This window comes from Sinorhizobium terangae (assembly GCF_009601505.1).
Classification (GTDB): domain Bacteria; phylum Pseudomonadota; class Alphaproteobacteria; order Rhizobiales; family Rhizobiaceae; genus Sinorhizobium; species Sinorhizobium terangae.
In genome coordinates this window covers 1-55,653 of sequence record NZ_WITC01000124.1, presented here as the reverse complement: position 1 = coordinate 55,653, position 55,653 = coordinate 1, and the positions used below count along the sequence as shown (strand labels likewise).

Below are 55,653 nucleotides of genomic sequence, written 5' to 3'. Positions count from 1 at the left end.
CAGACCTATCGAGCCAGCGCGACGATATCGTCACGGCCACGGATTTTGTATTACAAGGCTTCTGATACGACCTCGCTACAGCAAATAGCACTTCGAACTACGATCGACCGGCCGACCATCCTGCAGCGGCACCGCCTTGTCGACCTTGTAATCGATAAAGCCCATCTTGCCGTAATAGGCCAAGCCACCGATGTTATCCGCGCGAATCGTGGCATTGATCGCCTGGAAGCCGGCGGCGCGCGCATATGCCTTGGTGGCAGTAAAGAGCGCCATTCCGGCGCCACGAACCTTCGCATGTGGCCGGGCAAAAGTTCCGATATCCACCCAGCCATCCGGAAGCCCGGCCCAGCGCTCCAATCCCTGAAAGGCGCAAGCCCGGCCATCCGCATCCTCGGCGACATAACAGCTGACGAAGCCGGGACAGGTCAGAAAATGCGCGGCGAAGCTCTCGTCGGTAAACGGCGTTTCGTGGGCGGTGGTGCCGCCGATCCGGATGATCTCGTTCAGAAAGGCGCGGAGCGTCGGAATGTCGTCGGCATGCGCCGGACGGACATTTATCGCCACGTTATCTGTCATTGACAAAAGTCCCCTGTTCTTTCCTTCGAGCGTGACTACCGAACCCGCGCCGGATTCCCCACCACCGTCGTACCCGGCGCCACATCCCGCGTCACCACCGCGCCCGATCCGACGATCGCGCCGTCACCGATCGTCACTCCGGCGAGAATGATCGCGCCGCCGCCGATCCAGACGTTTTCGCCGATCGTCACGGGGCGGGCGGTTTCCAACCCCTCGCGGCGCAACGCCGGGTCCTTGTGGTGTTCGGCGCAATAGATGTGCACGCCCGGTCCCAGCATCGTATCGGTGCCGATGACGACGGGCGCGCTGTCGAGGATGGTGCAGCCGGCGTTCAGGTAGACGCGGGCGCCGAGTTCAATGTTGATGCCGTAGGAACAATGGAACGGCGCCTCGACGAAGGCGTCGGCGGCAGCGGCGGCAAAGAGCTCCCTCAAGGCCGGGGCCAGACTGCCGCGCTCGTCCGGCGTGAGCGTATTGTGCTGGTGAACCGCCTTGCGCGCTCGATCACGCAATTGGTCGAGTTCCGGATCGAGGCAGCGGTACCACTCGCCCGCCGCCATTTTTTCACGCTCGCTTCCCGTCATGGGCGCGCCTGTCCTTTCGACTTGGCATAGGCGCGATCGCGCCGCTCCAGGCTCTCCTTCGGCCACAGCGCCTGCATGTCGTAATATTCCTCGAATGCCTTGGCGCCCGCCGGCAACGCCACCCAGTCGAGTTTCGAGCGCGTATAGATGTGCACGTCCGGCGGAAAATCCGATGGCCGGTCGAGCGTTGCGATGCGGACGAAGGTCAGCCAGTTGCGGCGGCCATAGTCGCTCCAGAGCGCTGACTGGCAGTCGGCACAGCGATAGACGTCGTGCGGGCGGCCGCTGTCGGTCGACAGTGAGACCATCACGGGCTCGCCCTTGAGCATTTCGACGTTTTCCGCCTCGATGATGCCGTTGATCGCGAAAGCGCTTCCCACCTGCCGCTGGCAATCGCTGCAATGGCAACAGTGGACAAACATCGGCCGCGCCTTCAGCCGATAACGGATGCGACCGCAAAAGCATCCGCCCTCAATCGCTTCGCTCATGACCAAACCTCCTCCGAGATTGCGTTGCCGCACGACGGACGGCCGGAGAGGCGACCGCCGCGGGCTAGATTGACCACGGCCGCCGCCACTGTTCAAGAGGCGAATGGCGGCCTTGACTTCGCCGGCGAACTTTCCGACCTTTGGTCCATGCCGACGCTTGCGATCCATTTCCGCTGTTCTTTCCGGGTCTGCCCTATCGCAGGAACATGACCCCGGCCCGGATGCGTGCGCTCTCCGGGGAAGGGGAGCCTTTCGCATTGAGACCGTCTGCGGCCATTCCACAGACCGGAGTGCGGCGAGCGCAAAACATTTCATAGGAACAATCGCGATCATGGCGCCTCTGTAGCGCCGCGGGCCTCGTCAGAGGGCGCAAAACGCTGCAGCAATTGAATTGCCGCATGTATTTCTCTTCGAGGAAACAGGTGGTGGAGGCGACCATGCGCCCAAGCACGGATCTCATCATGGCGGATAAAGCAACCCGCACGAAACTTCCACCAATCATCATCAATGCCGAGGACCACGCGCGCCTTACTGCGCTCGCTTCGTCGGTGCTCGACCGCATACCCGATGTCGCCGAGGCGCTGCTTTCGGAACTCGAACGGGCACGCGTCGCTACATATGACTTGCCGATGGACAGCGTGCAGATGGGCTCGATCGTCGCCTTCGACGCCGACAATGGCTTTGCCAAGGAAGTGACGCTGGTCTATCCCGGCGAGGCCGATATCGAAGCGGGCAAAATTTCGGTGCTGACGCCGATCGGCGCGGCGCTGATCGGCCTTTCCGTCGGACAGTCGATCGACTGGCTCGACCGGGCGGGAAAGGCGCATCGCATGACGATCCGCAGCGTCGCCCGATAATGTTGATCGTGATGAGGAGTGACGCGGCCGGCGAGCGGCCGCGTCTAAGGATCAGAACTGCTTGCCAAGCTTGGCGTCCACCGACTGGCTGTTGGCGCCACGAACGGCAAAGAAGAAGGTGATTGCAGCCCAAAGGATCGATTTCTCGGCGCCGCCGAGGCCCTGGCCCTGCACGATGCCATGGAAATAGACGGTGACCAGCAGCACGATGGTGGCCGCGAAAGCGGCGGGGCGGGTCAGAAAGCCGATGGCGATGAAGATGCCGCCGAAGAATTCGGTGGCGGAGAGGAGCGGCGACCAGAAGACGCCGGGATAGAAGCCAAGGCCTTCCACCATGCCGACGGCACCGAAGGGATTGATGATCTTGCCGTAACCGTGGGTGACGAGCAGCGCACCCGCGAGCACGCGCAGCAGCGTTTCGGCGAAGGTGTCGAGCGGCAGATAGATCTTTTCGAGTGCCGGCAGGATCGCACGCGGGCGGTCGGTCGTGGCGGTGGTGTCGGTCATGATTTCCTCTGGAATCGGTTGCACTGCAGCAATTCTCTTGCCAAGCGCCGTTCACAATTCAAGGCTCCCTCCGATAAAAACATGACTATCAAAGTTGACATGTATGTGATCTGTGCGTGAAAGCCCGGTTGTTGCGACCCCGGCGCGCCGATATGTTTGAAATCCAATGCAAAACAGGAAGCATGAGATGAGCGAAAAGCCTCGCGTCACGATCCTTTACTGCACCCAATGCAACTGGCTGCTGCGCGCCGGCTGGATGGCGCAGGAGCTGCTGTCGACCTTTGGCGATGCGCTCGGCGAAGTCGCGCTGATCCCCGGCACGGGCGGCAATTTCGAGATCCGCGTCGATGGCGAGCTCGTCTGGGAGCGCAAGCGCGACGGCGGCTTCCCCGGGCCGAAGCAGCTGAAGCAGCGTATCCGCGACGTGATCGAGCCCGACCGCGATCTCGGCCATGTCGACAGGAGTTGAGCCTGGACTTCGGTATCCTCTCCGGCGTCTTTGCCGCGGCCTTCCTGTCGGCGACCTTGCTCTTCGGCCTTTCGGAAGCGGCGGTCGTCGCGGCGGCGCTTGCCGGCGAGACAAGCCGCACAGCGCTCTTACTGGCGGCGACCGCGGGCAACGTGCTTGGCGCCGTCCTAAACTTCGCGCTCGGCCGCTTTCTCATCCGTTTCGCGGACCGCCGCTGGTTTCCGGTATCGCCGCCCGCGCGGCGGAAGGCCGAAGCGCTGTTCCAGCGCTATGGCCGGCCCGTCCTGCTTTTTTCCTGGCTGCCGGTCGTCGGCGATCCGCTGACGCTTGTCGCCGGGCTGCTGAAGACGCCGCTCACGCTGTTTCTGATCTTCGTGACGCTCGGCAAGGCGGCGCGCTATGCCGCCGTCCTGTGGCTGATACCGTGAACATCAGCTATGCGCAAAAATGTCCGTTTCTTCCCAGCCGAGCAGATCGAGCTTCGCGCGTGTCGGCAGGAAGGCGAAGCAGGCCTCGGCATGCTCCATGCGGCCATCGCGCAGGAGGCGTGCCGTCAACTTGTCGCGCAGCGCATGCAGGTGAAGCACGTCGGAAGCGGCATATTCCAGCTGGGCCGGTGAAAGAATATCGGCCGCCCAATCCGAGGACTGCTGCTGCTTGGAAATGTCGATGTCGAGCAATTCCTTGAGATTATCCTTCAGCCCATGCCGGTCGGTATAGGTGCGCGTCAGCCGTGAAGCGATCTTGGTGCAGAAGACGGGCGTCGTCGTCACCCCGAAAGTGTGGAAGAGCACGGCGATATCGAAGCGGCCGAAGTGGAAGATCTTCAGGCGCGCCGGATCGGCGAGCATCGCAACGAGGTTCGGCGCTTCTTTCTGACCGGCGGCGATGCGGATCACGTCGGCGGTACCGTCACCTGGCGACAGCTGCACCACGCACAACCGGTCGCGGCGGGGGATGAGGCCGAGCGTTTCCGTGTCGATGGCGATCGCGCCGGTGTAGCGGGCCGCATCGGCCGCGGAAATATCGCCTTCGTGGAACCGTATTGCATTCGCCATCGAAAATCCCCAGATCAACCAGTCAAGTGAATTGGAACACAGTTGGCCTATAGCGCAAGTTTGCCGGAGGCAATACCGTACATTTCCCGTCCGGTCCTGCCGATCCCCTCCTCAGAAAGCCCGAGAGCATGATTTCGCTTCGATCCGTCCTGGTGCCTGCCTCCACTGCCTTCCTCCTGGAGATCTCGACAGGCGCTGCGCTTGCGACAGAAGGCGCGCCGCAGTTTGCTCAAGCCTATAATGACCTTCCGGGCGTCCGGGCCGAGGATCCGTTGCAGGATCCGCCGAGGGTGGCTTGCGAGCAGGTCTTCGTCGACCGCTGGGCGCCGTTCGAGTCCTCGCGTGGGCCGGGCTACGACACGGTCTACAAATGCCGCGAGGGTGATGGTCCGGTCTTCAGGGGAAGTCGACTGCCACCCTCGCTCGAACGGCAAAAGCGCGGCTTGAACTATTAGCCGGGCGGATTCTGCTTTAGGCGGCCGCAGGCAAGCTCACGTGGCGCCCGACGACCGTAAGCAATAGCTTACGCTTTATGGAGCGGGCCGAGGACCTCCTTAGCTCCCCGGCTCGCCAATTAACAAGTTCTATGCAAACGCCGTGCAATGCTGCAGATTGACGGCGAACTCACAAACGGGAAAACGCATGCGCGGCTCCGACGAGAACAGGCACCCCGCGATCTGGACGCATTCTCTCCGATCCCTGTTTGCCCTCGTGATGGTTGCCATGCTCATCGTGGTATCCGCAACGCTGGTCGGCCTTGATTACCGTCGCTCGCGCGATGCCGCGATCGAAGATGCCGAAACGAACATGCGCGCCTTTGTCGGTCGACTCGTCGACCGGCTCGGGGTCCTTTCCGGCGACACCTCGGCATTGGTCAGCCTTGTGGCGTCGGTGGCGAATTCCTTCCTCGTGCCTCCCCCGGAGCGCCTGAACGACAAGATCGCGATCATGCGCGAAGGCATCATGCGGTCTCCGCATATCGATGGCATCTATGTCGGCTATCCAGATGGCACGTTCTTCCAGGTCGTCGATCTGGCGATGCCGGCGTGGCGCATGGCGCTCGATGCGCCGCGCGGCGCGACGCTTGCCGTGCGCTCCATGGAAAAGGACGCCGAAGGAAAGCCCGTCAACCGCGTCCTGTTTCTAGATGCAGCCGGCATACAATTCGCCGAACGCCGGTCAACGCCGACTGGCTTCGACCCGCAAACCCGCCCCTGGTATCAGGCAGCCGTCGACGGGAAAGTTCCCGTACCGACCGGGCCTTACGAAATGGCCACGACCGGCAAGCTCGGAATGACGATATCGCAAGCCCATCACGGGAACGGAAAGATCGTCATCGGCGCCGACGTCGTTCTCGACACGATCACCGACTTCCTGTCGCGCGAGCGGCTCACCGACGGCTCCGTTTCGTTCATTCTCGACGCAGTCGGGCGGCCGATCATCCACTCCGATCCCGCCATGATGCGGCGTATCATGGCGGCAAAACAGAAGTATGACCCGGTCGCTGCGCCGCAAAACGATCCCCTCATCGAAAGCATCCGGCTCAATCCGCCTCCCCCGGGCAAGGCAAGCTTCGTCGATGTCGGCGATCGCACCTATCTCGTGGTGGTGACGCCGCTGGCATCGGCCCTGCTGCTTTCCGGACATCGGGTCGTCGTCGCCGCCCCTCTCGACGAGCTGATGGCGACGGCCAACACCGCCCTGCTCCAGGGCCTCGCGGTTTCGGGTGCCGTCGTGGTGCTTGCCGTCCTCAGCGCTCTCGTTCTCGCGCATCTGATCACGAAGTCCCTGCACCAGCTGACCGCCAGCGCCAACCGGCTGCAGGATCTCGACTTCACCACGCCGATCGACGTGCCGTCGCACGTCACGGAGATCTCGACGCTCAATGGCGCGATGAACAAGGCCCGCGACGCGATCTTCACCTTCGCACTCTACGTGCCCAAGGAACTGGTGCGCCGAGGCATCGAGTCCGGGCAATTCGGCGGCCGCGCCGCCTGGCGTCAGGAAGTGACGGCGCTTTTCACGGACATCTACGATTTCACCACGATCAGCGAGCGCCACGCGCCGGAGGAGGTGGTGGCGATGCTTTCGGAATATTTCGACATTTTCAGCGAAACAGTGCATGCCCACAACGGCACCATCATCCAGTTCCTCGGCGACTCGGTCTTCGCCATGTGGAACGCGCCGATCGCCGACGAACGCCACGCCGAACACGCCTGTCGCTGCGCTCTCGCCGTCGAGGAGAGGCTGCAGGCATTCAACGAAAAGCAGAAGGCCAAGGGCCTTCCGGAATTCCGCACCCGTTTCGGCATTCATACCGGCACCGCCGTCGTCGGCAGCGTCGGCGCGAAGGAGCGGCTGCAATATACGGCGATGGGCGACACGGTGAATGTCGCCTCGCGGCTTGAAGGCATGAACAAGAATTACGGCACGACGATCATGGCGAGCGGCGCGGTCGTGGCACAATGTCGGGACGTCATCACATTCCGTCCACTCGGCTCGGCACAGGCCAAGGGGCGGGCAACTGCCTTGGACATCTACGAGGTCCTGGCAGCGGGCCCTGTCGCCGAAGTGAAAATGGACGAAGCGCAAACCGGAACGGCGGCGTAGGCGTTGGTCGTCCTTGGCTGGCTGCATCGACTCGGGGGGTGCTGGATTCCAGCCGCACGCGTGAGCAGCTGTTTGGCGCAATCGGCCCCAAATGGCGAATTCAGTACAGTGCAGACGTTCGCGCGTGAGAGATCGGGCACTTGCGTGACCGCGTCAGATTGAAAGGGCGGAGTTGGCAACCCTGTTCATGTAGGCCCCTGTCGACCTGAAAATGTACTGCCATCGGGCCGCGACTTCAGTACTCTGTCATCGGTGGCAGACGTTACCTGCAACGACCTGACCAAACGCTGTCATCGCCGGTGCTGCCTGCCCAAAAAACCTCGCGTGTGGATTAGAGGTCGATGATGTCTTTCAAAGGTGTGACCGGCACACCGCGCCCCGCGCGATTCTCGTCCTGCTTGGTGCGGTCGCGGTTCTGCTGACGGCCGTGCTCGGATACTTCCGCGCCCGCGATGCCCTCGAGCAGGCAATCTTCGATCAGCTCACGACCGCCCGCCAGACCAAAGCGCGCCAGATCGAGACCTACTTCCGCACCATCCAGGCCGAATTGCGCCTCCTTGCCACCTCGAAGATGGTGGTCGAATCAACTCGCGAGTTCCGGATCGCGGTCGAACAACTCGACCGGGCAGGCATATCACCCCGAAATGGACCGGAAGGTGAGCGACTGGTATGCCGAGAATTTCATTCCGCAAATGACGAGCATCTTGGGCAGGGAACCGGCCCTGTCGGACTACTTGCCGGTCGGCGGAGCCCCTCACTATCTGCAGTACCACTACATCGTGGCCAATCCGAACCCGGCCGAACGGCGCGGGCTTCTCGACGACGCCGGTGACGGCAGCGAATACAGCCGGCTGCACGCCATCTATCATCCGCTGATGCGGGCGGCTGCCACAACGGTCGGATTCTTCGACTTCATGGTGGCCGACCCCAAATCGGGCCGGCTGATCTACACCGTCCAGAAGGAGACGGACTTCACCACATCCCTCCAGTTCGGTCCGTACCGCCGCTCAAACGTTGCAGCCGCGGTCGCCCGCTGCTCGCTGGCCCCCGACCAGTCGGCTGTCTGCCTTGCGGATTTCGCGCCGTATGAGCCGTCAGGCGGCGCACCAATCGCCTTCATGGGCGCGCCGATTATCGACAAGGGCGTCGTCATCGGCGTGCTGATCGCGCAACTGTCGAATGAGGAGATCGACAACGTCGTTACCGGCGGCCGCCGCTGGCGGCAGGACGGATTTGGCAACACGGGCGAGGCATATCTCGTCGGGCCGGACTATCTGGTTCGCTCGGCCCCACGCGCGTTCTACGAGAATCTCGACGGCTACTTCGCCGAACTCCGCGCCGTAGGCAGCCCGGAGAGCGAGATGTCGGCCATCCGGCGCTACGGGACGCCCGTGCTGCATCAGCGCATCGACACCCAGGCCACTAGGGCGGCACTGGCCGGCGTCGAGGGTACTGGCGAGATCATCGGCTACCGTGGCGTTCCGACGCTCGCTTCATGGGGGCCACTCGCAATTCACGACGTCAAGTGGGGGCTTGTCGCCAAGATCGACAGCGCCGAAGCCTTTGCGCCGATCGATCGGCTGCGCCGGGATCTGATGGTGGTCGGAGGACTGGCGGCGCTGGTGGTGGCAGTCGCGGCCGCGTGGCTTTCGCATGCGCTGCTTCAGCCACTACGCGAGCTCACCGCAGGGGTGAAACGCTTCGCCGCCGGCGACTACGGAGCCAGCGTCCCGGTCCGCACGGGCGACGAGATCGGCCAGCTTTGCTCCGCCTTCAATGGCATGGTCGAGGATATTCGACTGAAGAACGTCGCGATCGAGGAGAAGAATCGCGAGAACGAGCAGCTGCTGCTGAACGTGCTACCGGCACCGATCGCCAACCGGCTCCGCAGTGGTGAGGTGGGGATCGCCGATGGCTTTGCGGAGGTCACTGTCGCTTTTGCTGATATCGTCGGCTTCACGGAGCTGACGTCTGATATGCCGCCGCAGGATGTCGTGACCCTGCTCAACGGTCTCTTCACCCGCTTCGACGCTTCTGCTCAAGATCTCGGCGTCGAGAAGATCAAGACGGTGGGCGATGCCTATATGGCGGTGTGCGGCCTACCCGTTCCCACGGCCGACCACGCCGAGCGCATGGTTCGCATGGCCATCCGCATGGTACACATTACCCGCGAGCACGCGCTGGAACACAACGCCTCGCTCAGCATCAGGGTGGGCATCAACACCGGCCCTGTCGTGGCCGGCGTTATCGGCAAGAGCAAATACATCTACGATCTTTGGGGCGACACCGTGAACCTCGCGAGCCGGATGGAAACAGGCGGCATTCCCAACTCGATCCAGGTTACGCGCGCGGTCTACGAAAAGCTCAAAGGCCAGTTCGTCTTCGAGCCGCGCGGCACAATCGAAGTCAAGGGCAAAGGGAAGGTAGAGGCGTGGCTCCTGAGATTATAGAGCGGTGAACAGCTCCCATGCCCGCCAGGCGTCTTCGCGTGGGCCGCGATGGCTTCAAATGAAGGCCGCGCAAGGCCACCACAACACGCCAGACAACAAAAAAGCCCGGCGGGCCGGGCTCTTTTTTGCGTTTCACGACCGCGCGAGGCAGTCTGAAATCGGAATTTGGTGCCCAGAAGAGGACTCGAACCTCCACGCCTCGCGGCACAGGTACCTGAAACCTGCGCGTCTACCAATTCCGCCATCTGGGCGACGGACCGGCATGTAAAAGGCCCGGGCCGAAGTGTCAACAGGCATTTTGAAGTTTTCGTGTCGGATCACGAAAAAGCACCGGAGAGTGGCTCCGCTTCGTCGTGCCCCGCCTTCCGCCGGTCCAGTCGGAGCAGTCCAGCGCGCAAGGATAGGGCAAGAATTTCAGTGACATGAGTGCCGGAGAGGCGCATGCTTCCTCCGACGGCTGATCGGCGCGGAAATCCTTTGGCTGAGCACGCGGCGCGCGACCCGACGTCATGGAATAAACCAACCAAAACAAACGTCTATGGAGCGGGGACAAACCGGAAAGCACGTCTTTCGGAAAGTGAGGAAAAAATGACGGGATTTCGGAATTTCGTTATGAGCTGCGCGCTGGCGGCCGCCTCCATGATTCCCCCTGTCGCGCCTGCCCAGGCCATGCCGCGTCCGGTGCTCGATATAGCAATCGGGCCACCCGCAGATGTCCAGACCGTCACCCATCGCGGCTGGGGCTATTATCCGCGCTGGCGGGGCGGCTACTATGGTGGCTGGCCGGGCTACCATCCCGGCTATCGCCGGGCCGGAATCAGCTTCTATTTCGGGCCGGGTGTCGGATACTATCCGGGGCCCTACTACTATGGGAACCGATATTATTACGGGACCCGCTATTACGGCCCGGGCTATTACCCCGGTTACTATCCCTATCGGTATTATCGCGGCTACTATCCGTACCGGTACTATGGCCCCGGTTACGGCCATCGGTACTACCGACCGGGCTATTACGGGGGCGTCATGATCCGCGGCTGGTAGGGCCCGCTCGAACGAGGCGCGGCGGCACTTCCGCCGAGCTTCCTTGGTTTTTGAAGCTGCGACTGGGCAAGCTGCCGCGTCGCGCATCGCAGAAGGACTGCGCTCGCACAGATACGGCGAAGATGTTCGCCGTATCTTCGGAAGGCAGGCAACCTCGGCATCATTAAGGCGCAGTTAACCTCGGCCGCCTATCGTTTCAGACCGGTACAATCAGATGGCGGATTGAAACGATGCTGCTTCCGACCCAGCAGGCAAGCGCGACCGTCTCGACCACCCTCGTGGGCTCGATCATCGAGGACATCGAAAAACGCCGCGCGGAGGAAGAGGAAAAGGCGAAAGCGACCAAGGAGGACAAGATCCTCAAGGCGCGGATCAAGTCGGACGAGGCACAGAAGGCCGCCAACGACAAGATCAACAACCACTTTTTCAATCGCGCCGTGCTCGATGTCACGGAGCTCAAGCTCGAACTGACCGGCAAGCTCGGCGAGCTCGTCGGCCTGGAGCGAGCGGATGGCCAATCGGCCTACGCCTACGGGCGTCAGCTCGAAGAGGCTCTCTCCAGTCTGGAGCCAGAACGGATCCGCATGGTCGAGAAGACGCTCGGCCTCGATGCGCTCGACCTTTCGCTCTCGGAAGTCCTTGCCGCGATCAAGAACCCCTACGGCACGGAAGACGACAAGCTTGAAGCGGCGCTGCAAACGAAGGCGCAGGATGGCGGGCTCAACGCCGTCGAAACGGCAAAGGTGCTGCAACGGCTGGAGGATGCCGCCAATCCGAAATCGCTCGAGGAACTGAAACTCGAACGGACGGAGAGCGATCCGACTCGCGTCAAGGATGCGGAGACCCATGCCGAGCGCGAGAAGACGATCCGCGCGCTCGAAGCCAGGGACAAGCTCGACGACGTCAAGGAACTGCATGAAGCCGTAAGGAAGCGGAACGAGGTCGCCGCCGATACCGACGCCGGAAAGGCAGCGCCCGAGGAAGAAGGCATCGATGCAGCCGAGATGCTGACCGTTCTCGCCGCCGGCGCCGAGGTCGCGGAAACGCAGGCGCGGAACGATGACCGCGACAACGAGCAGACTGCCTCGGAAAGCCGAGGCAGTGAGCGTGACAACGCCGGCATCACCAAGGAAGAGGCGAGCCTGATGGCGGCGATCCATGAGGACGGCGAAAAGCAGGCCGAGAAGCAGGCAGACGAGGCACGCGATCTCTTCGTTCTTCACGTCGACGAAGATGGCATCTACGACTTCATCAGGCGCAAGCTGGCTGGATCACAGCAGTAGGCTGATTATCGCTTTCTGACGATTCCGAGGCGGGCCATGACCTCCTTTGGAATGCCATAGCGGCGGACAGCGTCGCGACTGTCGCGCAGGCCGCATATCTCGCGCTGAATGAGGAAGGCCCAGACAGCGTCCGCCGCCTCGTCGAGAAGGCGCTCACGGACGGCCGGTCCGTCCTTGCTCCTGTCGAACCGATTGAGCGCCGCAATTGCGCTTTCGACCTTCAAGCCATTTCGACCGAGCGCGTCCGCACGCTCCGCCATCAGCTCATATTCGAGCACATTCACGCCGCTCCTTGTATCAAAGCGGCCCAGCGATTGCGGCGGTCGAAATGTCATCGGCAGCTCCGTGAAAGCGACGGCATGATTCCTTAAATCGGAGTCGATCCAAGGGCAAAATCATGCAGCAATTCAAAGTGCTGCAGCGACCTTGCGTGTCCGATTGGACGCGCGGCGCTGCAGGGGCAGGATGGACCGGGAATGGCCCTCACGCAAGGCCCCCCATCAGCCTCGGCGCAGCGGGCGGTATGGTTAAGATTTCATAAACTCCTTTGGCTTATCCTTAACGATCATGCCCTACATGCGAAAATTCAAAGCGTTACAGCGTCCATTGCGCACCTGAAGACGCAAGGCGCTGTCAGTCTCCGCGGCCAAGCCGTGGCTGGCTCGGCCGACCGGCCGTTACGCGCATGACGCGCCCTCCGACAGCGATTCAAAGTTCTACAGCGGCCTATGCGCGTCTAAGGGACGCGCGGCGCTGTAACGAAGTGGAAACCGGAATGCTGCCCATTCTCACCGTCAGAAACGCGATCGGTCCAGGCGACGAAACCAAGTCGCAAATCCGCCATGCAGCGCTTCCATCGGGTCAGCGCGCCGAGGCGATCCAGAAAATTCTCGACGCGCTCAGCCGTCATCTATCCGGCAAGGAGGTGCTTTCCAGGGACGCGCTGGTGCGGCTGATGGAGGACTTGGCGCGCATCCTCAGGTTTCCGCCCTTGCCGCAGGAAAGCGGCCGCGACTTCGTCAAGCGCTTGATCGGTTTCCTTCAATCCATGCCGATGCCGGAGCGGCTACTCCTGGAGCGGCAACTCGGCGGACGCAATCTCGCACACCGCCTCGCCGTGCTAACCGCCATGCCGTCCAGCCACGGCGAAAGAACCGCACCAGCAGGCGCCGATGCAGGACTTCCGCAATCTCAGGCAAGGGAAGCGATCCGCAATCTGCCGGTGCAGGCAGCCGCGCCGCCCCAGTTCGCCGCAATAAAAGCGTCCGCATCCAGCGATATCGCACTGCTTCAGTCGATTCTGAAGAAGACCTTCAGCGCAGACGACGAGGGCGACCCGGTCGAGGCGATGATCGAGGAAGCGCGGGACGATGCGCCGAAGGACGCCAAGCGATCGGATGCCAAGCAGACGCCGGATACGCGCGCGCAGCGGACGCTCGTTTCGGCCAATCCGGAGATGGAGACAGCGGCACCGATTACAGGCGGCGCCACGCAGGGTGAAGTGGCTGAAACCGATGCGGCGCTCACAGAAACGCTGCCAGAAGGCGAAGTGGCCGACACCAGCATCGAGGTCGCCAACACGGCTGGCGAAGCGGAGAGCTTCGACGCCCCTGCGTCCGACCCACCCCTCCCCGCCATGCCGGAAGACGCCGATCCGGCAAGCGACGCCGAGAAGGCCTTGGCCGAAGGCGGGGTTGCCGCAGCGGCTGACGACCACGGGCTCGACACGGACGGCACCTACGGGCGCCCCGCGCCCGACCCGGAAGGCGACGGGAACGGCACGCGACCTGCTGGTCCACGCGCCGAACCCGTCGGTCAGGCTGCGCGTTTATCCTCCGACGCCGTAAAAGCGCTTGTCCGAGAGGGCCTCGCCCTTCCCGAAATCTTGGTCGAGAACGGAAAGCTGGCGGAACCGAAGGGCGGTGAGACCGGCGAGCGGATGCCGGCGGCGCCGGCGGAAAGCGATGCGGCGGAACATTCGCCGCTGGTGCGCGCCCGAAACGAGACGGCCGAGGCCGTTCCGATGAGCAACCCGGGATCCGCCGACCAACCGGACAAGATGGCGGCACCGCGCTCGGCGATTCAAGCGAGAACCTCAAATCCCGGCGACGATCCGACGTTGCAGCAGATGATCACCCGTCTCGTCGAAAACGGGCTTCCCCGCGAGGCGATACCGTTCGCCCTCGTTCCCTACCCTCCGGCCAAGGCGGACGCCGAAGATGCTGCTGGGAGGGCCGACTGGCAGGAACACGCGAGTGACAGCGAAGACGATGCCGGAGCGGACGCAGAGGACGACGAAGGCGATCGCCAAGCGCCCAGGGAATCCTCGGACGGTGGAGCGGAAGAGAAGAGCGACGAGCCCGGCGTCATCGATGCCTATGATCTCTACAGAAAGCTCGGCGGCCTTGGTTAGCCTCTACAGCGCCGCGCGTCTTATCAGACGCGCATTGGACGCTGTAGCGCTTTGAATTGCTGCATGTTTTTATCCTTAAATCGGCTACGATTTAAGGAAACATGCAAGTAGGCTCCTATCGCGCTCAACGAAAAAGCCCGCGGAGATCGCTCTCCGCGGGCTCGTTATTTTCAGATCCGCAACGATTACTCGTTGGTCTGGCGGTTCTTCAGAGCGGCGCCGAGAATGTCGCCGAGCGAAGCGCCGGAGTCGGACGAACCGAACTGAGCGACGGCTTCCTTCTCTTCCGCGATTTCCAGGGCCTTGATCGACAGCTGGATCTTGCGGTCCTTCTTGGAGAAGTTGGTGACGCGGGCGTCGACAACCTGACCAACCGAGAAGCGCTCCGGACGCTGTTCGTCACGGTCACGCGACAGGTCCGCACGACGGATGAACGAGGTGATGTCTTCGTGGTTCACGAGCTTCACTTCGATGCCACCATCGTTGATCGCGATGACTTCGGCCGAAACAACGGCGTTCTTGCGCAGTTCGCCGGAGGCGGCAGCTTCACCGACAGAATCCTTGCCGAGCTGCTTGATGCCGAGCGAGATGCGCTCCTTCTCGACGTCCACATCGAGAACGACAGCACGGACGACATCGCCCTTGTTGTATTCTTCGATGACCTGCTCGCCCGGACGGTTCCAGTCGAGGTCGGAGAGGTGGACCATGCCGTCGACATCGCCGTCGAGGCCGATGAACAGGCCGAATTCGGTCTTGTTCTTGACTTCGCCTTCGACTTCGGTGCCAGCCGGGTGGCTATGCGCGAATGCCTGCCACGGGTTCTCGAGCGTCTGCTTGAGGCCGAGCGAGATACGACGCTTGGTCGGATCGACTTCGAGAACGACAACGTCGACTTCCTGGCTGGTGGACAGGATCTTGCCGGGGTGAACGTTCTTCTTGGTCCAGGACATTTCGGAGATGTGGATCAGGCCTTCGATGCCCGGCTCCAGCTCGACGAACGCACCGTAGTCGGTGATGTTCGTGACGGTACCGGAGATCTTCTTGCCGACCGGATACTTCGCGCCGATGCCATCCCACGGATCGGACTCGAGCTGCTTCATGCCGAGCGAGATGCGGTGGGTTTCCTGGTTGATGCGGATGATCTGAACCTTGACCTGCTGGCCGATGTTCAGGATTTCCGACGGATGGTTGACGCGACGCCATGCCATGTCGGTGACGTGCAGCAGGCCGTCGATGCCGCCGAGGTCGACGAACGCACCGTAATCGGTGATGTTCTTGACGACACCCTCGACAACCTGGCCTTCCTCGAGGTTCTGAACGATTTCAGAACGCTGCTCGGCGCGGGATTCTTCCAGAACCGTACGGCGCGAGACCACGATGTTGCCGCGGCGCTTGTCCATCTTGAGGATTTCGAAGGGCTGCGGGTTGTGCATCAGCGGGGTCACGTCGCGGATCGGGCGGATGTCGACCTGCGAACGCGGCAGGAAGGCTACGGCGCCGTCGAGATCGACGGTGAAGCCGCCCTTGACCTGGTTGAAGATGATGCCTTCGACGCGTTCGCCGGCTTCGAACTTCACTTCCAGGCGCTGCCAGCTTTCTTCGCGGCGAGCCTTTTCGCGCGACAGAACGGCTTCGCCGAGCGCGTTTTCGATGCGCTCGACGTAGACTTCGACTTCGTCGCCGACCTTGAGCGAGCCGTCCTTGGCCTTGGCGCCGAATTCCTTCAGCGGCACGCGGCCTTCGACCTTCAGACCGACGTCGACGATTGCGACGTCCTTTTCGATCGCGGTGATGACGCCCTTGGCGACATAGCCTTCGGCGAGGTCCGTCTTGGCGAAGGACTCTTCGAGAAGCGCCGCGAAATCATCACGGGTGGGGTTGGTTGCAGACATAAAATCTCCTGATGCATCTCAAGAAGAGACGCACATGCGCCGGGGGTTAGCGTTAAACTGGCCTGAACCCAGTCCGCCCCACTTAAAGGAGCAATCCGGCGCGTGGACGGAATTTCAGGCTTTAAAAGAAGGCGATCCGGCAGGAGCCGATGATGGCTTTCTTCAAATCTTCCTTTGCAAGGCCGCGTCGATCAACGTCTTCGCCGCCTGGAATGCCGCCTCTATACTCATTTCGGAAGTGTCAAGCAAGTGCGCATCCGCGGCCGGCCGAAGCGGGCTGTCGGCCCGGCCCATATCGCGCTCGTCGCGCTTTTTCACATCCGCGAAGATCGCGTCGTAATCGGCCGAGCCACCGCCGGCGACGATCTCGTCGTAACGCCGTTTCGCCCTGACTTCCGGCGAGGCCGTCACGTAGAGCTTCACGGCGGCGTCAGGGCAGACGACGGTGCCGATATCGCGCCCGTCGAGCACGGCTCCGGGTTCCCGCCGCGAAAACGCGCGCTGTGCCTCGACGAGCGCGCGACGAACGGCTGGCATCACCGCGATCTTCGACGCCGCCTCGCCGATCGCGTGGGCGGACAGCACCGACCGGTCGAGACCGGAAAGGTCGACATTGCGCGCCATCTTCTCGGCAACCGCCTCGTCATCGAGCGGCAGCCCGGCATCGAGAAGCGCCTTGGCGGTGGCGCGATAGGTAAGCCCGGTATCGAGGTGGTGGAAACCGTATTCCTCGGCAACCCGGCGTGAGAGCGTTCCCTTGCCGGCCGCAGCGGGCCCGTCGATGGCGATTATGAAAGTCATCAAGCGATCTTGGCTTCCGTCTGTTCGATCTTCGCGCCCAGCCCCGTCATCAGATCCATAAACTCCGGGAAGCTGGTTGCGATCATCGTCGCGTCGTCGACGGTCACCGGATGTTCGGACGCGAGCCCCATGACGAGGAAGCTCATGGCGATGCGGTGGTCGAGATGGGTTTTGACCTTGCCACCGGAAGCATTGCCGAGTCCCTTGCCGCCGGGGCGGCCGCGGACGACCAGCGAGGCCTCGCCCTCGTCGCAGTCGACGCCGTTGAGCTTCAGGCCATCGGCGACGGCGGAGAGGCGGTCGGATTCCTTGACGCGCAGCTCATCGAGGCCGTTCATGACGGTCGAGCCTTCGGCGAAGGCAGCGGCCACGGCAAGCACTGGATACTCGTCGATCATCGACGGGGCACGTTCTTCGGGCACGGTGACGCCCTTCAGCTCCGAATAACGCACGCGGAGATCGGCGACGTCCTCGCCGCCGGCGAGGCGCGCATTCATGACTTCGATGTTGGCGCCCATCTCCTGCAGCGTCAGGATGAGGCCCGTGCGCGTCGGATTCATCAAGACGTTCAAAATGGTGACATCCGAGCCCGGCACGAGAAGGGCGGCCACCAGCGGGAAGGCCGTCGAGGACGGATCGCCTGGGACATCGATCACCTGGCCAGTCAGCCTGCCGCGCCCTTCGAGGCGAATGGTGCGCACGCCTTCTGCGTCGGTCTCGACCGTCAGGTTGGCGCCGAAACCCTGCAGCATCTTTTCCGTATGGTCGCGCGTCATCACCGGCTCGATGACGGTGGTGATGCCAGGCGTGTTGAGGCCGGCGAGCAGGACAGCCGATTTCACCTGGGCGGAGGCCATCGGCACGCGATAGGTGGTCGGGTTCGGCGTCTTCGGTCCATGCAGCGTTACCGGCAGCCGGTCGCCCTCGGCCGATTTCACCTGGACGCCCATTTCCCTCAGCGGGTTCAGCACGCGCCCCATCGGCCGCTTTGTGAGCGAGGCATCGCCGATGAAAGTGGAGTCGAAATCATAGACGCCGACAAGGCCCATGGTCAGCCGGCAGCCGGTGCCGGCATTGCCGAAATCGAGCGGCGCTTCCGGCGCGAGCAGCGCGCCGTTGCCGACGCCGTCGATAATCCAGGTGTCGCCCTCCTTGCGGATCTTGGCGCCCATGGCCTGCATCGCCTTGCCGGTGTTGATCACGTCCTCGCCCTCGAGCAGGCCGGTGATGCGCGTCTCGCCCGCGGCAAGACCGCCGAACATGAAGGAGCGATGCGAGATCGACTTGTCGCCGGGAATGCGGACCGTGCCCTTGAGATCGGAAGACTTGCTTGCGGTGGCAGGCCGCGGGCTTGAGCCATGGGACATGATGTTTTTCCTCTGACAATCCGGCTGCCGGCGGCCACGGAACATCACGCGCTTCTCGCGCGTTGGGAAGCGGACCGCCGGTCTCGCCGGCTCCCTAACATAAAGCGCAAATAGGGTCATCCTCCCGGACGAAGAAAATGCGAGCGAGGCCCGGCCGAAGTTTGTCTTTGACAGAAGTCGTCAAGACGATTATGGGGACCGGCTAATCATCATAAGCTTGATAACTTTCCACCCGCCGGCTTTCCGGCAAGAGCCGGTTCGTCCGGCCATTCAAGAGGCTTTGACTGTGGCAAAACCGGAACTTGGAACAAAGCGCATCGACCCGGAAACGGGGCGCAAATTCTACGATCTGAACCGTGATCCGATCGTCTCCCCCTATACGGGCAAGTCCTATCCGCTGTCCTTCTTCGAGGAGAGCTCCGTCGCCAAGGTGCTCGAGAAGGAGGAAGAGGAAGACGTAACGGAAGTCGATACGGAGAACACGGAAGTCGAGCTCGTCTCGCTCGAGGATGCCGACGACGAGGCATCGGGCGGCGACGACCTGCCGGATCTCGGTGACGACGATGTCGAGATCGACGGCGACGACGACGACACCTTCCTGGAGACCGACGAAGACGAGGACGACGACGATATGAGCGACCTCATCGGCGTCTCCGATGAGGACGAAGACGTCTAAGCGTTTCAAAAGACGGACAAAAGCCGCTTCGGCCGCGAGACTATGCGGCGGCCGGGGCAGACGGCCGGAAGAGAAAATAAATCGCACCGGCCATAAATTTTCGGCTTGCCATCTGCAAAAAGCAGAAGTAATAAGCCGCCACTCGCCGGACACAACGCCCGACGATCTTCCCGGAACCGGCACTGCCGGACCCTGATGGGGCTATAGCTCAGCTGGGAGAGCGCTTGCATGGCATGCAAGAGGTCAGCGGTTCGATCCCGCTTAGCTCCACCAAACCTTCTTTGCATCCCAATAATCTACCCAGATGACAATCGGCATGTGACCGGTCTTGCGTGCAGGGACGCGCGAGAGCGAAAAACGGCGTCCGACGACCTACCGATCGATGCTCGCAATGCGCCGGCCGCGATGGGCAGTCTTACTGCATGTTTCCTTAAATCGTACCCGATCTGAGGACAAAACATGCAGCAATTGAAGTGCTGCAGCGTCCTTTGTGCGCCTGAAAAGACACACGGCGCTTTAGGAAACCCCAAAGCAAAGAAGCAGGGCATCTTCACATGCGCTTCCGCAGGAAAGTGAAAATGCGCCGTGATATATTGCGGCCGATGCTCGTCCGGTATGGCGGGAGCAGAGGCATGAGGGTCATCATCTCCGCCGTCGTGGCGTGGCAACGCGATCGTAAACAGCGTCATCGGCGCACCGGATCGGCAAATCGGGAGGGGATCGACGCACTGCAGACCACAACAGGCGGTTTGGCGCAGCAGCAAGACGCCGCCAAAGCATGGAGGTTCCCCAATGCCTTTGTTCATCGTGCGCCATCAGCATTCGCCCGAAGCGTGCCCCGCGCGCGATCCGGCCATGGGCGCGATGCTGCTGAACCATCTGAGCCGGCCGAGCGCCGCTCGCCATGGCGTGGCCATCAAGGGCGAGGCCGTGGTCCGCGGTGCCCACTCGCTGTTCTTCATCGCCGAGGCGGCGGATGAGGCCGTCCTACAAGCATTCTTGACGCCGTTCCGGCAAGCCGGCGAGGTCGAAGTGATGCCGGCATCGACCTGCGCCGAGGTCGTGGCGAGCGGCGGCTGCGATGCACACCCGACGCAGGTTTCAACCACATCGCTCGACCCGGCGGATGCTTGCCAGGACGCCATCGAGGCGGGACTTGTGGTTCATAGCGCCTATCCACTGAACGGCGAGACATCGGTGCGGGACCTCGCGGGCGGGGCCGTGATGCCCAATGGCCGGTTCTACTTGCGCAACCACTTCGATATTCCGAAACTCGACGGCGAGAGTTATCGCCTCTCGGTCGGCGGTATGGTCGAAAGGCCGCTGAGCCTGCGTATGAGGGACCTTCACAATCTTCATGCCGAGAGTCTCGTGGTGACCCTCGAATGCGCTGGTAACGGCCGCAGCCTGTTCGATCCGGCCGTGCCGGGCGAACCCTGGGGCCTGGGCGCCGTCAGTACCGCCGAATGGACCGGCGTTCCCTTGATCGAAGTGCTCGAACGGGCAGGCCTCAGACCCGGCGCAACGGAACTCACGTTCCGCGGCGCGGACGGCGGGCTCGTCGACGGTCACGATACGCCGATTCGTTTCGAACGCGGCCTCAGCTTCGACCAGATTCGCGAAGCGGGCGCGCTGCTTGCCTACGAGATGAACGGCGAACCGCTGTCGTCACCTCACGGCTATCCGCTGCGGCTGATCGTGCCCGGCTGGTATGCCGTGGCATGCGTCAAGTGGCTGACCGAGATCGTTGTTAGCGACAAGCCCTGCGAAGCCTACTATCAGACGGAGAAGTACTGGTACGAATGGGTGCGGAACGGGCGCGACGAGCGCGCGCCGGTGACGCTCATGAATGTGCGGGCGCTGATCGCTTCGCCCGATCGAGGAGAGAGCCTGCCGCGCGGGGAGACGGCGATCCGCGGCGTCGCCTGGTCTGGCGCCGGGAGCATCTGTCGGGTCGAGGTAAGCCTGAACGGCGGTCCATGGCACGAGGCACGACTCTTGGGCGAACGGCGGCCGGGGGCATGGCAATGGTGGGAGTTGATCACGCGGCTCGATCGGATCGGGCCGCTCGCCGTTCGGGCACGCGCCACCGACATGAGCGGCCGAATCCAGCCTGAGCGCGCCGAGTGGAACCGTATGGGCTACGGCAACAACTCGATCCACTCCGTCGCCGCACGGGTGATCTGACACCGAGCGCGAGCGCGCGCTCGACGAGACCTCTGGTCAGCACAACGTCGCCGAGACGGATGCCGTCCAAAGCGTAGTGCCGGATGTCCGCCCGATTGCGCGGTTGATGCATTCACAAAATCTTAACCAGCGACACTGGAGAACAAGGGTCCGATGTTCCTCGTCTCCAAAATCTTCTGGCTCCTTGCCCAGCCGCTCTCCCTCGCCTTCTTCAGCGTCCTGATCGGCTTTCTGCTGGCGCTGCTGGGCCGCGCACGCATCGGCGGCGTTTTCGGCTCGCTTGGCCTCATGGTGCTGTTCCTGACCCTGTTCACGACAACAGGCTCTTACTTCCTGCAGATCCTCGAAGACCGGTTTCCCCGCCCCTCCCCGCCGGCGGAGCTTACCTGCATCATCGTGCTTGGCGGCGCCTTCGAGAACGTGGTGATCGATGGGCGCGGCGGCATCGAACTCAACCAGGCGGCGGAGCGCTTCGTCGAGACCGCCCGGCTTGCCAGGGCCTATCCTGCCGCGCGCATCCTCGTGTCGGGCGGAGACGGTTCGTTGAGCGGTGGCTATGCAGGCGACGCGGAGCTCTCGCGGCCGTTCTTCGACGCGTTCGGTATCGCGCCTGATCGTCTCGTCCGCGAGGAAAACTCGCGCACCACCTTCGAGAATGCGCGCAACACCAAGGATTTGTTGGGCGCGAACCAAATGGAGCACTGCGCGCTTGTCACCTCGGCCTACCACATGCCGCGCTCGATCGGCCTCTTCCGTTCGTTCGGCATCGACGTGATGCCTTGGCCGACGGACTATCGGACGAGCGGCAAGGTGAAGCTCGGCGTCGACTTCACCCAGCCCTCACTCAATGCGCAACTGACGACGACCGCCGCCAAGGAATGGACCGGACTGCTTGCCTACTATCTGCTTGGCCGGACGCAGACGATCCTGCCACGATAGGCTTTTGCGATAGATCGCGGTGAGCGCCCTCTAAGTCCCCTCTCCCGCCTGCGGGGAGAGGGCTACTGCATGTTTCCTTAAATCGTAGCCGATTTAAGGAAACATGCAGCAATTCAAAGTGCTACAGCGTCCTTTGCGCGTCTGATAAGACGCGCGGCGCTGTAGGGTGAGGAGCAAGATCCTCAACTCGCTCTGTCATATCCTTGGGCCTTCCGCCCCGCTGACTTATTCCCGGCGTTGCGCTAATGATCGCGGATAGCGTCAACCCGGGCTCGGCGCAGTCCAGAGCGGAGTACCCATGCCGATCCTCGAAATTCTTGACTATGCCGGCGTGGCCGTCTTCGCGGCGACAGGTGCGCTTTCGGCATCGCGCAAACAACTCGATATCATTGGCTATCTGTTCCTGGCATCGGTCACCGGCATTGGCGGCGGCACGATGCGCGACGTGATCCTGGGCGCGACACCGGTGTTCTGGGTGTTGAACCCGGCCTATCTCATCATCTGTGCCTCGGTCGGGTTCTTGGTGTTCCTCACATCCCACCGCTTCGAGTCTCGCTACCGCGTGCTTGTGTGGCTCGATGCGATCGGCCTTTCGGCCTATTGCGTCATGGGCGCTGCGAAGGGGTTGGCCGCCACTGGCTCGCCGACCGTCGCGGTGGTCACCGGCATCCTGACGGCGACCTTCGGCGGCATCCTGCGCGATCTGCTCGCCGGCGAGCCCTCCGTGCTCTTGAGACCGGAAATCTACGTCACCGCGGCCCTTGTCGGCGCCGGGGCCTTCGTTCTGGCGACGGTGATCGGCATGCCGCTCGCAGCGACCTCCGCGATCGGCGTGCTCTCGGCCTTCGCGGTTCGCGGCGGCGCGTTGCGCTATGGCTGGACGCTGCCGACCGGCAAGGCCGGCCCCGGTCGCCACCCGAACGACGTGATGTAGAAGTCTTGGATATCCCGGGGCCTTCGGCGTCCGACGGACGCGGCGTCGTTCCTGTGGTCAGCGATCGGACTTGCGACGCAGGCGGACCACGACATCGACATGGGAGATTTCCATGCCTTCCGGAGGCTCCGGAAGATTGTCGATCTGGATATTGCTCACCGGAATGTCGAGCACCTCATTCTGCCCTTCGACGAAGAAATGATGATGGTCGGACACGTTGGTGTCGAAATAGGTCTTGGCGCTCTCGACCGCCAGCACGCGGATCATGCCCGCTTCGGTGAACTGGTGAAGCGTGTTGTAGACGGTGGCAAGCGAAACCGGGACGCCGGCCTCGACCGCCTCTTCGTGCAGTTCCTCGACGGTCAAATGACGGTCGCCCTTTGCGAAAATGAGATCCGCAAGCGCGACGCGCTGGCGTGTCGGGCGCAAGCCCGAATTGCGCAGCCTCTCCTGCGAACACATTTGTGGTGCTTTCGTCATACGCAGCCGTTTCGGTATCCTGGCCAAAATTCACAGATTATCCGTGTGCGATATAACTTCTGCCGCCGCCGCTTTCAATAGATTCCGAGCTTCCAGGGGTGCAAACGCCTGAAAATCGGCCCAAAGCGGGGGAAGGCTGGCATTTAACTCTGGTCGTGCCCACATTCATATTGTAAGCGACGGCGGAACGATGTCGCCAATAAGAGCCGCATGAGAGAAAAAGTGAAGCGGGTTTTCGCCGCCATCCGCACTACCTTATAGGATATCGTCGAAGCGGAAACTGCGGCAGACGGGATTGCCATTGGCGCAGGGCCACGCTTCAATTCAGCCCGAACTTGCTCTAAAGCAGGTCGGGGAACACTCAGTCACTCGGGGAAATAACCATTCATGACCACCAGACAATCCAGCTTCAGCTATGAGGAAATCCTGACCTGCGGCCGAGGTGAAATGTTTGGCCCCGGCAATGCCCAGCTGCCGTTGCCGCCGATGCTGATGTTCAACCGCATCACCGACATCTCGGAAACCGGAGGCCCGCACGACAAGGGCTACATCCGCGCCGAGTTCGACATCACGCCGGACCTCTGGTTCTTCCCCTGCCACTTCATGGGCGACCCCGTCATGCCCGGCTGCCTCGGCCTCGATGCCATGTGGCAGCTGACGGGATTCTTCCTCGGCTGGCTCGGCGAGCCCGGCAAGGGCCGAGCGATCTCCACCGGCGAGGTGAAATTCACAGGTATGGTGACGCCAAAGACCAAGCTGGTCGAATACGGCATCGACTTCAAGCGCGTGATGCGCGGCCGCCTGGTGCTCGGCATTGCCGACGGCTGGATGAAGGCCGATGGCGAAGTGATCTACAAGGCCAGCGACCTCAGGGTCGGTCTTTTCCAGGAAAAGGCCGACTGAGCCGCAAAAAGGCCAGGACGGGTTCAAGTTAAGAAAAGGTCATTACCATGAGACGGGTTGTTGTCACGGGCCTCGGCATCGTTTCCTCGATCGGTAACAATGCCGAGGAAGTCACGGCATCGCTGCGCGATGCGAAATCGGGCATCACGTATTCGCCCGATTTCGCCGAGAATGGCTTCAAGTGCCATGTCTGGGGGGCACCCACGCTCGACCCGACCGACCTCGTCGACCGGCGTGCCATGCGCTTCCTGTCGCAGGGCGGCGCCTGGAATCACGTGGCGATGAAGCAGGCAATCGCAGATTCCGGGCTTGAAGCCGGCGACATCACCAACGAACGCACCGGCATCATCATGGGCTCGGGCGGTCCTTCGACCCGCACCATCGTCGAGGCTGCCGACGTCACGCGCAAGAACACGAGCCCCAAGCGCATCGGCCCCTTCGCGGTGCCGAAGGCGATGTCCTCGACGGCCTCGGCCACGCTTGCGACCTGGTTCCAGATCCATGGCGTCAACTACTCGATCTCGTCCGCCTGCTCGACCTCGGCGCATTGCATCGGCAATGCCGCAGAAATGATCCAGTGGGGCAAGCAGGACGTGATGTTCGCAGGCGGCCACGAGGATCTCGACTGGACCATGTCGAACCTCTTCGATGCCATGGGCGCGATGTCCTCGAAGTTCAACGATACGCCGTCCTCGGCCTCGCGCGCCTATGACGCCAACCGCGACGGCTTCGTGATTGCCGGCGGCGCTGGCGTTCTGGTGCTCGAGGAGCTGGAGCGTGCCAAGGCCCGCGGCGCCAAGATCTATGCCGAGATCGTCGGCTATGGCGCAACCTCCGATGGTTACGACATGGTTGCCCCGTCCGGTGAGGGCGCCGTGCGCTGCATGCGCCAGGCGCTCGCGACCGTGAAGGGCGACATCGACTACATCAACACCCACGGAACCTCGACGCCAGTCGGCGACTCCAAGGAAATCGGCGCCATTCGCGAAGTCTTCGGCGAAAGGATGCCGCATATCCAGTCGACCAAATCTCTCACGGGCCATTCGCTGGGCGCTGCCGGCGTCCAGGAATCGATCTACGGCCTGTTGATGATGCAGGCCGGTTTCATCGGCGAAAGCGCGCATATCAGCGAGCTCGACCCGGAGTTCGAAGGCGTACCGATCGTTCGCAAGCGGATCGACAACGCCAAGATCGACACGGTTCTTTCGAACTCCTTCGGTTTCGGCGGCACCAACGCCACGCTCGTCTTCCAGCGCTACAACGGATAACACAATGAACGGACTGATGAACGGAAAGCGCGGCCTCATCATGGGTGTGGCCAACAACCATTCTATTGCCTGGGGAATCTCGAAGGCGCTCGCCGCCCAGGGCGCCGAACTCGCCTTCACCTATCAGGGCGAAGCGCTAGGCAAGCGGGTCAAGCCGCTCGCCGCAGAAGTCAATTCCGACTTCCTCCTGCCCTGCGACGTCGAGGACATCGCCTCGGTCGACGCCGTGATCGCCGCCATCAGGGAGCGCTGGGGAAAGCTCGACTTCGTCGTTCACGCCATCGGCTTCTCCGACAAGAACGAGCTGAAGGGGCTCTACGCGGACACCACGCGCGACAATTTCAGCCGCACCATGGTCATCTCCTGCTTCTCCTTCACCGAGATCGCCAAGCGCGCCGCCGAGCTGATGAACGAAGGCGGCACGATGCTGACGCTCACCTATGGCGGCTCGACGCGGGTCATGCCGAACTACAATGTGATGGGCGTTGCCAAGGCGGCGCTCGAAGCCTCGGTGCGCTATCTCGCGGCCGACTACGGCACCCGCGGCATCCGCGTCAACGCGATCTCGGCCGGGCCGATCCGTACGCTCGCCGGCGCCGGCATCTCGGACGCCCGCGCGATGCTGTCCTGGCAGCAGAAGAATTCGCCGCTGCGCCGCACGGTGACGATCGACGATGTCGGCAATTCGGCGCTCTACCTTCTCTCCGATCTTTCGCGCGGCGTCACCGGCGAAATCCACTATGTGGATTCCGGCTACAACATCACCTCCATGCCGACGCTCGAGGCATTGCGCACCGCCGACGTGGAGTAAGACAGCCGATCCGGGTTACTCACCAGACGTACTTCCGCACGGAAAGCCACCACACACTTTTCCTGAATTGCCCGAACCCGGATCAGGCCGCCGTCCAGCCCCAGATCAATCCGAAAAGAACGGCCAGGAGCGCGAGGCCAACAATGGCTGTCGCGCCACGCATGTGTCGCAGCCTTCCCGGCGCAAGCGGCACGCGATAGAGTTTGCGGAGGAACGGGAGCGGAACTTCCGACGTCGCGCCATGTCCCTCGGCATGCTTGATATCGCGCGCAATGACCTCTTCAACATCTTCCATCATAGGGGGTCGAGCGGGTCCAAATCCCATCGCCTGCTCCTCTCCTGCAAAGACGCACCGACCCGGCCATGGTGTTCCTGATCGTCCTTGCTGGCAACTGGAAACGGCGCGTCGCGGCAAGCGACGGCGCTCTCCGGAGCGTGTACATTCATCTGGACGCTAACTCTTTGAACGCTAGCGCTTCGCCCAGAGAACCTTGAAGCGTGCATTGCGGCAGGTCTCGCCGCTCTCCTTGAAGTTTTCCGCGAGAACCTGCTCGTAGGGCAGACCGCGATTGGCGACCAGCATCAGCCTGCCGCCGTGCTTCAGGGCTTTGGTGGCCGATCTGATGATCCCGGCACCGAGCGACGGCTCTGCGGCGTGCCCCTCGTGGAAGGGCGGGTTCATGACGATCAGGTCGTATTTGTCGCGCGTCTCCTCACTGGTGAGGTCGTGCCAATAGAAACGGGCCGGTATCGAGGGGGCGTTCGCCATCATGTTGACGCGCGCGGCCTCCAGCGCTTCATAGTCCGCCTCGAAGAGATCGATGCCCTTCACGCCCGGCGAGGCGTGGGCGAGCATCACCGAAAGATAGCCCCAGCCGGCACCGAAATCGGCCGCGTGGCCGGTAAAATCCTTGGGGAGCCGCGAGGCAAGAAGCTCCGAACCGGGATCCACCCGATCGTGCGAGAACATGCCAGGCGACGCCTCGAACAGGCCGTCGACACGCACCGGTACTTTGGCAAGCTGGGACACGGCCTCCGACACGTCTTCTGGCCGGGTGAACCAGAAGGCGACGCCATGATATTTCGGCAGCGAGTCCCCGTCCCAGCCGAACTTGCCGATCTTCTTGCGCAGCGGCTGGATCCCGTCCTCCTTGCCGCCTGCAACCACGACCAATGCGCCAGCGCGGGTGCGCTTGAGCGCCTCGGCGATCCGATCCTCGTTTTCGCCCTTGTGCTTGCCACAGAGCACCAGCGCGGCGTCATACTCGTCGCCCTCGGCGAGCGGAGTCACGTTGGCGCGTGCCGCTTCCAGCGCGCGATAGAGCGACCTTAGAGGCTGCACGGCAGCGATCGAGGCGGAAAAGTCCTGCGGCAGCCTGTAGCCCGCCTCGGCCCCGAGAAAGAGCACGCGTTCGTCCTCACCCGGCGGATCGATGACGCCGGTGTCGAAAGGGTGAAATAGGGTTTTCAGTGCGTCGCGGCTCATGGGGCTTCCGTTGGATTCGGTGCTGCCGAGAGGCCCCTCCCCAACCCCTCCCCACAGGGGGGAGGGGCTTACCGGGTGCGCCCACTGTTCACCAATCCAACGGTTCCGCAAGTTCGGATGTTGAGTTGGGCGAACGAGGGCCATGCGCGACAGCCCCTCCCCCTTGTGGGGAGGGTTGGGGAGGGGTGATAAATGGGAGGCGTATGGCTACACCCCGGATGCGTTCGGCTTATTCGGCCGCTTCGCCACCGTCCTTCTTCTCCGCCTTCTCGGCGACGACCTCCTTGCCGGTCGCCTGATCGACGACCTTCATGGAGAGGCGAACCTTGCCGCGCTCGTCGAAGCCCATCAGCTTGACCCAGACCTTGTCGCCTTCCTTGACGACGTCGGTCGTCTTGGCGACGCGCTCGGACGCGAGCTGCGATATGTGGACGAGGCCGTCGCGGGCGCCGAAGAAGTTGACGAAGGCGCCGAAATCAGCGGTCTTGACGACCGTGCCTTCATAGATCTGGCCGACTTCCGGCTCGGCGACGATCGAGTGGATCCACTTGCGAGCCGCTTCGATCTCCTTGGCGGAGGCGGATGCAATCTTGACCGTACCGTCGTCTTCGATGTTGATCTTGGCGCCGGTCTTTTCGACGATCTCGCGAATGACCTTGCCGCCCGAACCGATGACTTCACGGATCTTGTCGACCGGGATGTTCATCACTTCGATGCGCGGGGCGAATTCACCGAGCTGGCCGCGGCTTTCGGAGATGGCCTTGGCCATTTCGCCGAGGATGTGCATGCGGCCGCCCTTGGCCTGGTTGAGGGCAACACCCATGATCTCTTCGGTGATGCCTTCGATCTTGATATCCATCTGCAGCGAGGTGATGCCGGCCTCGGTGCCCGCAACCTTGAAGTCCATATCGCCGAGATGGTCTTCGTCGCCCAGGATGTCGGAGAGAACGGCGAAGCGGTCATCTTCCTTGATGAGGCCCATGGCGATACCGGCGACGGGCTTTGCAAGCGGAACGCCTGCATCCATCAGCGCCAGCGACGTGCCGCAGACAGTGGCCATCGACGAGGAACCATTGGACTCGGTGATTTCGGAGACGACGCGCAGCGTATAGGGGAACTGTTCCGCCGTCGGCAGCATCGGGTGGATGGCGCGCCAGGCGAGCTTGCCGTGACCGATTTCACGACGGCCCGGGGAACCCATGCGGCCCGTTTCACCGACCGAGAAGGGCGGGAAGTTGTAGTGCAGCATGAAGTTTTCCTTGTACATGCCGGTCAAGGAATCGACATACTGCTCGTCTTCGCCGGTGCCGAGCGTGGCAACCACGATTGCCTGCGTCTCGCCGCGGGTGAAGAGCGAGGAACCGTGCGTGCGCGGCAGGATGCCGACTTCGGCGACGATTGGGCGGACCGTGACGAGGTCGCGGCCGTCGATGCGGCTCTGCGTGTCGAGGATGTTCCAGCGAACGATCTTGGCCTGCAGATGCTTGAAGACGGCAGCGATTTCTTCCGCCGTGTGAGGAGGATTTTCGATGCCTTCCGGCAGGAAGTGTTCCTTCACCTTGGCCTTGACGGCGTCGACGGCGGCGTAGCGCGCAGCCTTCTCGGTGATCTTGTAGGCGTTGCGCAGCTCGTCTTCGGCAATGACGAGCATGGCGTTTTCGAGCGCGGAATGATCTTCCGGTTCGAACTCGCGCGGCTCCTTAGCCGCAACTTCGGCAAGCTTGATGATCGCGTCGATCACCGGCTGGAAGCCCTTCTGGCCGAAGACGACGGCGCCGAGCATGATGTCTTCCGGCAGCTCCTTGGCTTCCGACTCGACCATCAGCACGGCTTCCTGGGTGCCGGCGACGACGAGATCGAGCGAGGATTCATCCATCTCGTCGAGATGCGGGTTCAGCACATACTCGCCGTTGATGTAGCCGACGCGGGCGCCGCCGATCGGGCCCATGAAAGGGATGCCGGAAAGCGTCAGCGCGGCGGAGGCCGCAACCATCGAAACGACGTCCGGATTGTTCTCCAGGTCATGCTGCATGACCGTGACGATCACCTGGGTGTCGTTCTTGTAGCCTTCCGGAAAGAGCGGACGGATCGGCCTGTCGATCAGGCGGGAAACGAGCGTTTCGTTTTCGCTCGGGCGGCCTTCGCGCTTGAAATAACCGCCGGGAATCTTGCCGGCAGCGTAGGTCTTTTCCTGGTAGTTGACGGTGAGCGGGAAGAAATCCTGGCCCGGCTTCGGTGCCTTGGCCGAAACGACGGTGGCAAGCACCACCGTTTCGCCGTAGGTGGCGAGAACGGCACCGTCAGCCTGACGCGCGATCTTGCCGGTTTCGAGCTTGAGCGGACGCCCTGCCCATTCGATTTCTACCTTGTGGGTCTCGAACATGTTCTGTCCTTCGTGTGCGGGAGACCTTCCGCGGCTTTTGCAGCGCGGATGATCTGAGAGCCGCTTGGTGGTGGCGCATCACGGGCAAGACAACGGGAGGCTTCTAAACAAACCGGCTCGATTCCGTCTCGCCGTGCTGCCCGCGTGGCAGCTCCGGCGCGCGGGCGCCGAAGCATCCTGCAATCCTGCCCCATGACGGGCCATCGGTTGATCCGCGATACCGGCCCATCCGGTTCGCTGGACATTCTCTCCAATCCTCGCGCCACAGGCGCCAGCGGAGAGACAATTCTGCCGCGCGGTTGCGTCCTTTCAGACGCACAAAAGTCGCTGCAGCACTTTGAATTTCTGCATGTTTCTATCCTTCAATCGGCCCCGATTTAAGGAAGCATGCAGCAGGCGATCAAGCGCCCAATAAAAAGCCGGCGGACCGCAAGCGGCCCGCCGGACAAAGTCGTTTAGCGACGGATGCCCAGGGCACCGATCAGCTTGGTGTAGCGCGCTTCGTCTTTCTTCTTCAGATAGTCGAGGAGCGAACGACGGCTGGAAACCATCGCGAGAAGACCACGGCGGGAATGGTTGTCCTTCTTGTGGCCCTTGAAGTGTTCGGTCAGGTTGTTGATCCGTTCCGTCAGGAGCGCAACCTGGACTTCCGGAGAACCGGTGTCGCCTTCAGCGGTCGCGAATTCCTTGATGAGCTGAGCCTTGCGCTCTGCAGTAATCGACATCGGATGATCCTTTCGTTTCGAGGATTTCGGGGTCGCCGGCAGCCGGGATGTCGTCCAGCCGCGGCCGTTCATACGAAGAGGCAGTCCCCTTCGCTGGCGTGCCTATAAACGAAATGGATCGAAAAGGAAAGGGTCATGGAACCCGGCGTCCGGAGGGGGCACGCCACGCTTCAATTGCCGGTTGGCTGAAGGCGCGCTCGCCGGTTTCCGGGAATCGAGGGTGCCATCCGACAAACCCTTGAAAAGCGCCCGCGTCCATCACTCTCGCCGTCAACTTCCGGTTTCGGCCGGTACGTCGCCCCTGCTGCTGCGCGGAATCCGGATGGTCCATTCGATGCCGTCCGGGTGCATCGTCCTTTCGAGCTCAGCCCCAAGCGCCATGCCGAGCATACGCTCGAGCACGACCGTTCCGAAACCCGTTCGCCCGGGAGTTTGTTTCGGCGGCGCAATATCCGCTCCCTCTTCGCGCCAACGGATAGCGATCATTCCATCCGACACTGACCAGTCGAGCCTGATGATACCGGTCGCGTTGGCAAGGGCGCCGTATTTGGTCGCGTTGGTCGCCAGTTCGTGCAGCGCCATACCGAGCATCTGAGCCACTTGCGTTTCCAACCGCAAGGCCGGACCGGTGAGGACGATGCGCTTCGGGTCGTCGGGGGTAAAAGGTTGCAGCTGATCCTGCGCCAGTTCTTGGAGATCGACACCGAGGGCAGCATTGGCGACCATCAGGTCGGTCGATCGGGCAAGTCCGGCAATCCGCTTTCGAAACGCCTCGGCGAATTCCGACGCGCTCTCGGCGGAACTGGCGGACTGGTTCAGCATTGATTGAATGACAGTGAGCTGATTCTTGGAGCGGTGCGCAACCTCCCTCATCAGAAAGCGGATTTCCCCTTCAGCCTTGGTGCGCGCTGCGGCCGCCCGGGCGAACGCCCTCGATACGTCCTCGACCTCGGTAATCATGTAGCGACGCGGTTTGATCGGCTCGCCGGCGCCGAGGCGCCGGGCGTCCATGGCAAGCAGCTTCACCCCCTGCGAGAGCAGGCGGGCGATGGTCAGCGAACCCGCGACCGCGATGCTTGCGAAAATGATGCCGCCGAGCGACAACCAGAGGAACGACCACACTATCGGCGCATCGACAACCTGACGCGGCGCCCAGGCGACGATGCGCCATCCGGTCACGATGGAAAACTCGGTCGCGACGCGGTAGTCCGCGCCGTTTTCGCTGATGTTGGCAACGCCGATGCTGATCGCCGGCAGCTTCTCGAGGAAGAATGTGTCGCCCGCTTTGACCGCGGCATCAGAAGACACGATCACCTTTCCGCTGCCATCCACCAGTGCGGCATTCCAGCCGGGCGACAGCGTGTCGCGGTTGACAGCCTTCGCCATCCCGTCAGCGTCTTGCGTCAAGGCCAACAGATAGCTCTCCCCGGTTGAAAGACTGACCGGAAGATAGACATTGAAGGCCCATCGCCCGTCGGTCTTGTCGAAAAACACGCCGGAGACGAGCGGACCCTTGTTCTTGAAGGCAAGTTCGATCGACTCCGGATCGGACGCCTGTCCAAGCGGCGCACCGAAGGGAAGTCGGGTATTCAGTCTCTGATTGCGGTTCCTGTCTATGACAATCAGATTGGAATCACTGTCGGCCAAGGCGACGGAAGCGCGGCCGTAAAAGGCGCGCATGTCGCGCAACTCCATCGCGCTCGATGTCGAAAGAACCTTGAGCGTCGTCAGCATGCCCTCGATCTCGCGCTCGACGATGCGCGCGACCGAGCCGGTCGAGGCGTTCAGGAGCGATGTCACGACCTGCTCCTGTGCATCCATGCTGCGTTTCAGGATGACGAAGGAGAAGATGAAGGAAGGGATGATCGCGACCAGCAGCAGCGAAATCAGATAGAAGCTGAACGGCCGGCGGAGACGGTCCCGAACGAAGGCGGCTGCGGCCTGCAAGCCGCCGCGCGAAGCTTCTCCGTGGTCCTTCCCTGACACCTCAGTCACCCGGGCCGCCTTTCACCGTCTATCGTCGCGCCGCCGGCGGCCAACGATCAAACGAGGTCCCGTGGCTCCTGTGCGTCGGCCGCACAACCGCCACGAGTTGGCGCATGGCAAGATCGCGATCTCGGATTGAGCTCGATCGCCGCGAACGGCCATATCCGCAGCTTGCGCCGAACAGATCGAATCGTCACCCGCGATCATGCGTCAGCGTTCCAGCAAACGCAAACCGCCTGCAGCGTCGCGCGTCTTTTCAGACGCGCAAAGGACGCCATAGCACTTTGAATTGTTGCATGTTTTATCCTTGAATCGGTTCCGATTTAAGGAAATGTGCGGTCGTGCCGACGGATCAGGACGTCGCAAACACGCGCCTTGGCCGGAATTCGCCTTCGGCAATCTCGCCGATCGCCACGAGCTTGCCGCGCGCCGTCGCATAGGCCTCGGGAGCAGGCAATGGTGCCTCGCGTCCGCGCAGGATGATCGGATTGCCCATCTTGAGGCGGTGCGCCTGATCGTCATTGACGGCGATGTGCGGCAGGCCGGAAAGAGCCTCGCCCGTCTCGATCAGGAAGTCATCCAGCGCCGCGAGCCTCTCGGCATCGTCCTCGATCTTCTCCAGCGCAACGAGGTCGGCAAGCGGCACCATGTCATCCTCGCCGAAGGGAGCGACGAACGTGCGGCGCAGCGAGGCTATATGTCCGAAGCAGCCGAGATCGCGGCCCATGTCGCGGGCAAGCGAGCGAACATAGGTTCCCTTGCCGCATTCGATCTCGAAATGCGCGAGATGCGGTGTGCATCCGATCAGTGACAGCCGGAAGACCTCCACTTCGCGGGCCGGAATTTCCACCGCTTCCCCGTCGCGGGCGAGATCGTAGGCGCGTTCGCCGTCAATCTTGATCGCCGAGAATTGCGGCGGCACCTGGCTGATCACGCCGGTGTATTTCGGCAGCAGGGCGCGGATCGCCTCTTCCGTCGGCCGCTCCGCCGAGGAACGGATGACGTCGCCCTCGAGATCGTCGGTCGTCCGCTCCTCGCCCCAGGCGACGGTGAACTCGTAGATCTTGCGCCCATCCATCACGTAGGGAACGGTCTTCGTCGCGTCACCAAGCGCGATCGGCAGCATGCCGGAGGCGAGCGGATCGAGCGTGCCGGCGTGACCCGCCTTCTGCGCCTTGAACAGCCACTTGATCTTCGAAACGGCCTCGGTGGAACCAAAGTCGAGCGGCTTGTCGAGGATCAGCCAGCCCGAGATCGGGCGACCCTTGGGTTTGCGCGGTTTGGACATGGATCTTTCTTATTCTTCGTCGTCGGTATCGGAATCGAGGTCGCGGCTGACTTCGGGCGAGCGCAGCAGCTCATCGATCTTCTGGTAATTTTCGAAGCTGGTATCGTCGCGGAAGCGGACTTCCGGCATGTATTTCATCTGCCGCAGCTGCGGCCCGAGCCGTCCGCGGATGAACTTCGCGTTCCGGTTCAATGCCTCGATTACCGCGCCATGATCGCTCATGCCGAGCGGGGTCACATAGGCCGTGGCGATCTTCAGATCCGGCGACATGCGCACCTCGGAAATGGAAATCACCGTCTTCTCGATCAAGGGATCACGCACCTCGCCACGCTGCAGAACCTGCGTGATCGCGGCGCGCACCTGTTCTCCCACGCGCAGCATGCGCTGGGAAGGGGCGGAGGATGTGGATTTGGTCATCGTGCTCACCTCGGATCACGTCATGACCTTGGATTGAATCCACTCAAGACCACAGACGGGATCGATTTCAAATGAAACGCGGAATGCGGGCGGAAACCGCCCGCGCTTTTCTCATCCCGCTTCAAAAAATGCGAGCGCCGAACAGAAGCCGGCGCCCGCACAGTCTCGAACCGGACGGATATCAGAGTGTGCGCGTAACGTGTTCGACGCGGAAGCACTCGATCGTATCGCCGGCGCGGATGTCTTCGTAGTTCTCGAAGGCCATGCCGCATTCCTGGCCGGCCTGGACTTCCGAGACTTCGTCCTTGAAGCGCTTGAGCGTCTTGAGCTTGCCCTCGTGGATGACGACGTTGTCGCGCACCAGACGGACGCCGACACCACGCTCAACCTTGCCCTCGGTGACACGGCAACCCGCGACCTTGCCGACCTTGGTGATGTTGAACACCTCCAGGATCTCGGCATTGCCGAGGAAGGTCTCGCGCCGCTCGGGCGACAGGAGACCCGACATCGCCGCCTTCACGTCATCCACCAGATCGTAGATGATGTTGTAGTAGCGGATTTCGATGCCGGAACGCTCGGCCGCATCGCGCGCCTGCTTGTTGGCGCGGACGTTGAAGCCGATGATCGCAGCGTTCGAAGCTTCGGCGAGCGAGATATCGGACTCGGTGATACCACCGGCACCCGAATGCACGACGCGCGCCCGAACCTCGTCGGTGCCGAGCTTTTCGAGAGCGCCGGCGATCGCTTCGATCGAGCCCTGCACGTCGCCCTTGATGACCAGCGGGAACTCCTTCATGCCGGAAGCATGGAGCTGACTCATCATCTGCTCGAGCGAACCGCGCGAGCCGGACTGGCGCGCAACCGCCTTTTCGCGTGCAAGCCGCTGGCGATATTCGGAAATCTCGCGCGCACGGCTTTCGTTCTCGACGACCGCGAACTTGTCGCCGGCCGCCGGCGTACCGGAGAGGCCGAGGACTTCAACCGGGGTCGACGGGCCCGCGGACTTCACATGCTCCCCCTTGTCGTTGACCAGCGCGCGCACGCGACCCCACTGGTCGCCGGCGACGATGATCTGACCGGGGGTCAGCGTACCCTTCTGGACGAGAACGGTTGCAACCGCACCGCGGCCGCGATCGAGCTCGGCTTCGACCACCGTACCCTCGGCCGTCCGGTTCGGATTGGCCTTGAGGTCGAGGATTTCGGCCTGCAGCAGGATCGCCTCGAGCAGCTTGTCGAGGTTGGTGTGGTTCTTCGCCGAGACTTCGACGTCGAGAACTTCACCGCCCATCGATTCAACGAAGACCTCGTGCTGCAGCAACTCGGTGCGGACCTTCTGCGGGTTCGCCGTCGGCTTGTCGATCTTGTTGATCGCCACGATGATCGGCACGTTGGCCGCCTTGGCGTGGTTGATCGACTCGATCGTCTGCGGCATCACGCTGTCATCGGCAGCCACGACGAGGACGGCAATGTCCGTCGCCTGGGCGCCGCGGGCACGCATGGCCGTGAAGGCGGCGTGGCCGGGGGTGTCGATGAAGGTGATCTTCTGACCGTTCTGTTCGACCTGATAGGCACCGATGTGCTGGGTGATGCCGCCGGCTTCACCGGCCACCACGTTGGCGTGGCGGATCGCATCGAGCAGCGACGTCTTGCCGTGGTCGACGTGACCCATGATCGTGACGATCGGCGGGCGCGCCTCCATCGTCTCTTCGGTGTCGGCGATGTTGAAGATGCCCTCTTCGACGTCCGATTCCGAGACGCGCTTGACCGTGTGGCCGAATTCGCCGGCAATGAGCTCGGCGAGATCGGCATCGATCAGGTCGCCCGGCTTCATCATCTGGCCTTCCTTCATCAGGAACTTGATGACGTCGACGGCGCGTTCGGACATGCGCTGCGACAGTTCCTGAATCGTGATGGTTTCCGGCAGAACGACTTCGCGCGAGATCTTTTCGCGGGTCTCCTGCATCTGGCTGCGTTTGAACTTCTCCTGCCGGCGGCGCATCGCCGAGAGCGAACGGCCGCGCTGACCGCCATCCTCGTCGACGGCGGCCGTCAAGGTCAGCTTGCCCTGGCGACGGCCATCGTCGCCCTTCGGGCGGGTGACCGGCTTCGCGGGCTCCGGACGCGCGACCTTGCCCCGAGCGGGACCGGCGCCGCGCGAACCGCGATCTTCCTCTTCATCGTCACCGGCACGGCGGCCACGAGGCGCGGCTCCGCCCGGCGCCTGCGGGGCGGCCGGAGCCGGGCGCGGCGGTTGCGGCCGCGTGTCGGGACGGCGTTCGGCCGTAACGGCGGGCGCAGCAGCGGCCGGCCGCTCTTCCTCGACTTTTTCGGCGACGGCCGCCGGGCGCGCTGCCTCTTCGGCGGCGCGGCGAGCAGCCTCTTCCTTTTCGCGGGCGAGACGTTCTTCTTCCTCGCGCCGGCGCAGGACTTCCTCCTCGGCGCGGCGCTTGGCTTCCTCGGCGTCACGGATCTGCGCTTCGGCGAGCGCGCGGCGGCGGGCCTCGATCTCGCCTGCGGAAAGATCGTTCAGCACGACGCCGACACGCGAACGGTTCTGCTCCTGGCGCGGCTGATGCGGCTGCGGCTGCGGCGCAGGCCGTCCGGACGGCTGCGGCGGAACAGGACGCTGCTCGGCCTGGCGGGCGGCAGGCGTCGCAGCGGCCGGCGTGATCGGCCGCTCGTCCTTGTGACGCGCCAGACCGAATTTCTTCTTGGTCTCGACCACGACCGCCTTGGTGCGGCCGCGGCCCATATCCTGACGCACTGTCCCCTGCTGAACCCCGGAGGGTTTCAGGGTCAGCGTCTTCTTGCCCGCTACGCTGAGTGTCTTGTCGTCTTTGTTATCGGTCATTCCGTTCCGTTCCTAGCGATCAGGGCCGGATGCGAAACACCTGACCCTGTCTTCCAAATTGTCTCAAACAATGCTCACGATGCCGGCCCTTGCCGGTGACGCGTATCATTGCTGTGGCTTGCCAGCGCCGCCTTCGGCCCGGACCGGGACGGATCCTCGGTACTTTTCGAGCATGATTGCGCGCTTCACTACACCCTCACCCGCCTGCCCTGCAAGCGCTGCGGCATGGATAAAAGCATTACTTCCCAAAAGCCCATCCATTTCCGCCGCCGTGAAGGGGCGGAATGCGGCTATCTCCTTTTCGTCCTCGGCGACGAAACTCATCGCCTTGCGAGCCTGATCGATCTTGCGGACACCGTCGGCGGCCGCATCAATGGCGTGGAAGACGGCGAGCGCTGCAAGTCCACGCACCGCCTGTTCCGTCTTCGTCGCCCCGGAAACGAACTGGCCGGCCTTGCGCGCCATGTTCATCATTCCGGCAAGCTGCTCGGCAAGCAGCCTGTCGACGTCGTCCGCCAGCGCCGCGTCGGCCCTGACATCGGCCTTGAGGGCGCGGGCGAAGAGCTTCTTCGCCACCGCCTTCTCGACAAGCGATCGCTCCGCCTTGATCCAGCATCCGCGCCCGGGAAGCTGCCGCTTCAGGTCCGGCACGACGCGTCCGTCAGGAGCGGCAACGAAGCGGATCAACTCGTCCGGCGAACCGCTCTCGCGACTGACGATGCAGGTCCGGGTGCTGCCGCTCCGGTCCTTCGGACCCTTGTCCGAAGGCAGGGTGTCAGCATCGGTTTCCGCTGTCATCGTGATCAGGCGTCCTGCTCGGCGCCTTCGGCGACCTCGATCGGCTCTTCTTCCGCCTCGCTTGCCAGATCCTCTTCGGTGATCCAGCCGGCGGCCAGGCGCGCCTGGACGATCATCGCCTCGGCCTCTTCACGGGTTACCTCGAACTTCGAGAAGATGCCCTCGAAGCGCTTGGTCTCGCCGTCCTTGCGCTCGGACCAGCCGACGAGATCGTCGGCGGCGCAACCGGCAAAGTCCTCGACGGTCTTGATGCCCTCTTCGCCGAGCGCGACCAGCATCTGGCTGGTCAGCCCATTGATCGTGCGCAGTTCATCGGCGACCCCGAGTTCCCTGCGCTTGGCGTCCATCTCGGCCTCGATCTTGTCGAGATACTCGCGGGCGCGGGTCTGGATCTCGGTCGCGGTCTCTTCGTCGAAACCGTCGATCGACGAGATCTCGTCCAGATCAACATAGGCGAGTTCCTCGACCTGGGCAAAGCCTTCGGAGGCGAGCACCTGGCCGACCATCTCGTCGACGTCGAGTGACTCCATGAAGAGCTGGGTCCGCTCGTTGAATTCCTTCTGACGCCGCTCGCTTTCCTCCTGCTCGGTGAGGATATCGATATCCCATCCGGTCAGTTGCGAAGCGAGGCGGACGTTCTGGCCGCGGCGGCCGATGGCGAGCGAAAGCTGCTCGTCCGGAACCACCACTTCGATGCGCTCGGCATCCTCATCGAGAACGACCTTGGCGACTTCCGCCGGCTGCAGCGCGTTGACGATGAAGGAGGCCGGATCCTGCGACCACGGAATGATGTCGATCTTCTCGCCCTGAAGCTCGCCGACGACGGCCTGGACGCGCGAGCCGCGCATACCGACGCAGGCGCCGACCGGATCGATCGACGAGTCGTTGGAGACGACAGCGATCTTGGCGCGCGAGCCGGGGTCGCGGGCAACCGACTTGATCTGAATGATGCCGTCGTAGATTTCCGGCACTTCCATGGTGAAGAGCTTGACCATGAACTGCGGATGCGTGCGCGACAGGAAGATCTGCGGCCCGCGCTGTTCACGGCGCACATCGTAGACGAAGGCGCGGACGCGGTCGCCGTAGCGCATGTTTTCGCGCGGAATCATCTCGTCGCGGCGGATGATGCCTTCGCCACGGCCGAGATCGACGATGACGTTGCCATATTCGACACGCTTCACCGTGCCGTTGACGATCTCGCCGACGCGGTCCTTGAATTCCTCGTACTGGCGGTCACGCTCGGCTTCGCGGACCTTCTGCACGATCACCTGCTTGGCCGACTGCGCGGCGATACGGCCGAAATCCATCGGCGGCAGCGGATCTGCGATGAAATCGCCGATCTTGGCGTCCGGGTTGCGATCGCGCGCAAGCTCAAGCGGGATCTGCGTCGAATAGTCGTCCGCCTTCTCGACCACTTCCAGAAGGCGCTGCAGACGGATTTCGCCGGTCTTCGAATTGATGTCCGCGCGAATGTTCGATTCCGAGCCATAACGCGAACGAGCCGCCTTCTGGATCGCATCCGCCATCGCGGCCAGAACGATCTCGCGGTCGATCACCTTTTCGCGTGCCACAGCATCTGCGATCTGCAGAAGTTCGAGCCGGTTAGCACTGACTGCCATATCTTGTCTCCGTCTGGTTGCAGGGGCCTTTGAAGCGCTCCCTGCCCTATTCGATAGGTGAATCTTCGTCTTCGAAATTCTGGTTGGCGGCGCGCGCGGCCTTCGCCTTCTTGTCGGCCGTCAACGCGTCGCGGATCAGGTCGTCGGTCAGGATCAGCCGGGCATCCGAAAGCGCCGTGAACGGGATCGCGACAACAGCTTCCTCACCGTAGGCGGGCTGATCCCGCTCGAGACGGAAGCCGTCCTCGTCCACCGACACGATCTTGCCGCGAAACCGCTTGCGACCTTCGACCATCACCGAAGTCTCGCATTTCATCAGATGGCCCTGCCAGCGGACGAAATCGGACTTGCGCACCATCGGGCGGTCGATGCCCGGCGACGACACTTCCAGATGATACGCCTTGTCGATCGGATCTTCCACATCGAGGACGGGCGAAATGGCCTTGGAAACCTCTTCGCAATCCTCGACCGTCATGGTGCCGTCGTTGCGCTCCGTCATGATCTGCAGCGTCAAGCCGTTCTGGCCGGACATGCGGACGCGCACGAGGCGGAAGCCCATCTGCACGAGCACAGGCTCGATGATGTCGGCAATGCGCTGATCGAGACCGGTTTCGGTGATCAACCGCGGTTCATTTGCATTTTCAGCCGTTGTCTTATCGGACAAACGATCGTCTCCTCATCGGACCGGCTAATAAAAAAGAGCGGGTCCTGACGGGCCCACTCTTCATCTAACCGATCAAGAATTTGAGGCTCATATACGCTTCATCGCCGCAAATTGCAAGGCTTGCGACCGCAACCACAGGAGCGGCGACCAAGGGCGGACCAGTTTCATGTCCGATCGTCAATTTCAATGGCTGGCGCGCCACATTTCGGAGTTTATAAGGGAGCATCCGCTTCGCATTGGTCAAACGAAAGAGAATACGAGGTGACGAGCCGCATGTCGCCCCTGGCCCCCTTCAAACACGATACGTTCCGGATCATCTGGACCGCCAGCCTTGCCTCCAATTTCGGCGGGCTGATCCAGGCAGTCGGCGCCGCATGGCTGATGACCTCCATCTCGCAGTCGGTGAACATGGTGGCGCTGGTACAAGCCTCCACAGCGCTGCCGATCATGCTCTTCTCGCTGGTGTCGGGCGCGCTTGCCGACAATTTCGACCGGCGGCGGATCATGCTCGTCGCACAGGGATTCATGCTGAGCGTCTCGGCCATTTTGACGGCTTGCGCCTATTTCGGCCTGATCACGCCTTGGCTGCTCCTGCTCTTCACCTTCCTGATCGGCTGCGGGACGGCGCTCAACAACCCGTCGTGGCAGGCCTCGGTCGGCGACATGGTGCCACGCGACGACCTGCCGGCGGCGGTGGCGCTGAACAGCGTGGGCTTCAACATCACTCGCAGCGTCGGCCCGGCGATTGGCGGCGCGATCGTTGCAGCCGCGGGCGCGGCCGCAGCCTTCGCAGCCAATACGCTCAGCTATTTGGCGATCCTCTTCGCCCTTTTCCGCTGGAAACGGGAGGTTCCGGAAAGCCCCCTGCCGCGCGAAACGCTCGGGCGGGCGGTTTCCGCCGGCCTCCGCTATGTCGCGATGTCGCCGAACATCGGCAAGGTGCTCTTGCGCGGTTTTGTCTTCGGCCTGTCGGCAAGCGCCATCCTTGCCCTGCTGCCGCTTGTCGCCCGCGATCTCGTCCGCGGCGGTCCGCTCACCTACGGCATCATGCTCGGCGCATTCGGCCTCGGCGCTATCGGCGGCGCGTTGCTGAGCGCCAGGCTGCGGGAACGCCTGTCGAGCGAGGCGGTCGTGCGCTGCGCCTTCGCCGGCTTTGCCGCAAGTGCCGCGGTCACGGCGATCAGCACCGAGGCGTGGCTCACCTCGCTCGCCCTCACCGTGTCGGGCGCCTGCTGGGTGCTGGCGCTGGCGCTGTTCAACACCACCGTTCAGCTCTCCACGCCGCGCTGGGTGGTCGGGCGGGCACTTTCCCTCTACCAGACCATGACCTTCGGCGGCATAGCCGGCGGCAGCTGGCTATGGGGCGTTGCCGCCGAGCAATACGGTGCCGCCAACGCACTTATCGGCTCCTGTCTTCTCATGTTCGCCGGAGCGGCCATCGGCCTGCGCTTCGCATTGCCGGAATTCAAGTCGCTGAACCTCGACCCGCTCAACCGCTTCGCCGAACCGCCGCTCGAGCTCGATCTCAAGCCGCGCAGCGGCCCGATCGTCATCATGATCGACTACGAGATCCATGAACCCGACATCCCCGAGTTCCTGACGACCATGGCGGAACGCCGCCGCATCCGCATCCGCGACGGCGCGGGACACTGGGCGCTGATGCGCGACCTCGAAAACCCGACGACCTGGACCGAGACCTATCACGTGCCGACGTGGGTGGAATATGTCCGCCACAACCAGCGGCGCACGCAGGCCGATGCGGCCGTCGGCGACAAGCTGACGGCGCTCCACCGCGGCACGACGCCGCCGCGCGTCCATCGGATGATCGAACGGCAGACCATCGTTCCGGAACACTACGAGCGCTACAAGCAGCCCGCCGAGATGCATTGAGAGGTGGCCCGACCCGGTCGCGCCTCATCCCCGCGCAGGACGCGTGTTTGCCCCTCACCCTAACCCTCTCCCCGCATGCGGGGAGAGGGGACTGGAGGAAGCTGTGGCCCCTCTTTGTATCGGATCGGTCGAGGAGCCGAGGCGTCGCCGCTTGTCGCTTCGCCCCGCTTGCGGGGAGAAGGGGCCGGCAGGCGGATGAGGGGCCGACGCAACGAATCCCACGCGCGTGGATCAGCGCAGCTTCGCCTTCAGCGACGCGGCCGGAAAACAGGTAGCGGACAGGCCGTTCTTCGCCTGCCAGTCGCCGAGCGAGCGGCGCGTCTTGTAGCCGGGCAGGCCGTCGACCTTGCCGACGTCGTAGCCCTTGGACACGAGCGCCTTCTGCATCGCCAGCACGTCGGAACGCAGCATGTTTCCGACATCGCCCCACTCTCCCCGGAAGGCGCCGCCGCCGGACGCGATGCGATCGGCGAGATTGCCGATGAAAAGCGCGTAGAGATCCGAATTGTTGTATTCCTTGATCACGTAGAAATTCGGTGTGACGATGAACTGCGGTCCATGGGTGCCGGCCGGCACAAGCATCATGCCGGCCGCCGCGCGCTCGGCCGACGGGAAGGCCTTACCGGAGATGCGCCCAATTCCCATGCCGGCCCAGTCGGCGATCGGGCGGGAAAGATCCGGGCCCTCCTGGGCGCAGGAGACACCTTCGGGGATCAAGACTTCAAAGCCCCAGTCGCGGCCAGCTTGCCAGCCTTTCTGCGAGAGATAATTGGCGATCGAAGCCAGACTGTCCGGCACCGAATTCCAGATGTCGCGGCGGCCGTCGCCGTCGAAATCCACGGCGTATTTCAGGAAGCTCGACGGCAGGAACTGCGGCTGGCCCATGGCGCCGGCCCAGGAACCGCGCATCTCCGCCTCCCGCACATCGCCGCTGTCGAGAATGTGGAGCGCGGCGATCAGTTCGCGCCGGAAAAGGTCGGGCCGCGTCGACATGAAGGCCTTGGTCGCCAAAACGTCCATGATCGGGTGCGGGATCTTCGCCCGGCCAAAGCCGGATTCCCGGCCCCAGATGGCGAGCACGATCGGACCGGGAACACCATACGCACTTTCGATGCGCTTCAAGGTCGAGGCATGGGCGGAGGCGAGGCTACGGCCGGTCGCAGCCAATCCCTGCAGCCGCTTCTCGGAAAAATAGGAACCGGGCGATGAAAACTCCGCCTGGCTTTGCTTGCGTTCCTTCGCCTTGGGAAAACCGGGAGGCGCAAGGTCGGGCAGATCCCAATTGAGCTTCACATCGACAAAGGCCGCCTTGAAGGACGCCGCGGAGATGCCGGATTTCTGCGCCTCGGGCCAAAGGTCGTTCTGCAGCCACTGGCGGAACTGATTTTCCACGTCGGCCTTGGAGGCTGCGTGAGCGGGAAGGTGGAGGACAAGGAACGCGGCAACCGCTGCGAGCAGGCGAACCCGGCGCTTACCCCCCTCTGCCCTGCCGGGCATCTCTCCCACAGGGAGGGAGCTCAGGTTGGAGCGAGCGGCCAATCCCGCCGCAGCGTCGCCGCGAACGCGAATCTTTCTGCCGGGGGAAGCGGTTGCCGCCCGCCGATCTCCCCCCTGGTGGTGGAGATGCCCGACAGGGCAGAGGGGGGTTGTCTCAGCGAGAAAACCGGCAAACCACGAGCGAACCCGAGATCTCAAACGCATCTGCATCCCTTCAAATGGAGGTGCGCGCCCTGAGCGCAGCGGCGAGCGTGCCTTCGTCAAGATAATCAAGCTCGCCACCGACGGGAACGCCATGGGCGAGACGCGTGATTTTCACCTCCATGCCTTCGAGCTGGTCGGTGATGTAGTGCGCCGTCGTCTGCCCCTCGACCGTCGCATTGACCGCGATGATCAGCTCGCGCACGCCACCCTTGGCGACGCGATCGACCAGGCCCTTGATGTTGAGATCGTCCGGCCCGATGCCATCGAGCGGCGACAGCGTGCCGCCGAGCACATGATAGGCGGCGTTCATCGCGCCGGCGCGCTCCAGCGCCCAGAGGTCGGCGACATCCTCGACGACGATGATCACGGACTGGTCACGCCGCTCGTCCGTGCACACCGTGCACGGATCGATCGTGTCGACGTTGCCGCAGCAGGAGCAGATGCGGACCTTGCGATGCGCCTCGCCCATCGCGTCCGCGAGCGGGCCGAGCAGTTGCTCCTTCTTCTTGACGAGGTGCAGTGCGGCCCGCCGGGCGGACCGCGGACCGAGGCCCGGCACCTTCGCCAGGAGCTGGATGAGTTTTTCGATTTCGGGGCCGGTGACTCGCTTTGCCATGCCGGGCTTTTAGCTCAATTCATCGGCAAACGGAATCGCTTTGACGCCAATCAGCGCACGGCGATCGCGGCCGCCAACGGTTCGACAGGTCCGCTTGGTCAGAACGGCAGCTTCATGCCGGGCGGAATCGGCAGGCCGGCGGTCAGCTCGCGGGTCTTTTCCGCCTGAACGGCTTCCGCCTTGTCCTTGGCGTCCTTGTGCGCGGCAACGATCAGGTCTTCGAGGATCTCGACATCGTCTTCCTTGAAGAGCGAGGGATCGATCTTCAGGCTTTTCATCTGGCCCTTGCCATCGAGGCGGACCGTGACGAGCCCGCCGCCGGATGTGCCGTCGACTTCGAGCGCGGCGATTTCCGCCTGCATCTTCTCCATCTTGGCCTGCATTTCCTTGACCTTGCCCATCATGCCCATGATGTCGCGCATCGTCATCTCCTGTCTTTCGTAATCTCTTCCAAGAAGCAGCGATTATTCGATGTCGTCGCCGGGGACGATATCGCCGTCTTCCGATTCAGCCGCCGCCGGAGCGACGGTTTCGATTTCCTGTTCCGCCGCACGGATGCGCACGTCAGTGATCCTCGCGCCCGGAAAGCGCGCAAGGATTGCCGCCACGTCGGGATCCTGGCGGGCGTCATTGACCCGCTGCTCCTGCGCGCGCTGCTCAGCCTCGACAAGGGTCGGTTCGCCCGGTTCGCGGCTGTAGCTGACGACCCAGTGGATGCCGGTCCATTCCTTGAGCTTGACGGCGAGTTCGCCGAGCAGCGTCTTCGGCGCGTCGTCCGGCACATTGACGTCGAGGCGGCCGGGCTCGATGTGCACGAGTCTCACGAAGCCGCGCACCAGCGTCTTCAGCTTGATGTCCCTGTTCTTTCCGCAGAGATCGACGATATCGCTGATCGAGTTGACCGGAACCTTCGGCTCCGCCTTCGCGGCAGGGGCCGGTACCGGCCGTTCCTCGATGCGCCCGACGCTTATCGGCTGGGGCGCAGCATCCGGCACGGCACGCAGCATGGCGGCGCCGTTGTTCGACGGGCGCTGAACCGGCGCGGCTTCGACGGAACGCGCCTGCGTCGACAAGCCTGACTGCGCCTGACTTCCGCCGCCATTGGCGCGCGGCGCCGGGCGACCGGCGGCCCCCTCGCCGTCGGCAAGCTCCAAGAGCCGCCGTGCAGCGTCTTCCGGCGACGGCAGATGGGCAGCATGGGCGAGCCTGATCAGCACCATTTCTGCAGCACCCGCGGGGCGCGACGAGCTTTCCGCCTCTGGGATGCCCTTCAAGAGCATCTGCCAGATGCGCGAAAGTGCCGTCACCGCGACACTGTCAGCGAATTCGGCACCGCGAAGGCGCTCGATCTCGCTCAGCGACTGGTCGTTCGCCGCGTCAGGAACATATTTCATCCGCGTGACGAGATGGGTGAAGTCGGCAAGGTCCGTCAGCACAACGGTGGGATTGGCGCCCGCCTCGTACTGCGCGGCGAACTCCTGAAGCGCCGCCATCACGTCGCCTTTGACGATATGCTCGAAGAGATCGACGATGCGGGCACGGTCGGCAAGCCCGAGCATCGAGCGCACGGTTTCAAGCTCGACCGAGCCGCCGCCGTGGGCGATCGCCTGGTCGAGCAGCGACAGGCCGTCGCGCGCCGAACCTTCGGCGGCGCGCGCGATCATCGCGAGCGCGTCCGGATCGAAAGGCACGCGCTCTTTGGCGAGAATGGTGGAGAAGAGACCGACAAGGTCCGATGCGCCGATGCGGCGCAGGTCGAAACGCTGGCAGCGCGACAGGACGGTAATCGGAACCTTGCGGATTTCGGTGGTCGCGAAGATGAACTTCACATGCTCCGGCGGCTCCTCGAGCGTCTTCAACAGGCCGTTGAAGGCCTGGGTCGAGAGCATGTGCACTTCGTCGATGATATAGACCTTGTAGCGGGCGGAAACCGGGCGGTAACGCACCTGCTCGATGATCTCGCGGATGTCGTCGATACCGGTGTGCGATGCGGCGTCCATCTCGATCACGTCGACATGGCGGCCGTCCATGATCGCCTGGCAATGCTCGCCCGGCACACGCAGATCGATCGTCGGCTTGTCGATCTCGGCGGTCTTGTAGTTGAGCGCGCGCGCCAGGATGCGCGCCGTCGTCGTCTTGCCGACGCCACGCACACCCGTCAGCATGTAGGCCTGGGCGATGCGGCCGGTCTCGAAGGCGTTGGTGAGCGTGCGCACCATCGGCTCCTGCCCGACCATGAGGTCGGAGAAGTCCTTGGGCCGATATTTACGCGCCAGAACACGGTAGGCGGCTGGCTTTTGCTCGGATGAAATGGACTTTTCGTCGCTCATCGACCCTGCCGCTGCTCGAACTCTTGTCCCGACAGGACGGAGATACGAAGATAAGGTGGGAGGCTGGCACGATGACCCGTGCCGGGGCTCGTTAGGGCTGCTTCCTTCCGGACCTGACCCGGTTGGCGAGTGGCTCGTCCACCACCAACCTCCCGGTCTCCATATCGGCAATATCGCAAGCAAATGCAAGCCAAGGCATCAAAAAACTGGTATCGATATAAAAAACAAGGCGAATCCGCGCCTTCTAACAAGTTGAGACGCGGGATGCGGGCGGGAAACCGAACACAATTTTCCTCATCCCGCTCCTGGCTAGGAGAATCCGTTGACGACCTTCCCTCTTGACGAGCGACTTCAGCGCGACGGCATCCCGATCGCCTCTATCGGGCTGTGCCAGTTGCGGCTGATGAACGACCGCCGTTGGCCGTGGCTGATCCTCATTCCCCAGCGCCCGAACGTGACCGAGATTTTCGAGCTGTCACCCCTCGACCAGACGATGCTGACCTTCGAGACCAACTTGGTGGCAACAGCGCTCAAGAAGATCACCGCCGCCGACAAGATCAATATCGGCGCGCTCGGCAATATCGTCCGCCAGCTTCATGTGCATATCATAGCCCGCCGGGAAGGCGATCCGAACTGGCCGGGACCGGTTTGGGGCTTCGGCAAGGCCGAGCCGTGGCCGGCCGATGAGCAGCAGGCATTCGCAGCACGTATTCTGGAAAATCTCTGAAGATGACGAAATCGATCTTTGACCTTCGAAGCCCGCATCCGGAGCCGAGCACCCTCGTCGCCTTTGCGGAAAACCACCTGGACCGCCAGTCCGAGCACCGTCCCGACGATTGCGTCGAGGTGGCGTCGAGGCATCCGGGCGCACATTTCCTCGCCTTTTCCGGGGCGAAGCTGATCGTCAAGCACGACGAGAAGATCATCGACCCGCTCTTCGCACCCTATGAACTCGAGGGCCTCGAGCCGGCGCTCGACGAGGCGATCCTGCTCGGTTTTCTGCCGAACGGCGAGCCGCGGCTTGCCGTGCCGTCGGGGCTCACTGAAGAGAACTTGCCCGAGCCGTTCAAGATCGCCGATGCGCGCACGCTCTACCGCCAGCAGATGCTGCCGGAGGAATTGCTCGGCCAGTTCGCGCAAGGCTCCAGCCTTATCGTCTGGAACGCCAACAACCGGTTCTGCGGCCGCTGTGGCGGGCCGATGGACGGCGCGGCGGGTGGTTACCGGCGCGTATGCACGGCCTGCAACCACATGGTCTTTCCCCGCACCGACCCCGTCGTCATCATGCTGACAATCGATCTCGAGCGCGATCTCTGCCTGCTCGGCCGCAGCCCGCATTTTCCGCCAGGCATGTATTCCTGCCTCGCCGGCTTCGTCGAACCGGGCGAGACGATCGAAAACGCCGTGCGCCGGGAAACGCAGGAGGAATCGGGTATCCGCATCGGCCGGGTTCGCTATCATGCCTCGCAGCCTTGGCCGCTGCCGCATTCGCTGATGATCGGCTGCTACGCCGAGGCGAAATCGACGGTCATCAAACGCGACGAACAGGAGCTCGAAGACGTCCGCTGGTTCACACGCGCGGAGACCGAAGCGATGCTGGAGCGCACGACCGGCGTCGCCGACACCGGAGACGAGCACATCCCGCCGCCGAAGGGAGCGATTGCCCACCAGTTGATGCGCGACTGGCTGGCCTGGCCCGAGCGGAGCTGACCGGCCGGTCGCCTCGCGCGGAGAGAAGGAAGCCATGTCCCGATCGGAGCGCTTGTTCGATCTCCTGCAGGTGCTGAGACGCTACCGCCAGCCGGTGAGCGGCCAACGGCTGGCGGAGGAGACCGGCGTCAGCCTCAGGACGCTCTACCGTGACATCGCCAGCCTGCAGGCCCAGGGCGCCCACATCGAGGGGGAACCGGGCCTCGGCTATGTTCTGAAGCCGGGATTCCTGCTGCCGCCGATGATGTTTTCGGAAGAAGAAGTCGAGGCGCTGGTGCTCGGCTCGCGCTGGGTGGCGAAACGCGGCGACAGCCGCCTCGCGATCGCGGCCGCCGACGCGCTTGCCAAGATCGCTTCCGTTCTGCCGCCCGATATGCGCGAAAGTCTCGACGCCTCGCCCCTTCTCGTCGGGCCGCGCGCACCGATCGCCGAAGGCTTCGATCTCGCCCTCCTGCGCAAGGCGATCCGCAGCGAGCGCAAGCTCGATATCAGCTATGTCGACAATGAGGGGAGCGAAAGCCGCCGCACGGTCTGGCCTTTTGCGCTCGGTTTCTTCGAACAGGTGCGCGTGCTGGTCGCCTGGTGCGAACTCAGGCAGGACTTTCGCCATTTCCGGACGGACCGGATCCATGGGGCGCTGGTACGCGATCAGCGCTACCCGCGCCGTCGCCAGGCCCTGATCAAGAACTGGCGCGCTGCGCAGCAAGCGGCCCCCGGCTGAGAGATGAGACGCGGGCACACCGCTACTGACAAAAATTGTCAGCAGCCTGCGCTAGTTTGCGGCCTCCAACCAAGGAGGCCGAACATGGCAAAACCCAATCTGATTGTTCTCTACGTCGCGAACCCGCTCGCGAGCGTCGATTTCTACAGCAAGCTTCTGGGCAGGGAGCCGACTGTCGCTTTCCCGACCTTCTCCTCCTTTGAACTGCCCGGCGGCTTCACGCTGGGGCTCTGGGCACAGGAATCCGTTGCACCAGAACCGTCGGTAGCGGGCGGCCGTTCCGAACTGGCGTTCATGATGGAAGGGGAACAGGCCGTGCGCGTGCACTACGAGGAGTGGCGGGCGATGGGCCTGCCGATCGCGCAGGAACTGACGAAAATGGATTTTGGCCCGACATTCGTCGCACTCGATCCCGACGGCCATCGCCTCAGGGTTTGTCTTTACGACGACTGACGCATTTGCTGCGGATAAAACACTCGCACCCCGCACGGAATACCGGCGGGGTGCGGAAGACTTAACAGCGCCGCGCATCTTTTGCGACGCGCGCTGGTCGCTGCAGGACTTTTGTTATTAGCGGCCGAAAACGGCGGCTTGAATCTGAGAACGGGAAATACCGATGTCGCTCAGCACACGATCGTCGAGAGCGTTCAACTCGCGGACAGCGCGGCGCAACTTTGCGTATTCCATGATCTTCTGGCGGATCTTCATCTTTGACACTCCATATCTTTCACAGGTGTCAAATAGGCATTTGCCTAAGATTTAAGTAGTTCCATGATTGCAAATTAGGCATGCGCCAAACGAATAGCCAGTTAACGAAATTCCACCATCCCCCTTTCGCTGCGGGATGGACGAAATCAGCTCATGGCAAGGGCGTGATCGCCCGTTCAGAGCACACCGCGCATGGGATGCGCCCGGTAGGTGCCGAGGATGCGCACCTTTTCGGAGAAGAAACGCAGTTCGTCCATGGCGTGGCGGACACCCTCATCGTCCGGATGTCCCTCGATATCGGCATAGAACTGGGTTGCGACGAACTTGCCGCCGAGCTGGTAGCTCTCGAGCTTCGTCATGTTGATGCCGTTGGTAGCGAAGCCGCCCATCGCCTTGTAGAGCGCGGCCGGAATGTTGCGCACGTTGAAAACGAAAGTGGTGATGATCAGCTCGTCGTCTGAAGTACGGGCGATCCGCTGCTCTTCGCGCGAAAGCACAACGAAGCGCGTGACGTTGCTATCCGTGTCCTCGACATTCTCGGCAACGATGTCGAGCCCATAGAGATCCGCGGCAAGGCGCGGGGCAAGCGCCGCCATGGAGCGGTCTCCGGTTTCCTTGACAAGCTTGGCGGCACCGGCCGTGTCGCCCGCCACCACCGGCTTCCAGCCATTGGCGCGAACGATCTTGCGGCATTGGCCGAGTGCGTGGATATGGCTGTGCACCGTGCGGATCTCTTCATGCGAGACGCCCGGCAGCACCATCAGCTGGAAGCGGATCGGCATGAAATATTCGCCGACAATGTGCAGGCGCGATTCCGGCAGCAGGTGATGGATGTCGGCGACGCGCCCGGCAATCGTGTTTTCGATCGGGATCATCGCGAGATCGGCGTCGCCATTCTCCACCGCCACGAAGGCATCCTCGAAGGTCTGGCACGGCAGCGGCTCCATCGACGGGAACATGTCGCGGCAGGCCATGTCCGAATTGGCGCCGAAGTCGCCTTGGAAGGAGATCCTGTTGGTCTTGACGGTCACTTTCGAATTCCTTCTCAGGCTTTGACGGAGAGAATGCGACGGGCCCTTTCGAGATCGTCGGGCGTATCGACGCCGAGAGGGACCGAGTTGACGATCTCCACGTCGATGCGCATCCCGGCCTCGAGCGCCCGCAATTGCTCGAGCGACTCGCGCTTTTCAAGGACCGAGGGCTTCAGCGAGACGAAGGTTTCGAGCGCCTTGCGCCGATAGGCATAGAGGCCGATGTGGTGATAGAGCGGCCCGGCACCATGCGGTGCGGTGGCACGGGTAAAATAAAGTGCGCGCAGGCGGCTCTCGGAAAGCGGCGAGCCCACGACCTTCACGACATTGGGGTTGGTCTTTTCGTGTTCGTCGGTGATCTCGACGGTCAGTGTCGCGATATCGGTCGCGGCATTCTCGAGGGGTTTCAGCGCCGCGCGGATCGGTCCGGGCTCGATCGTCGGCAAGTCGCCCTGCACGTTGATCACGATCTCGGTCTCGCCGCGAGGATCCGCCTTCAGCAGGGCTTCATGGATGCGGTCCGAGCCGGACTGATGGTCGACTCGCGTCATGATCGCCTCGAAGCCGGCATCGCTGACCGCTTCGAAGACGTCGCGATGGTCGACGGCGACGACGATTCGGCCGACATCCGCCTCGGCCGCCCGCTTGGCCACCTGCACGATCATCGGCAGGCCGCAGATGTCTGCGAGCGGCTTGCCGGGCAGGCGTGTGGACGCCATCCGCGCCGGAATGAGCACGAGAGCTTTGGCAGAATTTCCCTGATTCATCGTCTAGCCCTAAAAACCTCACTGAAAGTGTCAAAAAGTCTCACTTCAGGGTCGATAATCTCTGTTGCAACGCAGAGCCAAAAGACATAGGTTCCGCGCGATTTCAAGATGGGCCGGGTTTTTGTTGACGCCGGTGGCAAAGGGAGCGTTTGCAGATGAATTCATATGTGAACATGGGCATGGGTGCCTTGCTGGGTACGGTCTTCGTTCTGATGTCTGTATCCATTGCATCGGAAGGCATTTTCCATTCCGAAGCTCCCGAGAAGCCGGGCTTCACCATCGTGGCCGAGGAAACTGCGGGCGAAGGCGGTGAGGCCGGCGGCGGCGAACAGGCGACGTCCGAGCCGATTGCCCCGCTGCTCGCCAAGGCCGATCCGGCCGCCGGCGAGGCGATCTTCAAGAAATGCGCAAGCTGTCACACCGTTGAGAAGGGCGGACCGAACAAGGTCGGCCCGAATCTCTGGGGCGTCGTCAACCGCCCGGTCGCCTCGCACGAGGGCTTCAGCTACTCCGCCGGCATGCAGACCTTCTCCGAAGGCGGCAAGGTCGTTTGGGACTTTGACCACCTGAGCTTCTTCCTCGAAGCACCGAAGAAGCATGTCCCGGGCACGGCGATGGGCTTCGCGGGCCTCAAGAAGGCGGAAGAGCGCGCCAACCTGCTCGCCTGGCTGCGCGAACAGTCCGATAATCCGGCACCGCTTCCGGCGGAGGGCGGCTCCAGCGAAGCCAAGCCCACAGAAGGACAGGCCGCTCAGGACGGCCAAGGCCAGGCCCCGGCGCCAGCACCGGCGAACTAAAGCGCCGTTGTCCGAAAACCGCTGCACACTTTTGGGCGACATGCATTAAGTCGCCAGAGAGATGATTAAGAGCCCGGCCTCTGGCCGGGTTTTTTCGTTTCCGGACCGAGATGAGGCTATGCGCGGTTTTGCGCCGCATCCCCGCCCCTTAACTCACTGGAGTCGGTCACAGCAGCAGGTAAGCCCAGGCCGAAACGCTGAGCACCCCCAGCGCCGTCGTCAGCGTGATCGTCGAGGAGGCGAGCGCATGGCCGACATTGAAATGATTGGCGATCAGCCAGGCATTGACGCCGGTCGGCACCGAGGAGGTCAAAACCAGCGCGGCCGTCCAGCTGTCGCTGAGCCCCAGGAGATGGCAGGCGCCAAAGACGACGCCGGGCAGCACAAGCAGCTTTAGCGCGCTGGTGACGGCCGCAAGCCCAGTGTTTCCGGCCAGGCCGTATTTGTCGAGTGCCATGCCGATCGACACGAGTGCGGCCGGCGCCGCAGTCGCCGCGAGTTGATCGACGACGGCCTTCACCGGGCCGCCAAGCGGCTGGTTCAGAAGATGGAAGAGCGCGCCGAAGGCGAGACCGATCACCAGCGGGTTGCGAACGAGATTGCGTCCGACGCCGGCAAGCAGCTTCAACGGGCTTTGCCCCGGCTTGCCGCTCGTTTTGCGATCCGCACGCTCCATCAGCACGGTGCCGGCGATCATCATGACGGGCAGATGGACCGAGAGCAGGATCGACAGCGCCACCAGCCCTTCCTCGCCGACCACGCGTGAAACCAACGGCAGCCCTATGAAAACGGTGTTGGCGAAGGCGGAGGACACGCCTGCGAGCACCCCCACGCGCGCGTCACGCCCGAAGGCAAAGGTCGCCGCCAGGTGGCCGGCTGTCCAGGTAACGGCGACACCGGAAAAATAGGCGACCCAAAGCGGCCAGGGCGATCCCTCCTTGAAATCGGCTTCGGCAATCGTGCGGAACAAGAGGACCGGAACGGCGATGCGAAAGACAAAATCGCCGAGCGCATCGCCGACAGCCGGATTCAGATAACCGAGCCGCACGACCAGCCAGCCGGTCAGGATCAGGACGAAGATCGGAAGAACATTCAGGAAAATATCGGACATGGTGAGCCTTGAGTGGAGGCAGAGGCATAGACCTGTTCTGTCGATCGAGGCAAGGGTGCATTGGAGGACAGACGGCAGCCCACAGCGCCGTGCGCCTTTTCAGAGGCGCAAAGCACGCCGTAGCACTTTGAATTGCTGCATGTTTTTGGAAACATGCAGTAGGTTGTGGTGCTGCTCGCCGGCAGCTCGGGCCCGGAACATTCGGTTGGCGCAAGCGTTTTTATGAACGACCGGGAAAACGCTGATGTCGACAGAGAAGACCATTTACTCACATCGGGACGACGATCCGCATCTCACGGACGACGATCTGGCCGAGAAAGTCCTGCGCTACATTCGCTATGCGACCTTCGTGGACACGAGCGGAATTTCGGTCATGGCGCTGCGCGGGACGGTCGTGCTTTCCGGCAATGTCGCCGAGGAGGCTGACATTGCCAGCGCCGGAGAGGCCGCCGCCTCGGTGATCGGCGTTTCGGGTGTCGAAAATCGACTGACCGTACGGCCGGGCGACTCAACCGGCTGAGCGCAACTCTCTCGGAAGACATCAATTCCATAAAAGGCAACCTTTTGGTTGCCTTTTTCCTTTCCACCTGCAAGAATATTGGCAACCAGGAGGTTGCATCATGACGGATCGCATCGAGAAGAGCATTGAGCTCAACGCGCCGATCGAAAAGGTTTGGAATGCGCTGACGGATCATAAGGCGTTCGGCGAATGGTTCCGGGTAAGGCTCGACGGACCCTTCGTCGTCGGCGAAAAAACGACCGGGGAAATGACCTATCCCGGCCACGAGGGCACCAAGTGGACGTCGGTGACAGAGCGGATGGAGGCTCCGACATTGTTTTCCTTCCGATGGCCGCACGGCGAGGATCTTTCGACATCCCCATCCACGCTCGTGGAATTCCGCCTCGAGCCAACGACGCAGGGCACGCGTCTCACCATCGTCGAATCCGGCTTCGAAGCGCTGCCGGAAGATCGCCGCATGGAGACCTTGCGCGGCAACGAAGGCGGATGGGAGATCCAGGCGGGAAACATCAAGGCCTATGTCGAAGCCTGAACCTATCGATCGCGGCCCGGTCGAGGTCTTCGCCGCGCTCGGCGACCCGACCCGCCTTTCGCTTCTGACGAAACTCAGCGATGGCGCGACACGATCGATCGCCATGCTTTCGGCCGACACGAAGCTGACGCGGCAGGCGGTGACCAAACACCTGCACGTGCTGGAACGCGCCGGCCTCGTCCAAAGCATCCGCGTCGGCCGCGAAAGCCAGTTCGGCTACCGGCCCGGCCCGATCGCCGAGGCACGATCGTATCTCGACAGAGTTTCCGCACAGTGGGACGAGGCACTGGCGCGGCTCAAGGCACTGGTGGAGCGATGAATGCGCCGATGGGCGCTGCGCCAGCTGAATTCGAGCGCTCCGCTAGCGCATCGGCCCGAAAATCGGACCCGATTTTCGGAAAGCACGAT

54 protein-coding genes, 2 tRNA genes, 1 other RNA gene and 1 pseudogene (1 of these 58 only partly in view) are annotated in these 55,653 nt (G+C 62.8%); 27 read left to right on the top strand and 31 right to left on the bottom strand.

Going from position 1 to position 55,653, the window contains the following annotated elements; genetic code table 11:
• Nucleotides 1-65, top strand: partial view of a CcdB family protein gene (locus tag GHK62_RS29470; RefSeq protein ID WP_153442483.1) — the 3' end only. The gene continues 235 nt to the left of window position 1, outside the view; the window shows 65 of its 300 coding nt (coding positions 236-300); its start codon lies off the left edge, out of view; it ends in the stop codon at nt 63-65.
• 10 nt (nt 66-75) lie between these two features.
• Here the strand turns inward: GHK62_RS29470 and GHK62_RS29465 are convergent, their stop codons facing one another.
• Genes GHK62_RS29465 through GHK62_RS29455 form a run of 3 tightly spaced genes read right to left on the bottom strand, consistent with a single transcriptional unit; the run spans nt 76 to nt 1,648 of the window.
• Nucleotides 76-576 (bottom strand): GNAT family N-acetyltransferase, encoded by a 501-nt coding sequence (locus GHK62_RS29465; protein WP_153442482.1) that lies wholly within the window; start codon nt 574-576, stop codon nt 76-78.
• 35 nt (nt 577-611) lie between these two features.
• Nucleotides 612-1,160 (bottom strand): sugar O-acetyltransferase, encoded by a 549-nt coding sequence (locus tag GHK62_RS29460; RefSeq protein ID WP_153442481.1) that lies wholly within the window; start codon nt 1,158-1,160, stop codon nt 612-614.
• Nucleotides 1,157-1,648 carry a GFA family protein gene (locus tag GHK62_RS29455; protein ID WP_153442480.1) on the bottom strand — a complete coding sequence of 164 codons (492 nt, stop codon included), beginning with the start codon at nt 1,646-1,648 and terminating at the stop codon, nt 1,157-1,159. Before GHK62_RS29455 ends, GHK62_RS29460 begins: the two co-directional genes overlap by 4 nt.
• 461 nt (nt 1,649-2,109) lie before the next feature.
• On the opposite strand from GHK62_RS29455, the gene rnk reads away from it, so the two are divergent.
• The gene (gene rnk, locus GHK62_RS29450) at nt 2,110-2,505 is read left to right on the top strand and encodes a nucleoside diphosphate kinase regulator (RefSeq protein WP_153442602.1); all 396 of its coding nucleotides are present in this window, start codon (nt 2,110-2,112) and stop codon (nt 2,503-2,505) included.
• Nucleotides 2,506-2,556: 51 nt separating this feature from the next.
• Here rnk and GHK62_RS29445 read toward each other — a convergent pair whose 3' ends face one another.
• Complete coding sequence (locus GHK62_RS29445) at nt 2,557-3,012, bottom strand: DoxX family protein (protein WP_153442479.1); 456 nt, start codon at nt 3,010-3,012, stop codon at nt 2,557-2,559.
• Between the two features lie 187 nt (nt 3,013-3,199).
• On the opposite strand from GHK62_RS29445, the gene GHK62_RS29440 reads away from it, so the two are divergent.
• Nucleotides 3,200-3,481, top strand: a complete 282-nt coding sequence (locus GHK62_RS29440; protein ID WP_153442478.1) for an Rdx family protein — start codon at nt 3,200-3,202, stop codon at nt 3,479-3,481.
• Between the two features lie 56 nt (nt 3,482-3,537).
• Nucleotides 3,538-3,909, top strand: a complete 372-nt coding sequence (locus tag GHK62_RS29435; RefSeq protein WP_327790991.1) for a YqaA family protein — start codon at nt 3,538-3,540, stop codon at nt 3,907-3,909.
• Nucleotides 3,910-3,912: 3 nt separating this feature from the next.
• On the opposite strand, the gene GHK62_RS29430 is transcribed toward GHK62_RS29435, so the two are convergent.
• Nucleotides 3,913-4,539, bottom strand: a complete 627-nt coding sequence (locus tag GHK62_RS29430) for a ribonuclease D (protein ID WP_153442477.1) — start codon at nt 4,537-4,539, stop codon at nt 3,913-3,915.
• A gap of 128 nt (nt 4,540-4,667) precedes the next feature.
• Here GHK62_RS29430 and GHK62_RS29425 point away from each other — a divergent pair, with 128 nt between their 5' ends.
• The 3 genes and pseudogenes from GHK62_RS29425 to GHK62_RS35095 all read left to right on the top strand — a co-directional run bounded on the left by GHK62_RS29425 (nt 4,668) and on the right by GHK62_RS35095 (nt 9,599).
• Entirely contained in the window at nt 4,668-4,994 is a 327-nt protein-coding gene (locus GHK62_RS29425) for a hypothetical protein (RefSeq protein WP_153442476.1), read from the top strand.
• A 187-nt stretch (nt 4,995-5,181) separates the two neighbouring features.
• A complete protein-coding gene (locus tag GHK62_RS29420) occupies nt 5,182-7,149 on the top strand; it encodes an adenylate/guanylate cyclase domain-containing protein (protein WP_153442475.1) in 1,968 nt (655 codons plus the stop codon).
• A gap of 385 nt (nt 7,150-7,534) precedes the next feature.
• Nucleotides 7,535-9,599 (top strand): annotated as a pseudogene (locus GHK62_RS35095) (adenylate/guanylate cyclase domain-containing protein).
• A 166-nt stretch (nt 9,600-9,765) separates the two neighbouring features.
• Here GHK62_RS35095 and GHK62_RS29410 read toward each other — a convergent pair.
• A tRNA-Leu gene (locus GHK62_RS29410) sits at nt 9,766-9,850 on the bottom strand.
• Between the two features lie 337 nt (nt 9,851-10,187).
• Between GHK62_RS29410 and GHK62_RS29405 the strand changes: the two genes are divergently transcribed.
• Both GHK62_RS29405 and GHK62_RS29400 read left to right on the top strand, forming a co-directional pair.
• The gene (locus tag GHK62_RS29405) at nt 10,188-10,640 is read left to right on the top strand and encodes a BA14K family protein (RefSeq protein ID WP_153442474.1); all 453 of its coding nucleotides are present in this window, start codon (nt 10,188-10,190) and stop codon (nt 10,638-10,640) included.
• 230 nt (nt 10,641-10,870) lie between these two features.
• A complete protein-coding gene (locus GHK62_RS29400; RefSeq protein WP_153442473.1) occupies nt 10,871-11,923 on the top strand; it encodes a hypothetical protein in 1,053 nt (350 codons plus the stop codon).
• 5 nt (nt 11,924-11,928) lie between these two features.
• Here the strand turns inward: GHK62_RS29400 and GHK62_RS29395 are convergent, their stop codons facing one another.
• Nucleotides 11,929-12,258, bottom strand: coding sequence for a DUF6665 family protein (locus GHK62_RS29395; RefSeq protein WP_153442472.1), 330 nt, complete (start codon nt 12,256-12,258; stop codon nt 11,929-11,931).
• A gap of 440 nt (nt 12,259-12,698) precedes the next feature.
• On the opposite strand from GHK62_RS29395, the gene GHK62_RS29390 reads away from it, so the two are divergent.
• On the top strand, nt 12,699-14,336 hold the full coding sequence (locus GHK62_RS29390) for a hypothetical protein (RefSeq protein WP_153442471.1): 1,638 nt from the start codon (nt 12,699-12,701) through the stop codon (nt 14,334-14,336).
• Between the two features lie 185 nt (nt 14,337-14,521).
• On the opposite strand, the gene rpsA is transcribed toward GHK62_RS29390, so the two are convergent.
• The 3 genes from rpsA to aroA all read right to left on the bottom strand — a co-directional run bounded on the left by rpsA (nt 14,522) and on the right by aroA (nt 18,396).
• Complete coding sequence (rpsA, locus tag GHK62_RS29385) at nt 14,522-16,228, bottom strand: 30S ribosomal protein S1 (RefSeq protein WP_136509254.1); 1,707 nt, start codon at nt 16,226-16,228, stop codon at nt 14,522-14,524.
• Nucleotides 16,229-16,390: 162 nt separating this feature from the next.
• On the bottom strand, nt 16,391-17,029 hold the full coding sequence (gene cmk, locus GHK62_RS29380; protein ID WP_153442470.1) for a (d)CMP kinase: 639 nt from the start codon (nt 17,027-17,029) through the stop codon (nt 16,391-16,393).
• On the bottom strand, nt 17,029-18,396 hold the full coding sequence (gene aroA, locus GHK62_RS29375) for a 3-phosphoshikimate 1-carboxyvinyltransferase (protein WP_153442469.1): 1,368 nt from the start codon (nt 18,394-18,396) through the stop codon (nt 17,029-17,031). Before aroA ends, cmk begins: the two co-directional genes overlap by 1 nt.
• Before the next feature lie 286 nt (nt 18,397-18,682).
• On the opposite strand from aroA, the gene GHK62_RS29370 reads away from it, so the two are divergent.
• The 5 genes from GHK62_RS29370 to GHK62_RS29350 all read left to right on the top strand — a co-directional run bounded on the left by GHK62_RS29370 (nt 18,683) and on the right by GHK62_RS29350 (nt 23,132).
• Complete coding sequence (locus tag GHK62_RS29370) at nt 18,683-19,072, top strand: TIGR02300 family protein (protein WP_184108403.1); 390 nt, start codon at nt 18,683-18,685, stop codon at nt 19,070-19,072.
• 197 nt (nt 19,073-19,269) lie between these two features.
• Nucleotides 19,270-19,345, top strand: a tRNA-Ala gene (locus tag GHK62_RS29365).
• Nucleotides 19,346-19,864: 519 nt separating this feature from the next.
• On the top strand, nt 19,865-21,259 hold the full coding sequence (locus GHK62_RS29360; RefSeq protein WP_153442467.1) for a sulfite oxidase: 1,395 nt from the start codon (nt 19,865-19,867) through the stop codon (nt 21,257-21,259).
• 153 nt (nt 21,260-21,412) lie between these two features.
• Nucleotides 21,413-22,198: a YdcF family protein gene (locus tag GHK62_RS29355; protein WP_153442466.1), complete on the top strand. Its 786-nt coding sequence runs from the start codon at nt 21,413-21,415 to the stop codon at nt 22,196-22,198.
• 298 nt (nt 22,199-22,496) lie between these two features.
• Nucleotides 22,497-23,132: a trimeric intracellular cation channel family protein gene (locus GHK62_RS29350; RefSeq protein ID WP_153442465.1), complete on the top strand. Its 636-nt coding sequence runs from the start codon at nt 22,497-22,499 to the stop codon at nt 23,130-23,132.
• Nucleotides 23,133-23,189: 57 nt separating this feature from the next.
• Here the strand turns inward: GHK62_RS29350 and irrA are convergent, their stop codons facing one another.
• Nucleotides 23,190-23,612 carry an iron response transcriptional regulator IrrA gene (gene irrA, locus GHK62_RS29345; protein ID WP_153442464.1) on the bottom strand — a complete coding sequence of 141 codons (423 nt, stop codon included), beginning with the start codon at nt 23,610-23,612 and terminating at the stop codon, nt 23,190-23,192.
• 387 nt (nt 23,613-23,999) lie between these two features.
• Here irrA and fabA point away from each other — a divergent pair, with 387 nt between their 5' ends.
• The 3 genes from fabA to fabI are packed head-to-tail and all read left to right on the top strand — an operon-like array spanning nt 24,000 to nt 26,594.
• On the top strand, nt 24,000-24,515 hold the full coding sequence (gene fabA, locus GHK62_RS29340) for a 3-hydroxyacyl-[acyl-carrier-protein] dehydratase FabA (protein WP_153442463.1): 516 nt from the start codon (nt 24,000-24,002) through the stop codon (nt 24,513-24,515).
• 47 nt (nt 24,516-24,562) lie between these two features.
• The gene (fabB, locus tag GHK62_RS29335) at nt 24,563-25,783 is read left to right on the top strand and encodes a beta-ketoacyl-ACP synthase I (protein ID WP_153442462.1); all 1,221 of its coding nucleotides are present in this window, start codon (nt 24,563-24,565) and stop codon (nt 25,781-25,783) included.
• Nucleotides 25,784-25,787: 4 nt separating this feature from the next.
• Nucleotides 25,788-26,594: an enoyl-ACP reductase FabI gene (gene fabI / locus GHK62_RS29330; RefSeq protein ID WP_153442461.1), complete on the top strand. Its 807-nt coding sequence runs from the start codon at nt 25,788-25,790 to the stop codon at nt 26,592-26,594.
• An 82-nt stretch (nt 26,595-26,676) separates the two neighbouring features.
• Here the strand turns inward: fabI and GHK62_RS29325 are convergent, their stop codons facing one another.
• From GHK62_RS29325 to rimP, 11 genes are all read right to left on the bottom strand, one after another.
• On the bottom strand, nt 26,677-26,919 hold the full coding sequence (locus GHK62_RS29325) for a hypothetical protein (protein ID WP_153442460.1): 243 nt from the start codon (nt 26,917-26,919) through the stop codon (nt 26,677-26,679).
• Between the two features lie 144 nt (nt 26,920-27,063).
• Nucleotides 27,064-28,080: a class I SAM-dependent methyltransferase gene (locus tag GHK62_RS29320; protein ID WP_153442459.1), complete on the bottom strand. Its 1,017-nt coding sequence runs from the start codon at nt 28,078-28,080 to the stop codon at nt 27,064-27,066.
• A 229-nt stretch (nt 28,081-28,309) separates the two neighbouring features.
• Nucleotides 28,310-30,463 (bottom strand): polyribonucleotide nucleotidyltransferase, encoded by a 2,154-nt coding sequence (gene pnp, locus GHK62_RS29315; protein WP_153442458.1) that lies wholly within the window; start codon nt 30,461-30,463, stop codon nt 28,310-28,312.
• A 455-nt stretch (nt 30,464-30,918) separates the two neighbouring features.
• Nucleotides 30,919-31,188 carry a 30S ribosomal protein S15 gene (gene rpsO / locus GHK62_RS29310; protein WP_136509269.1) on the bottom strand — a complete coding sequence of 90 codons (270 nt, stop codon included), beginning with the start codon at nt 31,186-31,188 and terminating at the stop codon, nt 30,919-30,921.
• 270 nt (nt 31,189-31,458) lie between these two features.
• Nucleotides 31,459-33,183 (bottom strand): sensor histidine kinase, encoded by a 1,725-nt coding sequence (locus GHK62_RS29305; RefSeq protein ID WP_184108402.1) that lies wholly within the window; start codon nt 33,181-33,183, stop codon nt 31,459-31,461.
• Between the two features lie 343 nt (nt 33,184-33,526).
• Nucleotides 33,527-34,462: a tRNA pseudouridine(55) synthase TruB gene (gene truB / locus GHK62_RS29300; RefSeq protein WP_153442457.1), complete on the bottom strand. Its 936-nt coding sequence runs from the start codon at nt 34,460-34,462 to the stop codon at nt 33,527-33,529.
• Nucleotides 34,463-34,471: 9 nt separating this feature from the next.
• Nucleotides 34,472-34,879 (bottom strand): 30S ribosome-binding factor RbfA, encoded by a 408-nt coding sequence (rbfA, locus tag GHK62_RS29295; RefSeq protein WP_153442456.1) that lies wholly within the window; start codon nt 34,877-34,879, stop codon nt 34,472-34,474.
• A 181-nt stretch (nt 34,880-35,060) separates the two neighbouring features.
• Complete coding sequence (gene infB / locus GHK62_RS29290) at nt 35,061-37,730, bottom strand: translation initiation factor IF-2 (protein ID WP_153442455.1); 2,670 nt, start codon at nt 37,728-37,730, stop codon at nt 35,061-35,063.
• A 105-nt stretch (nt 37,731-37,835) separates the two neighbouring features.
• Nucleotides 37,836-38,528: an RNA-binding protein gene (locus GHK62_RS29285; protein ID WP_153442454.1), complete on the bottom strand. Its 693-nt coding sequence runs from the start codon at nt 38,526-38,528 to the stop codon at nt 37,836-37,838.
• A gap of 5 nt (nt 38,529-38,533) precedes the next feature.
• Nucleotides 38,534-40,147 (bottom strand): transcription termination factor NusA, encoded by a 1,614-nt coding sequence (gene nusA / locus GHK62_RS29280; protein ID WP_153442453.1) that lies wholly within the window; start codon nt 40,145-40,147, stop codon nt 38,534-38,536.
• Between the two features lie 46 nt (nt 40,148-40,193).
• Nucleotides 40,194-40,811, bottom strand: a complete 618-nt coding sequence (rimP, locus tag GHK62_RS29275; RefSeq protein ID WP_153442452.1) for a ribosome maturation factor RimP — start codon at nt 40,809-40,811, stop codon at nt 40,194-40,196.
• Nucleotides 40,812-41,084: 273 nt separating this feature from the next.
• Between rimP and GHK62_RS29270 the strand changes: the two genes are divergently transcribed.
• Nucleotides 41,085-42,701 carry an MFS transporter gene (locus GHK62_RS29270; protein ID WP_153442451.1) on the top strand — a complete coding sequence of 539 codons (1,617 nt, stop codon included), beginning with the start codon at nt 41,085-41,087 and terminating at the stop codon, nt 42,699-42,701.
• A 231-nt stretch (nt 42,702-42,932) separates the two neighbouring features.
• Here the strand turns inward: GHK62_RS29270 and GHK62_RS29265 are convergent, their stop codons facing one another.
• From GHK62_RS29265 to ffs, 5 genes are all read right to left on the bottom strand, one after another.
• Nucleotides 42,933-44,198, bottom strand: a complete 1,266-nt coding sequence (locus GHK62_RS29265) for a lytic murein transglycosylase (RefSeq protein WP_167528394.1) — start codon at nt 44,196-44,198, stop codon at nt 42,933-42,935.
• Between the two features lie 214 nt (nt 44,199-44,412).
• Nucleotides 44,413-45,018 carry a recombination mediator RecR gene (gene recR / locus GHK62_RS29260; protein WP_153442450.1) on the bottom strand — a complete coding sequence of 202 codons (606 nt, stop codon included), beginning with the start codon at nt 45,016-45,018 and terminating at the stop codon, nt 44,413-44,415.
• Between the two features lie 98 nt (nt 45,019-45,116).
• Nucleotides 45,117-45,440 carry a YbaB/EbfC family nucleoid-associated protein gene (locus GHK62_RS29255; protein WP_153442449.1) on the bottom strand — a complete coding sequence of 108 codons (324 nt, stop codon included), beginning with the start codon at nt 45,438-45,440 and terminating at the stop codon, nt 45,117-45,119.
• A gap of 42 nt (nt 45,441-45,482) precedes the next feature.
• Nucleotides 45,483-47,348, bottom strand: a complete 1,866-nt coding sequence (locus tag GHK62_RS29250; RefSeq protein ID WP_153442448.1) for a DNA polymerase III subunit gamma/tau — start codon at nt 47,346-47,348, stop codon at nt 45,483-45,485.
• Between the two features lie 55 nt (nt 47,349-47,403).
• Nucleotides 47,404-47,501, bottom strand: an RNA gene (ffs, locus tag GHK62_RS29245) — signal recognition particle sRNA small type.
• A 169-nt stretch (nt 47,502-47,670) separates the two neighbouring features.
• Here ffs and GHK62_RS29240 point away from each other — a divergent pair.
• The 4 genes from GHK62_RS29240 to GHK62_RS29225 all read left to right on the top strand — a co-directional run bounded on the left by GHK62_RS29240 (nt 47,671) and on the right by GHK62_RS29225 (nt 50,232).
• Nucleotides 47,671-48,075, top strand: a complete 405-nt coding sequence (locus GHK62_RS29240) for an HIT domain-containing protein (protein WP_153442447.1) — start codon at nt 47,671-47,673, stop codon at nt 48,073-48,075.
• Between the two features lie 2 nt (nt 48,076-48,077).
• Entirely contained in the window at nt 48,078-49,058 is a 981-nt protein-coding gene (gene nudC, locus GHK62_RS29235) for an NAD(+) diphosphatase (RefSeq protein WP_153442446.1), read from the top strand.
• A 34-nt stretch (nt 49,059-49,092) separates the two neighbouring features.
• Nucleotides 49,093-49,779 carry a helix-turn-helix transcriptional regulator gene (locus GHK62_RS29230; RefSeq protein WP_153442445.1) on the top strand — a complete coding sequence of 229 codons (687 nt, stop codon included), beginning with the start codon at nt 49,093-49,095 and terminating at the stop codon, nt 49,777-49,779.
• 84 nt (nt 49,780-49,863) lie between these two features.
• A complete protein-coding gene (locus GHK62_RS29225; protein ID WP_153442444.1) occupies nt 49,864-50,232 on the top strand; it encodes a VOC family protein in 369 nt (122 codons plus the stop codon).
• Nucleotides 50,233-50,349: 117 nt separating this feature from the next.
• On the opposite strand, the gene GHK62_RS29220 is transcribed toward GHK62_RS29225, so the two are convergent.
• The 3 genes from GHK62_RS29220 to GHK62_RS29210 form a co-directional block, all read right to left on the bottom strand.
• The gene (locus GHK62_RS29220) at nt 50,350-50,487 is read right to left on the bottom strand and encodes a DUF1127 domain-containing protein (RefSeq protein ID WP_153442443.1); all 138 of its coding nucleotides are present in this window, start codon (nt 50,485-50,487) and stop codon (nt 50,350-50,352) included.
• 176 nt (nt 50,488-50,663) lie between these two features.
• Nucleotides 50,664-51,518 (bottom strand): prephenate dehydratase, encoded by an 855-nt coding sequence (locus GHK62_RS29215; protein ID WP_184108401.1) that lies wholly within the window; start codon nt 51,516-51,518, stop codon nt 50,664-50,666.
• Nucleotides 51,519-51,532: 14 nt separating this feature from the next.
• Nucleotides 51,533-52,285 (bottom strand): 3-deoxy-manno-octulosonate cytidylyltransferase, encoded by a 753-nt coding sequence (locus GHK62_RS29210; RefSeq protein ID WP_153442441.1) that lies wholly within the window; start codon nt 52,283-52,285, stop codon nt 51,533-51,535.
• Between the two features lie 155 nt (nt 52,286-52,440).
• On the opposite strand from GHK62_RS29210, the gene GHK62_RS29205 reads away from it, so the two are divergent.
• On the top strand, nt 52,441-53,082 hold the full coding sequence (locus GHK62_RS29205; protein WP_153442440.1) for a c-type cytochrome: 642 nt from the start codon (nt 52,441-52,443) through the stop codon (nt 53,080-53,082).
• Nucleotides 53,083-53,248: 166 nt separating this feature from the next.
• Here the strand turns inward: GHK62_RS29205 and GHK62_RS29200 are convergent, their stop codons facing one another.
• Nucleotides 53,249-54,193, bottom strand: coding sequence for an AEC family transporter (locus GHK62_RS29200; RefSeq protein ID WP_153442439.1), 945 nt, complete (start codon nt 54,191-54,193; stop codon nt 53,249-53,251).
• Nucleotides 54,194-54,437: 244 nt separating this feature from the next.
• Between GHK62_RS29200 and GHK62_RS29195 the strand changes: the two genes are divergently transcribed.
• The 3 genes from GHK62_RS29195 (at nt 54,438) to GHK62_RS29185 (ending at nt 55,564) form a co-directional block, all read left to right on the top strand.
• Complete coding sequence (locus tag GHK62_RS29195; protein WP_153442438.1) at nt 54,438-54,713, top strand: BON domain-containing protein; 276 nt, start codon at nt 54,438-54,440, stop codon at nt 54,711-54,713.
• Nucleotides 54,714-54,813: 100 nt separating this feature from the next.
• Nucleotides 54,814-55,245: an SRPBCC family protein gene (locus GHK62_RS29190; RefSeq protein WP_153442437.1), complete on the top strand. Its 432-nt coding sequence runs from the start codon at nt 54,814-54,816 to the stop codon at nt 55,243-55,245.
• Nucleotides 55,232-55,564 carry an ArsR/SmtB family transcription factor gene (locus GHK62_RS29185; protein WP_153442436.1) on the top strand — a complete coding sequence of 111 codons (333 nt, stop codon included), beginning with the start codon at nt 55,232-55,234 and terminating at the stop codon, nt 55,562-55,564. The genes GHK62_RS29190 and GHK62_RS29185 overlap by 14 nt, the downstream gene beginning before the upstream one ends.
• Nucleotides 55,565-55,653 lie beyond the last annotated feature (89 nt).

Bases quoted from the DNA above. Each gene is read 5' to 3' on its own strand.
- GHK62_RS29425 (WP_153442476.1), top strand. From the start codon at position 4,668: ATGATTTCGCTTCGATCCGTCCTGGTGCCTGCCTCCACTGCCTTCCTC.
- fabB (WP_153442462.1), top strand. From the start codon at position 24,563: ATGAGACGGGTTGTTGTCACGGGCCTCGGCATCGTTTCCTCGATCGGT.
- irrA (WP_153442464.1), bottom strand. From the start codon at position 23,612: ATGACGAAAGCACCACAAATGTGTTCGCAGGAGAGGCTGCGCAATTCG.
- GHK62_RS29250 (WP_153442448.1), bottom strand. From the start codon at position 47,348: ATGAGCGACGAAAAGTCCATTTCATCCGAGCAAAAGCCAGCCGCCTAC.
- GHK62_RS29420 (WP_153442475.1), top strand. From the start codon at position 5,182: ATGCGCGGCTCCGACGAGAACAGGCACCCCGCGATCTGGACGCATTCT.
- rbfA (WP_153442456.1), bottom strand. From the start codon at position 34,879: ATGACCAAATCCACATCCTCCGCCCCTTCCCAGCGCATGCTGCGCGTG.
- GHK62_RS29220 (WP_153442443.1), bottom strand. From the start codon at position 50,487: ATGAAGATCCGCCAGAAGATCATGGAATACGCAAAGTTGCGCCGCGCT.
- GHK62_RS29325 (WP_153442460.1), bottom strand. From the start codon at position 26,919: ATGGGATTTGGACCCGCTCGACCCCCTATGATGGAAGATGTTGAAGAG.
- rpsO (WP_136509269.1), bottom strand. From the start codon at position 31,188: ATGTCGATTACTGCAGAGCGCAAGGCTCAGCTCATCAAGGAATTCGCG.
- GHK62_RS29190 (WP_153442437.1), top strand. From the start codon at position 54,814: ATGACGGATCGCATCGAGAAGAGCATTGAGCTCAACGCGCCGATCGAA.
- GHK62_RS29350 (WP_153442465.1), top strand. From the start codon at position 22,497: ATGCCGATCCTCGAAATTCTTGACTATGCCGGCGTGGCCGTCTTCGCG.
- GHK62_RS29185 (WP_153442436.1), top strand. From the start codon at position 55,232: ATGTCGAAGCCTGAACCTATCGATCGCGGCCCGGTCGAGGTCTTCGCC.
- GHK62_RS29430 (WP_153442477.1), bottom strand. From the start codon at position 4,539: ATGGCGAATGCAATACGGTTCCACGAAGGCGATATTTCCGCGGCCGAT.
- GHK62_RS29230 (WP_153442445.1), top strand. From the start codon at position 49,093: ATGTCCCGATCGGAGCGCTTGTTCGATCTCCTGCAGGTGCTGAGACGC.
- GHK62_RS29395 (WP_153442472.1), bottom strand. From the start codon at position 12,258: ATGACATTTCGACCGCCGCAATCGCTGGGCCGCTTTGATACAAGGAGC.
- nusA (WP_153442453.1), bottom strand. From the start codon at position 40,147: ATGGCAGTCAGTGCTAACCGGCTCGAACTTCTGCAGATCGCAGATGCT.
- aroA (WP_153442469.1), bottom strand. From the start codon at position 18,396: ATGTCCCATGGCTCAAGCCCGCGGCCTGCCACCGCAAGCAAGTCTTCC.
- rnk (WP_153442602.1), top strand. From the start codon at position 2,110: ATGGCGGATAAAGCAACCCGCACGAAACTTCCACCAATCATCATCAAT.
- fabI (WP_153442461.1), top strand. From the start codon at position 25,788: ATGAACGGACTGATGAACGGAAAGCGCGGCCTCATCATGGGTGTGGCC.
- fabA (WP_153442463.1), top strand. From the start codon at position 24,000: ATGACCACCAGACAATCCAGCTTCAGCTATGAGGAAATCCTGACCTGC.
- GHK62_RS29195 (WP_153442438.1), top strand. From the start codon at position 54,438: ATGTCGACAGAGAAGACCATTTACTCACATCGGGACGACGATCCGCAT.
- GHK62_RS29455 (WP_153442480.1), bottom strand. From the start codon at position 1,648: ATGAGCGAAGCGATTGAGGGCGGATGCTTTTGCGGTCGCATCCGTTAT.
- GHK62_RS29445 (WP_153442479.1), bottom strand. From the start codon at position 3,012: ATGACCGACACCACCGCCACGACCGACCGCCCGCGTGCGATCCTGCCG.
- GHK62_RS29465 (WP_153442482.1), bottom strand. From the start codon at position 576: ATGACAGATAACGTGGCGATAAATGTCCGTCCGGCGCATGCCGACGAC.
- truB (WP_153442457.1), bottom strand. From the start codon at position 34,462: ATGTCCAAACCGCGCAAACCCAAGGGTCGCCCGATCTCGGGCTGGCTG.
- GHK62_RS29355 (WP_153442466.1), top strand. From the start codon at position 21,413: ATGTTCCTCGTCTCCAAAATCTTCTGGCTCCTTGCCCAGCCGCTCTCC.
- GHK62_RS29440 (WP_153442478.1), top strand. From the start codon at position 3,200: ATGAGCGAAAAGCCTCGCGTCACGATCCTTTACTGCACCCAATGCAAC.
- GHK62_RS29360 (WP_153442467.1), top strand. From the start codon at position 19,865: ATGCCTTTGTTCATCGTGCGCCATCAGCATTCGCCCGAAGCGTGCCCC.
- GHK62_RS29320 (WP_153442459.1), bottom strand. From the start codon at position 28,080: ATGAGCCGCGACGCACTGAAAACCCTATTTCACCCTTTCGACACCGGC.
- cmk (WP_153442470.1), bottom strand. From the start codon at position 17,029: ATGACTTTCATAATCGCCATCGACGGGCCCGCTGCGGCCGGCAAGGGA.
- GHK62_RS29210 (WP_153442441.1), bottom strand. From the start codon at position 52,285: ATGAATCAGGGAAATTCTGCCAAAGCTCTCGTGCTCATTCCGGCGCGG.
- GHK62_RS29390 (WP_153442471.1), top strand. From the start codon at position 12,699: ATGCTGCCCATTCTCACCGTCAGAAACGCGATCGGTCCAGGCGACGAA.
- GHK62_RS29225 (WP_153442444.1), top strand. From the start codon at position 49,864: ATGGCAAAACCCAATCTGATTGTTCTCTACGTCGCGAACCCGCTCGCG.
- GHK62_RS29405 (WP_153442474.1), top strand. From the start codon at position 10,188: ATGACGGGATTTCGGAATTTCGTTATGAGCTGCGCGCTGGCGGCCGCC.
- recR (WP_153442450.1), bottom strand. From the start codon at position 45,018: ATGGCAAAGCGAGTCACCGGCCCCGAAATCGAAAAACTCATCCAGCTC.
- infB (WP_153442455.1), bottom strand. From the start codon at position 37,730: ATGACCGATAACAAAGACGACAAGACACTCAGCGTAGCGGGCAAGAAG.
- GHK62_RS29270 (WP_153442451.1), top strand. From the start codon at position 41,085: ATGTCGCCCCTGGCCCCCTTCAAACACGATACGTTCCGGATCATCTGG.
- rpsA (WP_136509254.1), bottom strand. From the start codon at position 16,228: ATGTCTGCAACCAACCCCACCCGTGATGATTTCGCGGCGCTTCTCGAA.
- pnp (WP_153442458.1), bottom strand. From the start codon at position 30,463: ATGTTCGAGACCCACAAGGTAGAAATCGAATGGGCAGGGCGTCCGCTC.
- GHK62_RS29255 (WP_153442449.1), bottom strand. From the start codon at position 45,440: ATGCGCGACATCATGGGCATGATGGGCAAGGTCAAGGAAATGCAGGCC.
- nudC (WP_153442446.1), top strand. From the start codon at position 48,078: ATGACGAAATCGATCTTTGACCTTCGAAGCCCGCATCCGGAGCCGAGC.
- GHK62_RS29400 (WP_153442473.1), top strand. From the start codon at position 10,871: ATGCTGCTTCCGACCCAGCAGGCAAGCGCGACCGTCTCGACCACCCTC.
- GHK62_RS29205 (WP_153442440.1), top strand. From the start codon at position 52,441: ATGAATTCATATGTGAACATGGGCATGGGTGCCTTGCTGGGTACGGTC.
- GHK62_RS29460 (WP_153442481.1), bottom strand. From the start codon at position 1,160: ATGACGGGAAGCGAGCGTGAAAAAATGGCGGCGGGCGAGTGGTACCGC.
- GHK62_RS29200 (WP_153442439.1), bottom strand. From the start codon at position 54,193: ATGTCCGATATTTTCCTGAATGTTCTTCCGATCTTCGTCCTGATCCTG.
- GHK62_RS29285 (WP_153442454.1), bottom strand. From the start codon at position 38,528: ATGACAGCGGAAACCGATGCTGACACCCTGCCTTCGGACAAGGGTCCG.
- GHK62_RS29265 (WP_167528394.1), bottom strand. From the start codon at position 44,198: ATGCCCGGCAGGGCAGAGGGGGGTAAGCGCCGGGTTCGCCTGCTCGCA.